Genomic DNA, 57671 nt, shown 5'->3' with positions numbered 1-57671 from the left:
AGCTTCGGCATACAAAATTCCAAACCATGCTGATGGCTATTCCTTTTGTAGCGCTTGGGTTGGCCAACTATTTAACATGAAGCTGTAAATTTTCAGATAGTTGCTCAAATATAAAAATCGAGACTACTGTTTATACTAAACATACCTACCAAACTTGATATAAATCTTTCTGAGGAGGGACGGACTTACTCAAACCTCACGAGAATATGGAAAAAGTGAGTTTGCTTGTGATAACCGATAAAACCTGTAGTCTGGAGTTAATAATAATGGCTAATGTGACAAATATAGCAACTAAGCTTGCTGATCTAAAGCTTTTTCAGAATGTTCTGTTGGAAACTGAGCAAAAGTTAATAGCACAGACGGACGACAATACGATTTGCGAGCGGCTCGAAGGAATGATAAAGAGCGATCGCGAAAATCTCGGCATCATCGAAGCAGCTATTTCTAGATACGGCAACGCAGCAGAACCTCGCGACATTACTCAACAACATGCCCAGAAGGTAAGCCAAATGATGAGCGGCTCTGAGCTAACTCTGTATGACAAGTACTTACAGCTTGAGTTGCTAAAGCATCAACAGACAATGACCGGGCTGGTTCTACACAAGGTTGCCCAGTCCTTGAATGATGACCTTCAAGATTTGATGGAACCGCTCAACCGAGTTAATTTTGAAAATCGCGCTCACCAAGAGATTCTTAAAGGCGTTCTTTACTTCGTCGGAACGCGAGAGATAGCTGGTAAGGAACCTGACATGGGTCTGTGGGCTAGCATTGAACAGGGAATTGCAGCCCTTAAGGGTGCTGTAAGCAGCGCGGTAAGCTAGTAGCAATGAGTGGCAGAGGGCGCGTCATTCATGGGAGCGTAATAGATTCAGATGATTTATGCTACATTGAAGCATACTTTTTAAGAGTGAATCATCTCTAACTCAGTGGTGTATTTGGTTGTTGGTCAGTGGAGAGTACCTTGGAGTTTTCATGTATGGAGAGGAAAAGGTACTTCTTCTTTTGCACAGTTGTGATTAAAGTTGGGTCTTTTGTTTACCTAAAAAATTAACCAAGCACTTCCAAGTGATCATCCTCGTAGATACAGCCAAAGGCAAATGTAGAATTTCTACACGGTGTCTGAAAGCTGAAGTACCACGTCATTGCGGGTATCGCTTGTACTCATAAATTAACTTCGGGGTATTGCGTTTCTCAACTACATAAGCGAGGACAATAACTGCACCTTCGAGGTTTAAAGTTTCCTGTTTATGTATCTTGGTACTATTTTAAACGTGATGATGGTAAGTATGAAAGGCTAATAAATGTGCAGGATATTTCAAGCGAAAACTCCCTAAAGCGAGGTGCTTTTAAGCAGAGGTTTGAAATAGGAGACTCTGTAATGTTTATCTTTTGCTTCATTACCTAATACTTGTGCTGGCACTTCACCTTGTTTTACTTCCGGGGCATCAATTCCATAAAGCTCAATATCGCTCTTTTAGCACTGATCTGGATTACGAAATAATGTAATTTTTATAGTAAGAGTTTCGCGTTTTCAAGCGTGACATTCGGATCTGAATACTGTTGCCCTTACCTGCATGAATACTCAAACACGTTCCAATTTTCCAGATATTTACTCTATTTTGAGTCAAACTCAACGCTTGCGAGTTAGTGATGGAGAGATTAAACCCGTTTTAGATGGTTGCTCGAATAGTTCAAAGTTGCTCGTACTTATTTGGTCACAGTTAGGAGATTTTGATAATTTAGAATACGCCTGGTGGCTGCAAAGAGAAAAAGAACAAATCGAAGCAAGAGGAATCACAATTCGCGCTATCGCAATTGGAAACCGCAATTCTGGTATCAAGTTTTGTGAATATACAGGATTTCCTCAAGAATGTTTGTTTATGGATACAATAGCTGAAATACACGCTTTTTTAGGGCTTTATCGCGGTTTATCTCTACAATTTCCTATACTATCAACGTCACAAAAAGCTTGGCTGAACTTAATGCTAATGTGTGCTGGGATTGGTAGTCCGGGAACTCTAAAGGAAGTTTTTCGAGGTTATAAAGGTGATAAAAAAGCTCCTCAGTTAATTGCTGATGAGGAAGTTGTGAAGGGTACACCTTTACCACCAATGAAAGGTTCATTTTTCAAAGCTGCTGGAGGAAAAGGCTTTCAACGTCCTTTTGAACTAGCAACTCTGCGTCTGAGAAATATGACCGAAGTTTTGAGCAACTGGAATACTTATGTACCAGATTCATCTTATTTAACACAACGGGGAGGAACCTTTCTATTTGATTCAGAAGGTAAATTAATTTATGAACATTGTGATCGCAGTATTCTTGGTTTTGCAGAAAATATGAGCAATCCTTTATCTTTTTTGTATAAATAATTCATTGTTATAGAAAAACAAGTACGGACTGCAACGAACTCAATATAAAGGGTAATGCTGATGAGGGTTATCCTATCTATACTCTTCCATTTCTCTTGCCAAGGACACCCCTCACTCATGGGCAAGGGTGAGTATTGGGATCGCGATCGCATTACACATTTAAACATAGAAATTCCTCTAACTGAAATTATATCGTCGAATTAATTTTTGACAGCGTAAATGTGAGCAATAGTAACGTCTTTAGCTTTTGCCTCCTTCTAGTATTGCTATTATCTCTCTATCGACCAATACCCTCATTCTTCAATCAAAGCTACACTACCTTTGAAAATTGCCAATATTCTGGAGTAGCAGCACATGATTGATCTGTACACCTTCACCACGCCCAATGGACGCAAAGCTTCCGTCATGTTGGAAGAAGTCAAATTGCCCTACAATGTGCACAAAATTGACATTACTACTCAACAGCAATTTACACCTGAATATGTCGCCATCAATCCCAATAGTAAAATTCCTGCCATTGTTGACCAAGAGACTAAGATTAAAGTTTTTGAATCCGGCGCAATTCTGATTTACTTAGCCGAAAAAACAGGCAAACTCTTACCAATTGACCAAAAAAGCCGTTTTCAAGTCCTAGAGTGGCTGATGTTCCAAATGGGAGGAGTCGGGCCAATGTTTGGACAACTTAACCACTTTAAACGCTTTGCATCCGAAAAAATTCCCTACGCCATCGAACGTTACGAAAAGGAAACTTTACGTATTTATGGTGTCCTAAATAAACAACTACAAGACAATGAATTTATCTGTAGTGACTATTCTATTGCTGATATTGCTACTTATCCGTGGATAGCGATTTATGAATTTCAGGGTTTAACACTCGACAACTACCCAAATCTCAAACGCTGGGTGGACATGATGCAGCAACGTCCGGCTGTGCAACACGGAATGCAAGTCCCTTAAATATAGGAGGAGGGATGAGTCAACAATGGGGATGATCAATTATTAAATGAGCCAACCCATTCTCATTACTGAGAGGAGCAATGCGATGCTGTGATCTATTATGGGTAAGCTTAAGAGGCTCTTAAGGCAGGGGGGAATGGTACGCTTGATAAGCACAAATTCTTGATATTATTGGTTTTGGGGTTGCAGGTATTGGGGTGTGAGGCATGAAGAAGAGCATTGCTCAGCGCATTACTCTTATCAAGCGTTTGAAGCTGTTCGAGAGTGAGGTGAATCTCTAGCGAGGATAGATTACCGTGCAGTTTACTCAACCTTGCTCGCGCAGGCTGCGATCGCAGACGTAACCGCCAATTAGTTCTTCGCTGCAACCCTTTGCATACACATCGGTGGTGTCGAGAAAGTTGCCGCCAGCCTCGACGTAAGCGTGGAAGATGGACTCAGACTCCTCGTCGAGCGAACCCCATTGCGAGTTTCCGAAGGTCATCGTTCCGAGGGCGATCGGGCTAACAATCAAGCCAGAACGACCGAGGGTACGGAAAGTAGTGAGGTTCATGCAGTTTCTCTTCTAACTGGAATAACGGTGCGTGAATTTTTCAACTGCTGAACTCTGGCTTGGCTCCAAAAGTCTAGCATCCAACCAGGGTACTCCGCAGGAATTTGGCTGACTTGATCTAGCGATCGCAGTTCCTCCTCGGAGAGAAGAATGTTGATCGCGCCCAAATTGTCCGTTAGCTGCTCAATCCGTTTGGTTCCGAGGATGACACTCGTGACGCGGGGCTGATGCAATAGCCAGGCAATGGCGAGTTGTGCCACAGAAACCTGTTTGTGTTGAGCCATCTGTTTCAAGACATCAATGATGTTGTAGGCGCGATCCATCTCCACAGGCGGAAACTTAAATGTAGTGCGGCGGCTTCCTTCATGCTCCTGCTGCTCTCGATTATATTTACCGCTCAACAGTCCTCCAGCTAGAGGACTCCAGACCAGCAGACCGAGGTCTTCGCTACTCAGCATTGGCACGATCTCACGTTCCAAGTCCCGACCTGCGATCGAGTAATAAGCCTGAAGCGAAGCAAACTTTGCCAGGTTGTGCAGGTTGGAGATGCCGAATGCCTTTGCAATCTGCCAAGCCGCCCAGTTTGAAACCCCGATGTAGCGAACCAGTCCCTGTCTGACCAGATCGTTCAAGGCTCCGAGGGTTTCCTCAATCGGAGTGGCAGGATCAAACCCGTGGAGCTGATACAGATCGATGTAATCTAATTGCAGCCGTTCAAGGCTTGCCTTTGCGCCATCGAGAATATGACTGCGTGAAGATCCTTGCTGATTCGGCTTTGAACCCATGTTGCCAAATACTTTGGTCGCTACGATCACCTCATCACGCTTTGTCCCCAAATTCTTCAAAGCCTGCCCGGTGATCCGCTCGGAATCACCCTCTGAGTAAATATCGGCGGTGTCGATCAGGTTGATGCCCGCCTCAAATGCCCACGCAAGCAAGGTATCTGCTTCTGTCTGCTGCACCTTGCCGATAACACTTGTGGGTCCTCTGCCTCCGAAGGTCATGGTACCGAAGCATAGTTCCGATACGAAAAGTCCTGTAGATCCCAGTTTGTTGTAGCGCATTATATAGTTCCGAATAAGTGCGTATTGCGATTTTTAACACTGACTGAACTTCAACAATAGATCGAATACGATTTCTTGACTAGATGGCATAATCAGAATGAACTAATGAAAAATATGCAGTAATGAAGCGTGATCAACTGAACGACTTAGCCGCATTCGTCGTAGTTGCCGACGAGATGAGCTTTACGCGCGCCGCCGCGAAGCTGGGCATGTCTGCCTCTGCCTTGAGCCATGCGATGCGATCGCTTGAAGACCGTCTGGAATTACGATTGCTAGCGCGAACGACTCGGAAAGTCTCAACGACCGAGGCAGGTGAGCGACTCTTAAGAACGTTGCGGCCTGCCTTTGAGGATATCAGCGCCGAACTGACTGCGTTGAGTGAACTGCGAGACAAACCTGCTGGGACAGTACGGATTACTACGTTTAAACACGCTGCGACTTCGATCCTGTGTCCCATGCTGCCTGGTTTTCTCAAAACCTACCCCGATGTCCGCGTTGAGATCGCGATCAATGAAGGATTGGCTGACATTGTTTCGAGCCGCTACGATGCGGGCATCCGATTCGGCGAGAAGATTGCCAAAGATATGATTTCAGTGCGAATCAGCTCAGAGGTGCGCTGGGCAACGGTTGGGTCGCCTGCCTATTTCGCCCACCACCCGATCCCAAAGACTCCCCAAGACCTTGCCGAACATTGCTGCATCAACTATCGATACACAACTTCTGGAGGTCTTTATCTGTGGGAGTTTGAGCAAGATGGGCGATCGTTTCAGGTCAGAGTTGATGGATCGCTTATCTTTAATGACAGCGATCTGATTCTAGCAGCAGCATTGGCAGGACAAGGAATTGGGTATCTCTTTGAGGATCAGATTGTCGAGCTTGTTGCCGAGGGTCGGTTAATTCAAGTGTTGGCAGAGTGGTGCCCTCAAGCTCCGGGTTACTATCTTTACCACCCAAACCGTCGCCAGATTCCACCCGCATTAGCTGCGCTGATTGATACGCTGCGGATTAGATCAGACAACAAGCAATATTAAGGCTGGAAAACTAACTGAAGTTACCCACATAAGGATTGCCAGAATTCTGCTGTAGAATCCATTTAAGATAAGCGATCGCTTGGCGGTAGCACTTGGCTAGCTTTTCTAAAATCCGTACTTTTTAGTGTGCCAGCAGTGAAATTAGCATCAGTTAAATTAGCACTGCGAAAGCTTGTACCACTAAAAGCAGGCAAAGGCAAAATAGTAAGCTTTAGCAGGCAGCTTTTGACCATCAATATTTTGCCCTTTGAACTCAACTGCCATAGCAGGCTTGCTTAGTATCAACAGGACTGGCAAGACTAAGCCGAACATTTTCATTGGTTTGTTAACAAACGCTGTTTATCAAACTATTTCCAACTTTAAAACATAAATTTCTGTTGCGGGACAGTTTTAACACTCATTCATCGGGCAATCTGGTTCGTTATAGTTACATGCCTGAATATGGTGCTAGGGCTAAAGTTTTTGTACTATCAGAAAGGAGAACGCGATCGCAGAGGTTAAACAGTTCGATCTCAGTCTGTGTTTGTCGCATCAGCCGTAGGAAATGACCTTCAGTATCAACCAAGAGGGCAATGTAGTTGAGGAACATTTTCAGGTAGCCAACGCGCGATCGCTCTGGCATATTTGCTGCGGTTGGGGTTTGCCATAAACGATCAATATAGTTGCGTACCTCTACTGCATAAACAGGCGTGATCGTCTCGAAGCGCAAAGCCTGCCGGATTTGACTAAAAATCCAAGGATTGCCAATTGCCCAGCGTCCCACCATTACACCTGCTGCGCCCGTTTGAGAAAGCACTTTCAGAGCAGCAAAAGCAGAGTGAATATTGCCATTGGCAAGCACTGGACAATGGACTCGTCTAACTGCTTCAGTAATCAAATCATATTTCACTGAAGAGTGGTACATATCTTTCACTGTGCGACCATGTAAACTCAACAAATCAATACTGTGGCGATTGATTATATCTAGAATTTCGTAAAGAGTGTCTGTATTTTCAAAGCCTAGCCGCATCTTCACGGTCAAAGGTCGATCATTGACTGCCTGCCGTAGTTCTGCCAATATCCGATCTACTTTTTCTGGATATAGCAGCAATCCACCCCCAACATTTTTGCGATAGATTCTCGGTGCTGGACAGCCCATGTTCAAATCAACTCCAGCGATATTATAACGGCACAGATCAATTGCTGTTCTTACTAAATCGGGAATGCTTTCGCCAATCATTTGAGCAAAAACAGGGCGACCTGTGTCGTTTTCGGTAATTGCTGCTAGAATGCTACGATTGAGCCGTGAGGTATCATTGACGCGAAAATACTCCGTGAAAAAGTAGTCAGGGCTGCCGTAGTGGGCAATCACCTTCATAAACCAGAGGTTTGTCACATCCTGCATGGGTGCAAGAGCGGTGAGGGGTAGGCATGGATAGAGCGGTTGGGGGAGCGATACTTGGGACGACATGGAAATTCCTAGCGTTTGACAAAGCATCACTCTATCAAAAAATTGTTATTAATTCGTCATTCAGATGAAAGCTCATGGAGAAGCATTTCAGCCAAATCCTCGACGTTAAAGTTAGGTTTGGACAACTATAGAGGCAATGGTGAGTGCTAAATTGCAGTTTTACTCTTTTCTCTTGGTAACAGAGGGGTCGGAGGAGAAGTTAACATAGCACTTATCAAACTTACGTTAATATGATTGAACTTGCTATTACCTTTAGTTGGCAAAGAATCCAGTATGTAAAGTTTGCCAGTAGGTAGTTGTTGAAAATTGCTGTCAAAAGGAATTACTGTTTAAATGTGAGCCAAGTGTCAGAGCTAGCTTTTTTCTAGTCTGATCATTTAATCTCTACTGTATTTTGTAAAAAAGAAATTAATTGAATCTGTCGTTTGTTAGAGTTCAAGAAATTAGTAATTTTTTAATATGATCAAGTGGTGTTAGAGGCAAAAAGTTGTTGAGAACGCAAAAAGTACTTCTTGGGTTGTTAGTTGGTTGTGCGATCGCACTGGCTTATTATATGATGCCATCACTTGCGGCAAAAAGTAGTGGAAATTTACCGCAAGCAAAGACGATTGGCAATATAGAGCAAGTTGCTGCTTTTAATGGTCCAATGCTAACAGGAGTAAGCGTATCTAAAAGTGGGCGTATTTTTGTCAACTTTCCCCGGTGGGGCGATTCAGTAAACTTTACAGTTGCAGAGATCAAGAATGGTCGTGCTGTAGCCTACCCAAATGCCCAAATCAATCAAGTTAACAGCGGCGAACAGTCAAAATCATTAGTTTCTGTTCAAAGTGTTGTTGTTGATCCACAAGACCGTCTTTGGATTCTCGATACTGGAAGCATCGAATTTGCACCAACTTCCTACGGTGGTCCAAAACTCATTGGTGTTGACCTCAAGCAAAATCGGATCTTTAAAACTATCCTTTTTCCCCAAGAAGTAGCTTTACCAACCACATATTTGAATGATGTGCGCTTTGACTTGCGACGGGGTGAAGCAGGTATAGCGTTTATTACTGACTCATCTGATAAAGGTGCCAATGGTATCATTGTTGTTGATTTAGCCAGTGGTAAAAGTTGGCGACGGCTGAATGATCATCCTTCTACTAAGGCAGAGCCAAATTTTTTGCCTAGTGTTGAAGGTCAACCGTTGATGAGCCGACCACTTAACCAACCCCCCAGTTATATTAAGTTAGGTTCAGATGGCATTGCTATCAGTGCAGATGGAAAGCGTCTATTTTATTGTCCTCTAGCTAGCCGTAAACTCTACAGCGTTAGCGTTGATGCACTTTCCAATCAACAAATGAGTGATGCACAGGTTGCAGCAACAGTCGAAGATCATGGTGATAAGGGCGGGGGTTCTGATGGACTTGAATCGGATGCTCTAAACCGAGTATATCTGACGAACTATGAGCAAAACGCTATTTTTCGCCGTAACGAACGAGGGATGATTGAACCCCTAATTCATGACCCACGTGTTCTTTGGCCGGATACTCTCTCAGTTGCAAAAGATGGTTATCTTTACTTCACAGCTAATCAGCTACATCGTCAAGCCAGATATCACCAAGGAAAAGACCTACGCCAGAAACCTTACAGTCTGTTCCGTACTCGAATTGATGCCCAACCAGTTGCTTTAAGATAAACTAGCAGTGATTTCCATATTGCTCTGAGAGTGCTTTTAACTCAATACAGTTCAGTTAAGAAATTCATTAGAGTCGGGGGAGCTTTGGAAGTAATAAAGTAACCAATAATTAACTGTACGTTCGCTCATTTTCGAGATCAGGGAGGGGGTTAAGTTTTGCACTTGTGCAAAGCAAACGCATCATGTCAAAAATAGCAATATATTCTCAATTGAACTTTTTAACAATACAATGCGCCTGCATAATTTATCGCTATTACTACAAAGAAAGACTTTATCCTAAAATTATTTTATCTGCTGCCATCAGAGTTGATAAAGGAATGGCATTAAGATAAGCCCAAAGTCTTGTGTAGCCTAGTCCCCAGCCTTTAGGCTGGGAATGTATTCTGAGAGGTGCCTCTAGTCAAGAAAGAGGAGGTGGAGCCTCTAAGGATGGGTTAAGAGCCTAAAGACAACGTTTAAAAGTTGAGACAGCAGGAGCAATCGCTCGTTGTCTGGGAGGAAGTTTTTATAACCAAGCAACAGTTTTCCGAAATCGCCAGCACCCAAGTGGTAGTAATTATCAGAGTGCTGAATTAAGTAAGTCGGTGCAATAAAACCAAACGGTGTAAAGAAAAGTAAATAAGGCTTAAACTCTTTCTTCCTCTGCTCCCAGCAAGAACTGTCTTATCCCAACAATAATTATTTCCGCCGAGCTATTTATAACTAACCTTTATAAATAATGAGGGGAATATAGCTCCACAAAAGGAGAGCGATACTGTGTCTTTAGAAATTCAACCAGATCAAGACAAGGTTTGGTTTAACTTGGGCGTTGAACTTTTAAATAAAAGATGTTTCGATGAGGCTCTGGAAGCATTTGAACGAGCCAACGAACTAAAGCCTGGTAACTATGAAGTCTGGGTAAATCAGGGGTACGTGCTGTCAAATTTGGGTCGCTTTGATGAGGCTCTGGCTGCCTGCGATCAAGCACTGGTATTCCAACCCAACTTTCATGGCGCTTGGTGCAATAGAGGTATTGCTTTAAGGCTTTTAGGACGTAACTTGGAAGCACTCGAAGCGTTTGAACAAGCCTTAAAACTCATGCCTGATTTACATGAAGCTTGGGAAAACCGAGGTTTGACGTTATTAACCTTAGAACGTTTTGAAGAGGCGCTTGCTAATTTAGACAATGCTGTAAAATTAAAATCTGATGACTCTAACGCTTGGTATTTTCGCAGCGATGCTTTATTGAAATTAGAACGCTATGAAGATGCTCTTGCTAGCATCGAGCAATCCCTTAAACTGAAAGCCGACTTCAGTGCAGCATGGAACATACGGGGGTTTGCATTGGATGAATTGGGACGCTATGATCAAGCAATAGCTTCTTATGATAAAGCAATTGAATTTCAAAAAGAAAACTTTGAAGCTTGGTATAACCGAGGTTTGACGTTATTAACCTTAGAACGCTTTGAAGAGGCGATCGCCTCCAATGAACGTGCGATTGAATTTCAGGATGATTTTCCGCAAGCTTGGTGTAACCTGGGTTTTTCCTTAATGAATTTGGGGCGTTTTGAAGAGGCACTGGCTAGCTTCGACCGATCCCTTAAATTTCAAAGAGATTTACCTCAAGCCTGGTATAACCGAGCTAATACGCTGTTAAGTCTCAAACGCTTTGAAGAGGCTCTCACCAGCTATGATAAATATGACCAAGTTTGTCCAGACGACTCCGACACTTTTTATGGGAAGGCTTGCTGTTATGCTCAATTGCTTCATATAGAGCAAGCAGTCTTTAACCTGCAACAAGCGATCAATCTGAGTCCTAACCAATACCAAGATATGGCGAAAACTGACTCAGATTTTGATAATATTCGTTCAGATGAACAATTTCAGGCGTTGATTAAGTCGTTGTCAGATGCGAATTTCGGCAGATTAGGCAATACATTTGCGCTTTAAAAAATGTTCTTGTGGTAGTGATAGCGATCGCACAAGTCAAGCCATCCACTCAGTCCACTGTGGCACATCTGTCACCAGTTGAGCAAACAAGTCTTGTTCAAAATCCTCAAATTTCAGCTAGAGTTATTTTCCAATCATTCAACTTTAGGTGAGTTCTGGACGGCTTTGGCGTGAATGATAGACACGTAGGCATAGCCTGCCTTCTCTACAATATGCTACGCGACCAGTTAGTAGCAATTGCCCAAAACCACAAGTTAATCATGCCCCTGTGACAGCTAAGGAACCCCCAAAACCAATCTGACTTTTCACGGTAAGTCCTCAAACCACGAAACAGCGTGGCTTTTTCCACAGTCTAATTCTCAATAACTCTAAGTTAATGAAAATAGGTAACGTAAAAGTTAGGGTTTGAGAAACCCTCAAAATAACCTTTTCCACATCCCGTGAAAAGTCAGCAAAACCAATTACCTATACTTAGGGAATTGTAGCTGCTGTCTAGATCAAGAAACAGCCTAGCAATTAGCTGCCTGCTTTCAAAGCTATTACTTGTGGCACATTCTAATGTGGCACAACCAACTGAAATTTCACTGGAATTTTTTCAGTAGAATATGTATATATCACTACTAATTTAAAAGCCTGTTGGAGGGCTACTATGAAATACTGTCGCCCCCGACTTCAGTTTCGCGGCGGCTGGTTGTTGGCTATACTTACCGTCATCACAGCTACCCCTGTAATAGCAGAGACAGGAAATTTTGGCACTTTAAATTTATCAACAAACTTTGATCCAGCACAAGGAAGAGTGCAGGGGTTTACAGGTGGTTCTTACTCATTGTCTGCCATAAGTAACCGCGATCACGATCAAAAAGCCTGTATTGGCTTTGCCGATCCTACTCCAGATCATATTATGGTTTTGGAAAAGGACTTTTCCCAGCTGACAATACAAGTCGATAGCAACAACAACGATACCACTTTACTCATCCAAGGCCCAGATCAAACGACAATTCGTTGCGGCGATGACACTGGCAAAAGTAAAGATGCTAGCGTTAGCGATCGCAACTGGAAAAGTGGCACCTATCGGATTTGGGTGGGTACATTTAATCCTGGGGTCAAGCATGACTATACTCTGACGGTGGAGCAGCGGTAATGGGGAGTGCTAAGTTAGTATTTATACTATTCTTAATGAATATATACAGAATAAAACACTTGAAATTCCATGCCTGACAAGAGAAGCTCAACCTCTGCAACTGACGTTATTAGAAGTTAGAAGTCAAGTGATTAATAACTAATGCCCCATGCCCAATCTGACTTTTCCTGTTAAGTCGGGAACTGTTGAAATAGCAAGGGTTTCACACCCTAATTTATTATCAACAAGTTGAATTTAATCACAATTAATTATGATAAAATAAGACTTTGGGATAAGGGCATAGTAAGCCTAGGCGTAGCCCGTCGTAGACATCGCTTCACTAAAAAGATAACGGGAAAAGTAAGATGCCTAATACTTCTCTTCTTAGGCTGCGCCTTAAGCGAAGCTATGCCGCTCAGGCTAAACTCGGCACAAGTCGCTCAGTACAAGTGTCCAATGCCCAGTTTTTAGGTGTAACACCTTGAGAGGATAATATGGGAGAGTAGCTTGTTGTGCTTTCCGAGGGTGCTATCTCGTGCTATCTATACTACGTGCTGACTTTCGTATCATCTTTGAACGTGACCCAGCTGCCCGTAACTGGTTGGAAGTTTTATTTTGTTACCCTGGTTTGCAAGCCCTGCTATTCTATAGGCTGGCTCACTGGCTGTATACTGTTGGTCTTCCCTTTATTCCCCGCCTGATTTCTCACTTGGCTCGGTTTTTGACTGGAATTGAAATCCACCCTGGTGCAACAATTGGGCAAAGTGTGTTTATTGACCACGGCATGGGTGTAGTAATTGGTGAAACTGCGATCGTGGGAAATTATGCCTTAATTTATCAGGGTGTCACTCTTGGAGGTACTGGTAAAGAATGTGGCAAGCGCCATCCCACTGTTGGTGAAAATGTTGTAGTTGGAGCTGGAGCTAAGGTACTGGGCAATATCCAAATTGGCAATAATGTCCGTATTGGTGCGGGGTCTGTTGTTCTCAGGGATGTGCCTTCAGACTGTACTGTAGTGGGCGTGCCTGGACGGATTATATATCGTTCTGGAGTCCGAGTTGCACCTCTTGAACACAATAACTTACCAGATTCGGAAGCTGAAGTAATTCGTGCTTTAGTAGACCGGATTGAGGCGCTAGAAGAACAAATACAAACTCTTCAGCGCACCAACTCTTCTGGAAAAACTCTTGTGTTGGCAGGTTGTGTAGCTTCTAACCAAGCTGATTTCTCACAGGATGCTCCTGTGTGTAGCCTTAAAGATAAGGCAATACAGCAGTTTTTAGATGGTGCGGGTATTTAAAGAAAGTTAGGAGTTAAGAGTGAGGAGTGAGGAATAAAAATTATCTTTGCACCTTCCAACTCATAACTTCTGACTGGCAAAATTAAGGATTAATTTCTTCATAAAACCATTCTTGATTTTCATCGCGGCGATAAAACTTTCTATTTTGTGGTTCGCCCTGCAATTCTAAGTGGTCTACCTGCACTGGGTCGAGTAGCAGTAGGCAAAAATTAGGCAATGGTTGCATGGAGTCGGGTGCTGGTGGTGCAAAAGCTTCTGGGGTTTCAACTCTGGGTTTACCAGGATGGGGCCAAGCAAATTGTAAACGTGCAGCATCACTCAGTTCTTGCCAAATGGAAATGCGGGCTGGTTGTAAATTCTGGTGAGAATCATCATTTCCTACCAGAGTTAAACAGCCAGTGATTCGGAATTGTTCTCGTGTATTGGGGAAGTACCAGCAAACTTCTGCCCAAGGTTGTTGCTTTATCTGGTCGGCTTTAGCGCTACGGCTATCGATGATAAATTTTAGCTGGTTTGTATCTTCCAGAAAGTTGCGAAAGACTAGGGTACGATTAGCGGGGCGACCGTTCGGCTGCACCGTTGCTAGTTGCAGGTAACGGGCATAAACAAGGCTGCGGTTGCGATCGAGTGCATGAGCGATCGCGCTTCGCCAAGGAGCAAGAGTCATTGTAAAGTTTCGTACCTAAGTATTGAGTATACTACTTTATATGTTATATGTTAACAAAACACAAAATCTCTAATTATGTATAAATGGTTACAATTCCAGTAATAGATTTAACTGCCTTTACCAATGGCAACACAATAACTCGGCAAACTGTTATCAAACAAATCTATCAAGCTTGCCATGAAATTGGCTTCATGTATTTACAGAATTCAGGAATATCAAAAGACCTAATAAGGCAAGTGTTCACTCACAGCAAATCTTTCTTCAATTTACCTTTAGAAGTTAAGCAAAAGCAAGCTTGGAGTGATGAGTTTAGTAACACGGGTTATGTTGGTCTTGAGAGAGAACGTGTTGACCCCAATAAACCAGGCGACCTGAAAGAAGCGTTGAATTTAGGCAAACAAGAGGCTGTAGAGATAGATGCTTCTATTCTCACCTTTTATGAGAGTTGTACAGAACTTGCTAACACGGTACTGCAAACATTTGCTTTGGCGTTGTCATTGCCAGAAGATTTTTTTATCACAAAGCACAATCAACAACATCATACCTTGCGATCGCTGCACTATCCCCCATTGCAGACACCACCCAAACCCGGACAATTGCGTGCTGGTGAGCATTCCGATTATGGCAGTATTACCTTACTTTTCCAAGATGACGTTGGGGGCTTGGAAGTACAGACAACATCTGGAGAGTGGATTGCCGCGCCTGCAATTCCTGATACTGTAGTAGTCAATACTGGCGATTTGATGCAACGGTGGACAAATCATCTGTTTTCCTCAACCAAGCATCGGGTAATGATTCCCAGTGATAACAGGCTGAAACAGTCCCGGTATTCTATTGCTTTTTTCTGTCATCCTAATGATGATATAGAAATTGCTTGTTTGGAAAGTTGCCAGAAAGAACAATCGCCTATTTATCCCCCTATTTTTGCAGGAGAATATCTTTTACAACGTTTGCAAGCAACATATTAGATGAAAACCTACGACTGGATTGTGGTTGGTGGTGGAATTGCGGGTGCTGCCCTCGCCTACGAACTAGCTAAAACTGGCTTTTCTGTACTTTTGTTAGAGCAATACAGCACACCACAGAATGCAACTCGCTATAGTTATGGTGGGCTTGCCTATTGGTCAGGTACTACAACATTAACTCGGCAATTGTGCGAAGAAGCGATCGCACGTTACCATATCCTATCTCAAGAGTTAGACGCTGATATCCAATTTCGGGAATTAGATTTATTATTAACTATTTCAGCCGCTAGTGACCCAGAAGCAACTGCTGCATCATATAATCATTTTGCTATTCCACCTCGTTTACTGAGTGTCCAAGAAGCTTGTGAGTTGGAACCACTGCTAAATCGAGAGGCGATATCTGGTGCTTTAACTGTCAAACACGGTCATATTCACCCAGAAAAAACAGCACAAGCTTACATCCAAGCTTTTGAGCGGGCTGGGGGTGAAATACAGATTACGCAAGTATTACAAATATTGAAAGACGGTGTAAAAACAACTACTGCAACTTTCCACAGTGCTAACGTTGTCATTTGTGCCGGTGGACTCAGCCGCCAGCTTTTAAAATCTGCTGGTATTCCCATCAAGCTGTATTTTACCCACGCAGAAATAATTGAAACCTCACCCGTTGATGTGCAGTTACGCACCTTAGTTATGCTAGCTAATGTGCAACGGTTTCAACTAGAAGCTGAATCTACTCAAGTTGATGAATTGTGGAATCAACCCGGTAATGAGCCAGTACCGCCAATTTTAGATGCGGGTGCGATTCAGTTTCAAGATGGTAGCTTCCGCATCGGTCAAATTAGCCGCGTTCTCACACATCCTCATGCCAAGGTAGACTCAGAGGCGAGTGAAAAGTGGCTGCGAAAAAGTGTTGGTGAGGTTTTGCCAGTTTTAGAGAATTTACCAGGAACTTGGCATCATTGCTTGGTGGCATTTAGTAGCGATCGCTTGCCCTTGATTGGTACTATCCCAGGATTTGAGAGCGTTCATCTATTCTCTGGGTTTAGCAATCCTTTGGTGATTATACCACCTTTGGCAAAGCGCTTTGCTAATTTTGCTTCTGGCAAGAAAGATGAAATTATGATCGAACTATCTCTTCACTGCTAGCAATAATTTCATAATATTAAGCTTAACAAAAATTAATATTAAAAATTTATTTTTTTATTACAAAAACAAACATTTTGTATAAGAAGTAACTTTTTACTAGTAAAATATCGCACTATTATCACACTTTAAAGTTTGATCCTGTCAGCTTTCTATTAAGTTAGTTGATTCATCAAAAGGAAAATTCATAAAGATATGAGAAAACAATTTAACCGACGCAAGTTTTTAATCTATGGTTCTCTAACTTTTGGAAGCAGCTTTTTTCTAAAAGCTTGCGCGAATAATTCTCCAACTGCTACAGAGAGTCCAGTCGCACCTACTGCTTCCCCAGCTGCTGCTACTGCTGGGGACACCATCAAAGTAGGTATTTTGCACTCTCTAAGTGGTACGATGGCTATTAGTGAAAAAAGCGTTGTCGATGCTGAAAAATTAGCAATCAAAGAAATTAACGCTGGCGGTGGTATCTTAGGTAAACAAATTGAAGCAATTACTGAAGATGGTGCTTCTAACTGGGATACTTTTAGAGAAAAGGCAACTAAGCTAATAGATCAAGATAAAGTCGCTGTAGTTTTTGGTTGTTGGACTTCTGCTAGCCGTAAGAATGTGAAGCCAGTATTTGAGAGCAAAAACCATATGCTCTGGTATCCTGTGCAGTACGAAGGTCAAGAGTGTTCTAAAAATATTTTTTACACTGGCGCTGCGCCAAATCAACAAATCGAACCGTCTGTTGATTGGCTGTTGAAAAATAAGGGCAAAGAATTTTTTTTAGTTGGCTCTGACTACGTTTTTCCCCGGACTGCTAACACAATTATTAAAGCTCAACTCGAAGCTTTAGGTGGTAAAACAGTTGGCGAAGATTATTTACCGCTAGGTAACGCAGAAGTTACACCAATTATCACTAAAATTAAGCAAGCTTTGCCTAATGGAGGTGTAATTTACAATACTCTGAATGGTGATAGTAACGTTGCTTTTTTCAAACAATTGAAAGGTGCTGGATTGACACCAGATAGATATCCTTCTATGTCTGTCAGTATTGCTGAAGAAGAAGTTAAAGCAATTGGTGTAGAGTATCTCAAAGGTCACTACGCTGCTTGGAATTACTTCCAAACAGTAGACACACCTGCTAATAAGAAGTTTGTTGCAGCTTTTAAGAAAGAGTACGGTGAAAATCGGGTAACAAATGACCCAATGGAAGCAGCATACATCGCTGTTTATTTGTGGAAGCAAGCAGTAGAAAAAGCTGGTACTACAGACATAGCTAAAGTGAGTGCTGCGGCGTATGGTCAAACCGTAGATGCACCTGAAGGTAAAGTGACAATGGATGCTAATCATCACATATCCAAAATTGTGCGAATTGGTCAAGTAAGGCTAGATGGTTTGTTTGATATTGTCTATGCTACTCCGACAGCAGTTGAGCCAGTTCCTTGGAATCAATTTGTCAAAGAGACTAAGGGATTTGCTTGTGATTGGACTGACCCTGCTAAGGGTGGTAAATACAAGAAAGTCTAAATTTGTGAAATTCTCGTTTCCAGGTGGAACCTGGAAATGTAACTCATTGCGGTTCTGCTGCGAGTTAAGAGGCGGAGCCTCTCAGTAAGCATTCCCAGTCTGAGACTGGGAACGAGGCTAATAATGGTTAACTAGAAGCTGATATGTAGGGCAAAAAAGTGTTAGCAGGTTTTTTAGAAGCTGTATTTAATGGTATTAGTATTGGCGCGGTATTATTAATTGCTGCGTTGGGACTGGCGATTATATTTGGATTGATGGGCGTCATCAATATGGCGCATGGTGAATTGATGATGTTTGGTGCTTATACAACATTTGTTGTCCAAAATGGCTGTAAACAATTGGGCGGAATATGGTTTGAAGTTTATATATTTTTGGCTTTGATTATTGCTTTTATGTTTACGGCTGCTGTGGGATTAATCTTAGAAAGAAGCGTGATTCGTTATCTCTATGGACGCCCTCTTGAAACTTTATTAGCAACTTGGGGAGTAAGTTTAATTTTTCAGCAGTTGGTTCGCAGCGTAAATTGGGTATTGATAATTGGCATAGTTATATTTTCTCTATTGTTTTTTGGAGGTTTATGGATTTTAAATTCTCGCACGAATTTGGGAAGAGTTCGTAACTGGATTGTGGCGGTGATATTTTTACTATCGCTGGGGGTGACAATCACAACGGGCAATTTATTGAGTCAAACTTATCAGCTTGGAGTGACTCAACCTTGGTTTGGCGCTCAAAATGTAGATGTAACTGCGCCTACTTGGTTACAAGCGGGGATATCTTTGGCTGGTGTGCAATTGCCCTTTGCTAGGTTATTTATTATTGCTTTAACAATAATCTGTGTGGCGGGAATTTATTTATTTTTACAACGTTCTAGCTGGGGTTTAAGGATTCGGGCTGTGACGCAAAACCGGAGTATGAGCGCTTGTTTGGGTATCCCAACTCAAAAGGTTGACGCGATTACTTTTGCACTGGGTTCTGGTTTAGCTGGTGTGGCTGGATGTGCTATTAGTTTGCTCGGTTCTGTAGGGCCAAATACGGGACAAAACTATATTATTGATACTTTTATGGTTGTTGTTGTTGGGGGTGTGGGCAATTTAGTCGGTACGATTGTGGCTGCTTTGGCTATTGGTACGGCTAATTTTTTAATTGGTTCTGGGACTTTGGCTGTGTTGTTGACTCCTGTAAAGCCTTTGGCTGATTTGTTTACTTTTTTTGCGACGACGAGTATGGCTAAGGTGATGGTATTTGCGCTGATTATTGTGTTTTTACAGTGGAAGCCTGGGGGGATTTTTCCGCAGAAGGGACGTACTGTTGATGTTTAAACCGCAGAGGCGCGGAGGGCGCAGAGAATGAGGAAGAGGGGAGGAAGATTAATTTTAATTGAGGTGGGGGTGGTGGTGGCGATCGCACTTTTCCTCATTATCATTATGCCACTGGTGCTTACGGAGTTTCGGCTGAATTTGTTGGGGCGATTTTTGTCACTGGCGATTGTGGCTTTGGGTATTGATTTGATTTGGGGTTATACTGGTTTATTGAGTTTGGGACATGGTATTTTCTTCGGTTTGGGTGGATATGCGATCGCAATGTACCTGAAATTGCAAGTTCCCACTGGTGAGTTACCTGATTTCATGGGACTTTATGGCGTCACGGAACTTCCGGGGTTTTGGAAACCTTTTTATTCTTTTCCTTTGACAATAGCTTCTGTGGTACTAATTCCAGGGTTATTAGCGGGATTGTTAGGATATTTAGTATTTCGTAATCGCCTCAAGGGAGTTTATTTTTCTATCTTGACTCAAGCCGGAACTATTGTATTTTTCAACTTCTTTAACGGCCAACAACAACTTTTCAACGGTACGAACGGACTGATAGATTTTACAACTTTATTTGGGGCAACAGTTAGTGATGCGAAAACGCAATTTGTTTTCTACACGCTAACGGTAGTGTTTCTCGCAATTACCTACGGCATTTGTCGCTGGTTGACAACTGGGCGCTTTGGGAGGTTGTTGATAGCGATTCGTGATGATGAAAGTCGGGTACGATTTTCTGGCTACAACCCTACAGATTATAAGGTGTTGGTGTTTGCAGTTTCAGGTGCGATCGCAGGTATAGCAGGAGCATTTTACACCCTTCAGAGTGGTTCTGTATCACCCAGAGCAATGGATATTGCCTTTTCGATTGAAATGGTAATTTGGGTGGCTGTAGGGGGACGCAGTACTTTAATTGGGGCGATTGTTGGAACTTTGTTAGTCAATTATGCCCGCACTTTTTTAAGTGAACAATTTGCAGAAATCTGGCTATTTTTCCAAGGCGCACTATTTTTAATAGTCGTCACAGTGTTACCTGACGGCATAGTTGGATGGTTGCGTAGTCAGAATATTTCTCTTTTCAACCGTCGTCAACAAATTGCTACATATCCCACCTTGGAAGAAGACGCACAAGTGCAACATGAACGCGAAAATATTGGAAACTGAAAACGTAACTGTTAGTTTTGACGGTTTTAAGGCGCTAAACCAGCTAAACTTTAGTATGGATGTGGGTGAATTGCGGGTAGTAATTGGCCCCAACGGTGCGGGAAAGACAACGTTTCTTGATGTCATTACTGGGAAAGTGCAACCAACCGTAGGGCGAGTTATCTTCAAAGGAAGAAACCTACGTTCTTTACCTGAACATCAAATTGCGCGGTTGGGAATTGGGCGGAAGTTTCAAACACCCCGAATTTACCTAAATTTAACGCCCCGTGAAAATCTAGAAATTACTAGCAACCGTAATAAAAATGTATTTTCTACTTTGTTTGGGCGTTCTAATACTGCTGAAAATAATAGGATTAAAGGATTATTGGAAACTATCGGGTTAACTCCTAAAGCAGATATCAGAGCAGGTTTACTTTCCCACGGAGAAAAGCAACGTTTAGAAATTGGCATGTTAGTAGCACAGTCACCAGACTTATTACTTGTTGATGAACCAGTTGCTGGTTTAACAGATGAAGAAACCTACAACATCGGTGAACTGCTTTTAGCACTAGCTCAGAGTCATTCAATTTTAGTAATTGAACACGATATGGAATTTGTGCGTCAAATTGCCCAAAAAGTAACAGTGTTACATGAAGGTTCGGTGCTGTGCGAAGGTAATTTTGAGGAAGTGCAAAATGACTCTCGTGTGATTGAAGTATATTTGGGACAACAGCAAGAATAAAAAACTCGATAGTACTTTCTATTCGCCTGGTAATTCTGGTCGCTTTGCGCTGTTAAACACCTGCTCTACTGTTAGCGCCCAATCAGCAATTACCACTGATTCCATGCAAGTCGCACCTGTAAATACCTTATCTTCATACTGTCCCTCCACCCACTGGCAAATCGTAATTTGTTGTATCTGTGCGTCAACAATCCAATACTCCAATATTTCCCTAGCAGCATACTCTGTCCGCTTGTAGCGATAATCACGGACACGGTTTGCTGTTCCTGGAGAAACAATTTCAATCACTAGCGCAGGTGGCGGCATATCACGGGTGAGGGTGGCACGAGGCGCATCAATAAGGGCGGCATAAGATTCTTCTGTGTAAACCATTAAGTCAGGTAAACGACATCTCGCCCGTCGCCCCGCTACCTCAATTTCTGTATCCTTGTGAGCAACTAAATAAAAGGGAAAATGTTTTAGTAGTTCAATGAATAGAAATCTTGCCAGATTGCTATTTTCCTGACTTTCTGGTGGCATCTCGACTAGTTCTCCATCCACCAACTCATAGCGCGTGTCTGTACCATCGTCATAGGTAAGATACTCCTCAAAGGTCAGCAGTTTTTGGGTTTTCGTCCTTTGGGTCATTTGCTCTGCCTAGCATCTGTATATTATGAAGTATGAGCTATATATTCCAGTTAGCCAAACAGTCAACAATTACATATGCAGAAATCTTTAGTATAATAACATTCAATAAAATTGAAGTATTTCATATAACTATGCAATATGTTCTATTCGATACATGTATTTACTTAAATTTAGCTCCAAAACCAGAATCACGTCCTCTGTTGAAGAGTATTCTATCTGGTCTTAACCAAAATAAATTAAAAATACTGCTTTCTAGTGTGACTGTTGAAGAGTACATTCGTCAGAAAGATACTAACGTTAGTAAACACATACAATCATTAACAACTCACCTCAAGAATGCCAAAAAGATTCAAGATTATCTTGATGATTCGCAGCGTTCAACTTTTCTGCTTCTTCTAGATAAAGCTAATGAAAATATCAAGTTGGATGGCAAAGAAGGTGTAAATGCGCTAGGCATAGAAGTTCAGCCAGAAGAAGCACATCAACGGTTACTTAGTTATGCAGGTGTAATTAGCTTGGGTTATTCCACAGGTATAGATAACGAAAGCATTGATGCTGACTTGGCAAAAGCTTACGCCAATGACTTTTAAGCATTGGAATATAAATTATGCTGCTTGATACGTCAGGATTGCTCTGCTTTCTTCATAAAGATGAGCCACAACATGAAAAGGCAGTTGAACTGATTGCTACTACAACCAGAACTCGGCCTACGCACAACTATGTTCTAGCAGAATTAGTGGCTTTAGCATTGGTTCGAGGGTTTTCCCGTTCAACTGTACTGTCATACAGCCTTGAACTAATCAACAATTCAGGCGTTCAAATTGTATGGGTTGATGAGCTGCTACATTGAGAAGCAATAGATTTATTGTTAGCAAGACAGGATAAAACCTATTCGTTATGTGATGCTGTAAGTTTTGTGTTGATGCGTAGGCAAGGAATTATGGAGGCATTAACAACTGATAAACACTTTGAGCAAGAAGGTTTTACTCGTTTGTTGCGGTCAGTAGGCTAACATTGCTCTGCTGCTCTTACCTGTGAGCCTATTACGCATCCCAAACTTGAGGTAATTGACCTAGCAAACTTTGGTTTTAAACTTGTAAATTGGTTTTTGAAGTCAAAAATCTAATTTCTGACTTGAAAACTTAGTTTTGAACTTGAAAACTTAGTTTTGAACTTGAAAACTTAGTTTTGAACTCGGAAATTAGCTTCAAAACTCCTAGACCTGTTTTTTTGAACAAATTTCAGCAAATATACCCACATTCCTCTTGTTTGCTCATACAAATGCCATATTTTGATATGATTTGTCACGAAAAACACGATCAAAGCGTCTACCCCAACGGCAGTTAAAATCTAAGGAAGCGTAAGTTCATCCTGTCTTTTCTCCCCTTCCCTATGCTAAAAATTTCTAACCTTAACGTTTATTACGGTGAAAGCCATATTCTTCGCAATGTAGATTTGAGCGTACCATCTGGGCAAATGATCTGCCTAATTGGACGCAATGGCGTAGGTAAATCTACATTACTCAAAACAATTATGGGTTTACTCAAACCCCGCAGCGGTACAATTAACTTAGCTGGAGAATTAATCAACTCTAAATCTCCCGACCAAAGGGCAAAGTTAGGAATTGGTTATGTCCCCCAAGGACGAGAGATTATCCCCCGGTTGACAGTTAAAGAAAATCTGCTGCTGGGGTTGGAAGCAAGAAAGAAGCAGGCAAAAAAAGCAGAAATTCCAGAGGAAGTTTTTAGCTTATTCCCGGTGTTAAAAACCATGCTTTCGCGGATGGGTGGTGATTTGAGTGGTGGACAACAGCAACAATTAGCGATCGCCCGTGCTTTAATGGGAGAACCTCAATTACTCGTCTTAGATGAACCCACGGAAGGTATTCAACCATCCATCATCCTGGAAATTGAAGCCGCAGTCCGCCGCATTATCGAAACTACAGGCATTTCAGTTTTATTGGTAGAGCAACATTTACATTTCGTCCGTCAGGCTGATTACTATTACGCCATGCAAAAAGGTGGTATTGTCGCCTCCGGTTCCACATCTGAACTCAGCCAAGATGTGATTCAACGCTTTTTAGCTGTTTAATTTTTGATACTTCTATATCAATTGTATTGTCAGCAATCAAGTCTGCTGCTTCTTGTAAAAGCTTATTTTGTTCCTTTTGAATTGCTTCTAAACGATTAGAAATTTCTGCTAATCGTTGTTGTTTATTTGGTTGAAAATTCTCAGGTAGTAAAGCTGGCAGGTTATCAGTTGTTTTAGCACCTGTGATTCGTTGAATAGCAAAACCGCCAACTTTTACTAAGGATAAAAAGCTAACTTTAAGAAAAGCCTGAATTAATTTTATCGGTACTTGGAGTATTGACCAACTAGCTGTTTCAATCAAGCGGACAATTGCTTTGATGATGCTCCAAAGTAAAGCGATCGCAAACAGCAAAATCACTATACTAATAATTGGGTGATTAGTCGCCCAACCTAGTATTTGAACTAACTTAAAAAATATCGGGTGTTGTGTCAGCCAATCACTTGCAGAAGATGCGATCGCATCTTTAACTGCTCCCGATGTTGTACTCTTAAATTTATCAGCAGTTTGCCAACTTTGTTCTAAGCTTGTCGTAACTGTATCAATTGCTCTATCAGTAATTGTAGTTGCTGTTGCCTTTAAAGATTTTCCAATTTGCTCTGCTGAGTTACTTAAAGAGTTAACATTTTCACTTACAAAATCTTTCACATTTTGCAAGCGTTGTAAAACTCCATTAGGTAAATGTATGTCTATTTGAGATGCCATATAACATTTCACCGAGGTTGAAATCGAACCCATAACCCATCTTTAGGGCGATTGCTGGGAAAGAACACTGTTTCTAAACTTTGATTGGGTAATATCTCCCAATGATAATTGCGTAGAAGGTGGGCAGCAATGATCTTCATTTCCATTTTGGCAAAGGCGATACCAATACAGATGCGTGGCCCACCACCGAAACCAACTAAACTAAAAGGATACTTTTTGTGTTCTTGGCGCTGGGGACTGAAACGATCTGGATCAAAACGCTCTGGTTCAAGGTATATTTCCTTTAGGCTATGAGTTATCACAATTGAATAAAGCAACTGCCAACCAGCAGGAATGTGATAACCTTTAAACTCAAAGTCTTTAATCACACCACGAAACCCACCTCCAGCAGGTTGATGCAATCTTTCAACTTCCCATAGAACCTGCTCTAAATAGGGCATTTTCCCTAATTGTTCTAAATTCAAATCACCTTTACTTGCAAATTGTAATTGTTCAACTCTTGCTCTTTCGAGTACTTCTGGATGACGGGCTAACTCTACACACAACCAAGTCAGCATCGAAGTAGTCGTTTCATGTCCAGCGAAGAGTAACAGCACCGCTTGGGCAATGATTTCTTTTTCACTTAAGCTATTACCATCTTCATCTTTAGCTTGTATTAACAAGCTGATGGTATCTTTAGTTGGGTTTTGCTGACGTTCTCTGACAACTTGAGTTAGATGCTCTAAAATCTGATTACGAGCAGCTATAGCTTTACCAAATGTAGTAAATGGTAAAGACAACGGGTTAATAGCAAACAGCCCATTAGCCAAGGTTATAAACAACTTGCTAAGGCGCACACATTCAGGGCCAGGACGCGTACCCAACAACAATTGGCTAGCAATATCAAATGTCAGCTCTTTAAATTCTTGCAACCAAGTAAACTCCTGTTTTTTCTCCCACTTTTGGAGATAGCCGCGCGTAATATCTTCCATTGTGGAGACATAATTCGCCAATGCTGGGCCATGCAACGCTGGCATCATCAAGCGGCGGTTTCTGCGGTGTTCCTCTCCATCTTGGAGAAAAAGTGATTCACTAAGTAAAATCTTGAAATTATTAGGCCATCCCTCGCGCCAAGAAAAATTTTCTGTATGGCTTGACAAAACAAACTCTAATGCCTCCGGCCCTATCATCACTACAGTTGGTCTGCCAAAAAGATGAGTTTTGAAGATGGGCCCATACTGGCGATAGCACTTTTTGCCAAAATCGCGGTCAAAAATAAAGGAGAGTGTTTCACCTAATATAGGTATACCAAAGCTTCCAGGAGGAATTTGATTACTTTTCATATGTTAACTTTATCTTGCTCCAACAACTCTGGGCAAGGCGCTGCCTTGTCTTTGCTTCTCTCTCTCTAACTCGAAGCACTAGTATAAAACCGCAACGCAAACCGCCAAAACCAAGTGGAAACCAAAAACAACGCTACTGCTAATATTGCCGCACCTATCAACCAGCTAATTTCACTCCGACCCAACAGCGCTTGGGCTGGTACACTAGTTAAAAAAGCTACTGGCATCACAAAGGTGAAGAAAAAGCGGTAAGCAGTGGGATAGGCGGCGATGGGATATCGTCCAGCTTCCAACAAACCACTCAGCACTTCGGTAGCGTTGTGTATTTTGACAAACCAGATACTGGTCGATCCCAGCATAAACCACAGGCTGTACAGAATCACCAAGCTAAAGAATAACGGCATTACACCAAGTAGATAGTTGTCTATCCCTACACCAAGGCGTTTACCTGCATAGCCAATAATAATACTACCAAAAACTAGATCCGGAAGTCCCCAAGGTGAAAGGGTATGGGTGGAAAGCCAAAACTGACTGCGGATAGGTTTTAATAATATGAAGTCCAAAGTGCCTGACTGTACATGCTGGATAATGCGATTCAAGTTTGACGCCAGAAAAGTAGCAGAAAATCCTTGTAGTAAGGTAAAAATTCCTAGAACTACTAAAGCTGCTTCCCATGACCAGCCACTAAAAGTGTAGCCAGTCCGGTAAAACAAGAATAGGCCAAACAGGCTGCCAACAAGATTTCCCAAGCTGCTGAGGGTAGCTATGAAAAAGTTAATCCGATATTCCAACTCGGCTGCGATCGCAGCACCCCAAAATAATCTTAGTACTTTCAAATATCTTTGCATCTTGCACCTCTAACTCAAAACCTGCCATCTGTCATTAAATTTCTCAAGATTACACAATAACTTTACAGAAATTTAATATTACTTTTTATTCAGGAAAATTGCTAAACGTTAAGATGTTGTGGATCTATTGTTGAAAGGTAAGAAATTCTATGCATCTAGATTTACCACAACTGATTAAATCACTCGGCTACTTTGGGGTATGGGCGATTGTTTTTGCTGAATCTGGCTTGTTAATTGGTTTTTTTCTGCCTGGAGATAGTTTATTGTTCACTGCTGGATTTGTCGCATCTCAGAATTTACTGAACATTTGGGTTCTGATTTTTGGTGCTTTTATTTGTGCAGTCTTAGGTGACAATGTTGGCTATTTTACTGGGCATAAATTTGGCAGAAGACTATTTTCAAAGGAAGATTCATGGTTGTTTCATAAAAAACATCTTGTTAAAACCCAAAACTTTTATGAACAGCACGGTAAAAAAACGATTGTTTTAGCACGTTTTTTACCGATTGTACGGACTTTCGCGCCGATTGTGGCTGGGATTGGTGCGATGCATTATCGCACATTTATGTCTTACAACTTAATCGGTGGCTTTCTTTGGACATTCGGCATTACCATGTTAGGGTTTTTCTTAGGGAAATCTCTGCCACCTGAACAGGTAGATAAGTATTTGTTACCGATTATTGGATTAATTATAGTTATTTCTTTAGTGCCATCAATTATTCATGTAATACAAGAAAATAGAGTAAACAAAAGTTGAAATATTTTTTGTAGCTTTTTAGTAGATGTTTTATTGTAGAAACTAAGTATTTCGATGATCTCCATTTCGTGACGAGGCGCAGTGCAATCATTACTGCAAGTTGCCTCAACATCTACTATTAAGAAGTAATTAAAAGTTATTCTCACCTCTTCAATCAGGTCTTTTTTTAATAAATTTTATTTTTCCATTAGCTTGAACTTCTGCTGGTATCCAACTAAGATGCAGATAGAATTTATAAGCTCTCAACTTAGGTTCATTACTAGTTAACAACCAAATTTCTTCAATTTCCTGAGAATATAACCATTCTTCAGCTTGCTGCATTAATGCGCTTCCTACACCCCGACTTTCAAAAGCTGGCAGAACAAATATCCCATATATATTTTTTTGTACTGCATTTGCCATTGAAAAACCAATGGGTTGTCCATCGATTTCGGCAATCCAAGCACGGAAGTCACTCTGCAACATAGTAGTGATCGCTTTTGGAGTAATTCCCAGAGTAGCCAACTCTTCACGAGATTGATAGTTTTCAATAACGCTAGTTCTGATATAGAAAAGTGTTTCAACATCTTCAAGTTGTGCTTCACGAATATTCATCAAAATATTTGCTTTCTCCTGTGAATAACTATTTTACCAGTGCGATCGCCAAATATATAACGCGATGTGCAACTTAATATTCCGTAAGCTAAAATACATCTAATTTGCATATTAAAACTTTTCAATATCTTGTGGGGTGGGCAACATGAGCGCCCTGATTATGCAATTTGAATGCCGATTAGCTTATCTCGGTAATCATTAAAACATTACGCCAACCGGAATCTGATTTTTCGCTTCCGGTCTAGTTCCGCAATTAAATTTAATCCTGTATCTGATGTTACTGTTCCACCCTTGAAATTAACTACGACTGGGCGTGACTTTTCTCTTTCAAACTTGAATTGTTCTAGGTTACAATCTGTCTTGCTAGGGGTCATGTTTTGAAACTGCGTTGACTGATTCCCATGCCCATGAAAGTGCTGCTATGGTTTGGGGCGAATTGATTGACTTGAAAGGCTAGTTAAATTTTAGAAAATTGTTTAACCTAGTAATATACCACAAAACTTTTTTGCAAGAGGTCTAATGAATCATTCTTACAAGAAAAACGTTGTCATTATGGGAGGAGGCCCGGCGGGATTAGGCACAGCTTTAATGTTAGCGAAAAGAGGTTGGAAAGATATTACAGTTATTGAAAAAAGACCATCAGCAGATTATTACGAACCAGATAAATCCTTTAGTTATCAAATTGATGGTCGAGGGCAAAAATTAACTAATTTATTAGAAATAACTGCCAAACTAGCTGATTTGAGTGTCGCTAATACTGAATTTTATTTGACTGTCATTCAAAAAGACGGCACACGCAAAACAACGAAACTACCCATTGCTGATTCTAAACGCAAGACTGCCTATTGGCTGCCAAGAGCATCTTTTGTGGAGTTACTTTACCAAGAAATTCATCAACATTGGCAAGATTCGATTCAAGTCTTATTTAATACTGAAGGTGTAGAAATTAAACAACATGTAGAGTATTTAGAAATTATTACCCAATCTCAATATCAGGAAAAATTGAGCTTTATTCCTAATCTGATAGTAGGTTGTGATGGCTTGAGTTCTATTGTGCGTGAAACTCTTCATCAAATGGAAGGTCAATCACATTCCTTTGAAATGCAAAAATTTCCTTCTCCTAGTTCCGGTTTAAAATACAAAATTCTCACTTTACCTGCTCAATTTCCCTTATCAGAGTCAGAAGGAGATTTAGCACAAACTACAATGGCTTATGCCATTAGGTCTACTTTTAAAGGGCGTAAAAAAGCAATTTCACTGGGGTTATTACCCTTTAAAAATCCTCATCAACCAAGAACCGCAAATATTATTACCTACCCAGATCATCAAATCTGGCAATTAAAAACCAAAGAAGAAGTTAAACAATTCCTGAAACAAGCATTTCCGCAGCTTCCTCTAGAAAAGATTATTTCTCCTGAAGAAATAGCCAGATTTACATCTAGTGATGGGGGTAAATTTCCTATTCCTCAATATTGTTCAGGCTTGTATAAAATTTGGGGAAAACCTGAAGATAACCAAGGAACAGCGGTAATTTTATTGGGAGATGCAGCTCATTGTTTTCCTCCCGACATTGGACAAGGCGTTAATTCTGCCTTAGAAGATGTCTATCAAATTCATGAAATTTTGGCAGCAACTCAAGATAATCTTTCTCAAGCACTTCCTCGCTATGAAAGCTTACGTCAACCAGATATTAAAGCCTTAATCCGCTTAGTACAAATTAGTTATCCTTGGCAATATAATCAAGACCCTCTACAGAAACGATTATGGAGTCTTAACTTCTTTCTGCGCTTAGTTTTGAATCGTTTATTCCCTTTTTTATTTAATCCTCATTCCATATTAATGATTCAGAATCATCAACTATCTTACTCAGAAATTCTCGCTAAAAGTAATAGAACTACTCAATTTTTAGCTATTTTAGGAGGATTGGCAATATTGACTTTAATCGTAAGTTTTATGACTTAGAAATAAAAACCTTTTGGGTTCTAAAAGCGAATTGCAGTGGGTACGATATTTATTGGTTTTTGAATTAGTGCTGTGGATTGTTAACTACGCCATAAATGTTTATCAATCACCACAGCTGTTTCGCTCTTAAGTAAAATCAAACTCTGACGTTAGCTAGGGATTAATCGCAGAATTAGCCATTTTTACCAAAGAAGTGCGATCGCCTGCTTTTATTCCAACAATATATTGCCCACCTTGTTGTCTCCAAGTCAAGGTAGCATCTGAACAACCAGCACCACAAGTAAAATCTACAAAATAGCCAGTGATGCCCTTAGCTAAAGATACACGTTTCCCAGTCAGGCTAGGTGTTTTATGGGTTACAGCTTCAGCAGAAACAACGCCCAAACGACAGGCAGATGCACCATTACAATCGGGAGTGAAAGCCAGTAAAATCTCGTACTTTTTTTGCGTAGCAGCTTCTATAATTGCATAAATTGGATTTTCCCCATCTGACTCAGGAATAAACTTCGGCAATAAAATCTTAATTTGAGTCTTTTGCTTTAATTTGGGCAGAATAGATTTAAAAACTGGGTGTGGCCGGGTTTTACTCTGCTGCGCTATCAGTTGGGACTGGTTATTTATAGTGGCGATCGCTGACTTGTGAAAGCTGCTAACGCTGACTAATAAAAATACGGCACACACAGCACTGGTATTTCTGAAGTTTAAAATCATCTTTTAAAACCTATTTCATCTAAAGTACTTATTTGTAATACCCATTTTGAGTATCAAAATACGTATTAAAGAGCGGTTGGAGTCAGCTAAACTGAAGAAGAAATAGCTTTATAAGTTTTAATAATTCTGTTATGAGTACCGATTCACCTGTTAATTCTCCTGATAAGTCTGAATCCACATTCGGGAAGCGTTTGAGAAACTTTTTAATTGTAATGGTAGCGATCTCTCTTAGTGTTGCCCTCTTCTTGGGATTGCGAACTGAAACAACCTCGGCAACCCTAGCCAAGTTAAGTGATACCTCCACACCGTTAGAAGTAGCCGTCAGCAACGGCAAACCATCTTTAGTAGAATTTTATGCTGATTGGTGTACTGTCTGCCAGAAAATGGCACCAGATATCACCCAACTGGAAACAGAGTATGCTGACAAGATGAATTTTGTCATGCTGAATGTGGATAATACTAAGTGGCTGCCAGAAATGCTGAAATATCGTGTGGATGGGATTCCCCATTTTGTATTTTTGAGCCAGCAAGGGGAAACCATCGCCCAAGCGATCGGCGATCAACCCCGTACGATTATGGCTAGCAACTTAGAAGCTTTGGTTACTGGTTCCTCTCTCCCCTATGCTCAAGCTAGCGGGAAAGTTTCCAAATTTTCAGCCCCAGTAGCACCAACGGCTAGTCAAGATGACCCCCGCACTCATGGAAGCCAAGTGGTAAATTAGCGTTTGCAGCAAAGTTGGGTGTCACATATCCGACGATTAATCGGTGGGAAAACGGACGTGCTACGCCTTCACCTTTGGCTATTTACCATGTTTGACTTCACTAAATCGGCTGCACAAACAGAGATTTAACATGTGCGATCGCCCATTACAACACCGTCAGCTTTTTACTGTTGAGCTATTTACCCCAATTCAAACCAATGTACCTCTTGTTGAAAATAGTTCCCATTTTCAGCCTTGCGATCGCAACTTCCTTACCCTTTTCATTGGTACAAGCACAAACCTCCAATCAAACTTGCCAAACTTTGTTGAACGGCGAGCGTACTTATAATGTCAACTGGTATCCGGTAAAGCCATTGCCCGAAACTATTGCTACAGATGCAGTGGCACGTCAACTCGATGAACTCCAAGCGATTGCAGTATCACCCAGTTCCTTAGATTTAACCATACAGAGGGAGTTAGGACAATGGTTGATCGAAAAGCCAGATCCAGGACCGCCTGATACAGGTGCTCCGGCCCGAATGGATGGATTGCTCAAAGCACTACCCAACAGTCAGAAGCCTCAACTCACTGCCATTTTCGACCAATTAGCAAATCGGATTGAAAAGTTGCCATCGTTGAATTTACGAACAGAAATGACTGGCAAACTAGCAGGCTATTACCAACAGTTACAGGGCAATGACCGCGCTGCTCTATTTCTTAATAATGCGATCGCCAAGACATTAAAGTCTACCAATGTTCAAGCCCGCGCTGTTCAATTAACCAAGCTTCTTGATGCAGTTGTGGAGCTTGGACTGTCCAAAGCTATTGCCCCCCAGTTGCCGCAAATTGAAACCGTTCTTTCCCGTAGCACCCCAAGTTTATCTTTAGCTCGCGTTTATGCGAACACCAACCAATCGCAAAAAGCACTTCTACTTGCCGACCGTCTTGCCAAAGCTACCCCCGCAGGACAAGTCGTCAATTCAGACCTGATTGCGCTGTATCTACAATTAAATCAGCGATCACGAGCCAACCTTTATTTTAAAATAATCTCTCCTGAGGATGATGCTCCCTACGGACGTTTAGCTGCTGCTTACGATCGCGCTAAACAGACCGAACAGGCTGATAAAGTCTTTAAGGATGGATTTAGTGGACTGCACAGGGGGCTGGCAATCAATCACTTTTTGTCCGCCTACTTAAAAGCTGGGGGCAATCCCGACCGCCTTTTCACGGGGCTGCCGACACTTGAAGGAGTGGGAATCATCGATTTGCGTAGGGATTATTTGTTGCCAGCCGCAGGCGAATATCACCGCCGCAACCAACCTGAAAAAGCCTCCAAAGCGATCGCCCAATTCGTGAAACTTGCGGCATCTAGTAATTTGCGTCTTGACGACGTTCTAATGACAGCGATTAGGGATGGCAATCTCCTAGAAGCCAAAACAGCTTTTGAGCAAGTAATTGCTCAAAACGCATTTGCAAAAGTTGAACCACCTATTAGCTTTGCGACTGAAATTAATGCCCTAGATGCGATCGCACCTTTTGTTCAACGCTTGTCAAAAAACCCTGAGCGCCGCATTGAGTTACTCCAATCTCTGGCGATCGCTTACGCTAAACAGAACCAACCTGACAAAGCCATCTCTATTGCAGAGCGAGTTTGGCGTCAAAGCCCAGGGTATTCTTCTGCAATTGATACATTAGCACAGGTTGCCACAGTATTTGCAAAAAGTGGGCAAAAAACTCAAGCTCAGATGATATTAGCGAAAGCTTTAAGCTTGTCATCAAACATCAAAGAAATTGACACTCGTGCCCAAGCATATGCAGCAATTGCTCGCGCTTATACTAATGCTGGAGAAACAGCCGCTGCGGAAACGACTCGTCAAACTGCTGTCAAATGGGCTTTATCGTTACCTAACGATCCCAATGTGGTCTCTATGCCGTCCTTAATCTCGCAACAGTTTTTGCAGGCCAACCAAGTCGAAGCAGCCTGGCAAACGCTCCAGGAGATTTCTCAGGATGCTTACAAAGACACAAACATTGACTATCTGGTATCTACAGCATTAGCACTGGGTAATTTATCCATTGCCCAGCAAGCGGTTGATTTAGAGTATAGCTACGCAGCGCCAGAATTATTTTCAGATCAAGCATCTAAACTTGCTAAAGCTTACCTCGGCCGCGATCGCCCTGAAGAAGCAATAAAAATCCTTGAACGGGCTGCAAATATTCTCAATAACCAAAAAGAACCTAACAGCAGGCTTCTCATACCAATTGTGCAACTTTATGCAAAAGCTGGACGCATTGATGTTGCCCGTGAGCTGATGAAAAAGTTTCCGAATCCTATTCCATCTAATGATGTTCTTTGGCGGAAAGAACTTCAGCAATATGTGGATTGCTACCAGAAAGCTTTTTTATAAAAATAAGTCGCTTAAATCCAGCAATGCCACGCATCTTCGAGATTTCTTTATTATTTAATTTCAACTCTCGTCTCATCCGATTGGAGTTTTTAAAGCGAGTTTCCCCGCCCCCTTCATGCAATAGATTGCCGCTTGAGACGATTATGAGAGGACATTAATTCGTCACTCATATATCAAGCTCGAATTAGTCTTTATAGGACTCCAAAATCCCACTGCGAATCATTAGTTGTGGCCAAAACAACACAAAAAATCCCATCCATGTCACTACGGGGATAGAGACGAGAACTGTTAGCCAGATAGTTTTAAATAGCAACCAGCTACCACCAATCAATGTTAAACCTGTGAGAACTATAGACCAGGGTTGACACCACCACGGTTTGTAATTCCAGGGACTTACGGGCTTTTGTTCAGACATAGATTTTATTTAGTAAAACTACAAATTTTCCTTTAACAATTTTTAGGGTAAATACAGCATAATTCAGAAGTCAGGAGTAAAACAGGCTTTATATCTGAATTTGATAATTTTTTTTCATCTTTTTTTTCTGCGAGATACCCCACCCGGACTCGAAGCAGGGTGGGGAGGGATAGCGCATTTAATGCATCAATCTTCAACCATCTCCAACAATTGCGCCTCACTTAACTGCGTAATTCCCAAGGAGAGGGCTTTTTCTAATTTAGAACCGGCATCTTCTCCTATCACTAAATAATCTGTTTTTTTACTCACCGAATCAGTCACTTTTCCACCAGCTTGTTGAATCAAAGCCTTCGCCTCATCTCGCTTTAAAGTTGGTAATGTTCCCGTAATTACAAAGGTTTTATCTGCGAATTTTTGATTACCATCACCAACTGTTTTTGTTGACTCTGTGGCAGTTAATTGCAATTCTTCTGCTTGCAAGCGTTCTATCAACCTTTGGTTGGCATCAATCCGAAACCACTGATACACAGATTGGGCAATTTCAGCACCGATACCGTAAATTCCTTCAATATCTGATTGCTTTGCTATCGCTAACTGGTCTACAGTGAAATACTTCTGAGTCAACAATTGGGCATTTACACTGCCAACGTGACGGATGCCTAAACCATACAATACCCTTGACCAAGGTTGATTTTTTGATTGAGCGATCGCATCTATTAATTTCTCTGCCGACTTTTTCCCCATTCTTTCTAATCCAGATAATTTCTCTTGTGTCAAGTCGTATAAATCGGCAACGGAATGCACCAAACCTTTATCAACCAGTTGATATACCAACTTTTCCCCTAAACCTTTAATATCCAAGGCATCACGACTTACCCAATGTTCAATGGAACCTTTAAGAATCGCCGCACAGGAAGCATTGACACACCGAGTCACCGCCTCACCTGATTCTCGCACCACCGATTGACCGCAGACTGGGCAATGGGTAGGCATAATGAAGGGTTCGGTGTCAGCGGGACGGAGTTCTTTGATTACCCTCAGCACTTCTGGGATAATTTCCCCAGCTTTGCGGACAATGACAGTATCGCCAATGCGGATGTCTAATTGGGCAATGCGATCGCTATTATGTAAAGTCGCGCGGGAAACTGTTGTTCCCGCCAGTTGCACAGGGCGCATCTCTGCTAACGGGGTTAATGCCCCCGTTCGTCCGACATTTACAGCAATATTTTCTACACGGGTTGGTGCTTCTTCAGCTGGGTACTTTAAGGCGATCGCCCACCTGGGGAATTTCTGCGTAAACCCTAGCTGTTCCTGAAGTTTAAAAGAATTCAGCTTCACTACTACCCCATCAGTCATGTAGGGTAAATTCAGCCGTTCCGTATCCCAGTATTCATAATATTTTGCCACTTCTGCGATCGAGGCACACAGTTTGTGGTTGGGGTTAACTCGAAAACCCATCTTTTCTAACAACTCCAACGCTTCCCATTGGGTATTGGCAATACTGGTGTCATCTCTACCAGGAATGTGCAAGGTATAGCCAAAGAAATCTAACCGCCGTTTAGCGACAATGCGGGAGTCTAGTTGCCTGAGTGTACCAGCTGCGGCATTGCGGGGATTAGCAAATAATTGCTCACCTGCTTTTTGCCTTTCCTCGTTAATTTGTTTAAACACTTCCAACGGCAAAAACGCCTCGCCTCTCACTTCCACCCTTTCCAGAATTTCTAACCCTTCAAAATTCAAACGCAAGGGAATTGAGCGAATTGTCCGCACATTTTGGGTGATATCTTCACCCGTTACCCCATCCCCCCTAGTTGTCCCCCTAACTAGAATGCCATCTTGGTAGGTAAGAGCCAAAGCAGAACCATCAATTTTAAGTTCAGTGACATATTCCACTGAATCTATTTTCGGTACTTGTCGCCGCCAGCGCTGATCCCATGCTTGCAACTCATCAATATTGAATGCATTTTCCAGACTGTACAAGGGGATATTATGCCGCACCGAGGTAAACTGCGTTGCTGGCCTCTCACCTACGCGCTGAGTCGGACTATCGGGTGCCGTCAATTCGGGATATTGAATTTCCAGTTGTTGTAATTCTCGATATAGCTGGTCATAGACTGTATCCTCCATGATTGGAGTATCTAGGACGTAATAAGCATAGCTGGCTTGTTGCAATAACTGGCGCAATTCTTCTGTGCGCTTTACTTCAGGCTTAATCTGTGTCATTAGACTTATTATAAAATATCTAGCGAATACAATTTAAAGATCATCAAACCTGCCTATGCAGGCTTTGTTTGGATAGCCGCGACTGACCAGAAAGAAAAAGGTACAAGCCCCTAAATTTATGGGGTTCTTACTTTTGACCTTTTGACTTTTGACTTTTGACTTCCCCAAAGGGGCTGACTGTCGTCGAGTCAAGGTACTTCACATAAAAATCGGGTTTGGCTAATCAGTTTGCCATTAACAGAGGTACTTTGGGCAAACACTACAACCTTTCTAGGTTAATTAATTTAATACCAATCGTCGCATCCATCGCTAGACCTAACATTTTACGTACAGAGCTTGCTGACAATAAATCATTCCCTGTTCAACTCCTAAAAATAAATTTTTCTTATATAGTTAATTTTTATTAACTAAGTATTTTAATCATTTATTTATACAAAGTATAAATATAAAATATAAGTACTGTGAATTCTTGAATTGTCTGTAGATCAAGAGTATCCACAATTGTCAGCACTGCTAACTGGTATTGCATAAAAAAAGAAATGCAAACCTATTAGTCAGTGCAGTCCAAATTTACAGATTTATTTTACTAATATGTTCATCCGTTGTTTAACATTTACTGCCTCTAGCGCAGTGTTACTTTCAACTTTAGTCAGTTCCGCTTTTGCCGCTCCCAGCACCTTTGCTAGTAGTGTCAACAATACCGAGACAAACACAAAGGTAATTGCTCAAAATGTCATCCAGTTACAGAGAATTCCTCATGGCACAATACAAGCAATAGCTAACGGACAAGATCGATACGCTGCTATTTGGGTGAAGTCTGGCGCTGGAGCTTGGCAAGCGCGACATGGATTGACCTCAGCCCAGTATCAAGCGACTTTTGACAAACTAGTTAGTGAAGGATATCGGTTGGTTGATGTCAGTGGTTATGGTGTGAACGGACAAGACCGATACGCCGCTATTTGGGTGAAGTCTGGTGGCGCAGCTTGGCAAGCACGACATGGATTGACCTCAGCCCAGTATCAAGCAACTTTTGACAAACTAGTTGGTGAAGGATATCGATTAGTTCACGTTAGTGGTTATGGTGTAAATGGACAAGACCGATATGCCGCTATTTGGGAGAAGTCTGGTGGCGCAGCTTGGCAAGCACGACATGGATTGACCTCAGCCCAGTATAAAGCGACTTTTGACAAACTGGTCGGTGAAGGATATCGGTTGGTTGATGTCAGTGGTTATGGTGTGAACGGACAAGACCGATACGCCGCTATTTGGGTAAAGTCTGGTGGTCCAGCTTGGCAAGCACGACATGGATTGACCTCAGCCCAGTATCAAGCGACTTTTGACAAACTAGTTGGTGAAGGATATCGATTAGTTCATGTTAATGGTTATAATGTCAACGGACAAAATCGATACGCCGCTATTTGGGAGAAGTCTGAGAGTCCCGCTTGGCAGGCGCGACATGGATTGACTTCAGATGAGTATCAAGCGACTTTTGACAAACTGGTTGGTGAAGGATATCGATTAGTTGACGTAAGTGGCTACAGCGTCAAACCCTAGTAACAGACTGCAACTCTTGGAGATGCTACGAGTAGCTTGCTTTTCTTGTAGGTAGCTAAAGTAATAACTACAACTTTGCAACGTGCATCTCCAATTATCATTGCACACCGAGGTGCTAGCGGCTATCGTTCAGAACACTTAATAATAGTGGTAAACCTAATGATTTTGTAGTGAGTGGCAATCAGCGCACCTATGCAGATTTAGCAACTGCGTCAGGTTTAAAGGAGATTGCTAAATATATACAGGCGGTTGGCGTTCATAAAAATTTATTGGTTCTTAGAGACAGCAATGGTAAATTGCGTAGACGCAAAGCGGCTTGTCGCCAGATATCGCCCACATCTTTAGTTACAGATGCTCATGTAGCTGGTTTGCTTCATGCCTGGACTTTCTGCAATGAAGACTGCTTTTTACCACTGGACTTTCAAGGAAATCCTCAAGGGGAATATGAACTATTTTTCAGCTTAGGTGTCGATGGCGTATTTAGCGACTACCCAGATACGGCAGGTTACTACTCTACTATTCAGTGGTAATTTGGTAGGGTAATAGAAAATCACGAGAAAGTAACATGGTTTTACTTAAGTGGAAATCTTGTATAACAGCAATAACCTTAACTGCAATCAGTCTTACTGCATCCAAGTCGGCATTGGCGGCATCTCTATACTCAGTTACTGACTTAGGCAGTCTTACAGGAGAAGCCTACAGTTTTGCTACAGACATCAATAACTCAGGTGAGGTAGCGATTAATTCTTTGAATGGTTCTTTCTTTTACAGCAATGGTTCGCTCAAAAAAATTAGTCCGTTGCCTGGTGATAATGTACTTGCAGTGAGTGCTATCAATAACTTGGGGCAAGTAATTGGTAATTCGATTGGTAATAACTTTACTGGAAATAACCCTTTCCTGTACAGCAATGGCATCACCCAACCTCTGCCGATCCAAAACGCTATTCCTTATGCCATTAACGATCGCACCCAAGTAGTAGGGGGAGCAAGCAAACTTGGGCCTTTCTTGTACAGCGATGGTATAGCAACCAGCATCGGAACTCCTGGCAATGTTGCCTACGGTTTAAATAACTTGGGACAAGTAGTGGGCATTCTCAATTCAAACACAGCTTTTCTGTACAAAAACGGCCAAACTACTAACTTGGGAACTTTGCCAGGTGACAATTACAGCGTAGCAAATGATATTAATGACTCAGGACAGGTAGTTGGTAGTTCGGGACTCACTGGAGTAGATGATGGTCGTGCTTTTTTGTACAGTTCCAGCACGGGACTGCAAAATCTCGGTAAATTACGTCCTACAGATTTGTTCAGTTTTGCTGGGGGGATCAATAATTTGGGTCAAGTAGTTGGGTTTTCTGGCACTAACAATAACTTTTTTGCACCAGATGGCAATGGTTTGCGGGCTTTTCTTTATAGTGATAACACTCTGTACGACTTAAATGACCTGATTGCTCCTGGTTTAGACGCTGGCTTTACCTTGACAGCAGCATCTGCGATTAATATTAATGGACAAATTGTCGGTCGTGGTGCAGTTAATGGTGAATTACACGCCTTCCTCTTGACGCCAATCTCATCTGTCTCTGTAGCTGAACCAACTTCTGGCTTTCCTATTTTGTCGTTCGGTGCTGTTGTAATTTTATTTGCAGCACTCAAACGCAAACCTCACTCTAGTAATGCAGCTATACAACAAAGAAGTTTATCCAATAACTTCAGGTAAACAAAGTGATTACTTAAGAATAGGGTTTTATTTAATCTGTTTTAGGGTATATTAGTACGCTATCACTAACGTACCCTACAAGATTAAAGTTCTGTTCCTTAGCTTTTTTTGAACGCTTGCTGATTCAGATTCCAAAATCAAATATGAAAAGCAATGTTTAAGACGGGCTATTCGGCACCACACTATGCAAATTTAGTAACTGCATCATATTCAGGGATATTGTCTACATAGGCGGTTGGCATTCATAAAAATTTGCTGGTTCCTAGAGACAGCACTGGTAAGTTATATCTCAATTTTCACAAACTAGTCATGAGCTGAGCTAATTGATTAGATAAATCAATTACAGACTCCTGGCATTTTTTAAATAAAACACCAGCCAAAAAATAATAATCGCCAGAATAAAATGCCATCTTATTTTTTCGGAGTTTTTCTATGTGTTCCTTTACCTTGGGATCAGAGCTATAATAGCCGAACGGCAAAGGTAACACCATGAAATTTTGAACACAATATCCATTTTCTTTTGCTAGGTTCAGCGTACTTATTGGATTAGAAAAACTAGATATTAAAACCAACACATTTTCATAACCTAGCGACAAAAGTTTGTTGGTAACTGTGGCTCCATCTACACCCCCAAATAAGAGTGGCATATAAATATCATTATCTGGAGCGGGGAGATACGGTGGATTGGCTACAAGATACTCTGCATCAGGTTGAGAAGAATTAAACAAAGATGAATTATGGATTATATATTTATTAGCGAGATTATATTCATCGATAGTTGAATTTGCAACTTTCCATGCAGAAGTATTTAATTCAAATCCTTGGATTACCCCATCAAACTTGTTTTTCAATAAAGAATTAATTACAGGGCTACCATCTCCTGAGCCAAACTCAACAATAGATTCGTAGTTTTTGCAATTTCTAATCACAAAATTGTCTAAGCAGCTTGAGTAGAAATTAGATTCTTCAGGACAGAAAAAGATATCTTTCATTTTATTGCACTTCAATATGTAAGGTATAATCAATCTAATGGGAGGTTATTTACTACCTTAATCTCAAGGCAATAGATAACCGTTCCTTTAGTAAAGAAGCCCTTACTAAAGAAATTGGGTTGTAGGTGGATTAGCAATAGAATGATTTAGAAATGTGAAATTAGAAACGCCAGAAAGAATCTGCCATTTTGAATTTCTAATTTTTTAGATTTCTTAGATGAGTTAGGCGGCTTGTTCTGCTTCACGTATTGATCGCATAACAGCACCGGCGGCGCGATCGCCCATTAGTTTATCCTGGTCATACCCAAGCAGCAGTTCCCAGGCATCATTGGGATACCTTTCTGCCAAAGACAAAGCTACATCATCTAACATCCAACGACCGTGACGTTCATCTTCCCTGATGTGTAGTTCCCAATAACCCATCGCCGCCTCTGACAGTCCCAGTCGTTGCGCTGCCGCCAGATAGTTTTTGTAAGCCGCAGGACCAGCCACCTCAAAATATGTCAAGGCGCCACTGTAACGTAAAAAATAGCGTTTGCGATCGCTGGTCAAAAAGTTATGATTATCGCAAGCTAAGACTTCCCAAGGTACTAAATCGAAGTATGCTTCTGGTTGAGTATTCATCCCAAACTCAGCCAGCATTTGAGCAAAAAATGTCGAGTGCTTGCGAGATAAACGACCGTTGCCGTATTCTTCTAGTAGTACTCGCACTAGCGTACATTGCACTTCATTAGCAGCACCACCCAATACGTAGCAAAGACGACTACCTTCAACCAAACCATCAAAGGAGCCGATCGCTAGTAAGTGACGATAGCCAGCTTCAGTCATTTTCTCACGAATGTAGCGACTACTCTGTGACAAAGGTGGATTTAAATCGGCAGATGTGCGCTCAATTAAAGCGTGTTTTACATCCAATTGTTGCAGCGCTGGCACATCGATTTGTGCAAGTTCCCAGTTTTGCCAAGCAGCTTCAATTTGGTCACGACATGAATACAAGTAAAGTGATCGCTCATTGCTATAGTGCCGCAAATCGTCGTACCAAAAAAGTTTTAGCCGATTAATTCGATAAAGTATCCGCTGGAGAAAACGGTGAGCCTGTTGATCAGAGCGATCATTTCCATAAGCAGCGCCAATTGCTATTGAGAGCGTCTGTTCAAACTCACTGGCTCTTGCAGGTTTTACATGCAGTTCATTGTCCAAATCCTCCATTGCTAGCAGTTGTATAAATTGCTCCTCAGCACGGTCATACTTGCTAATTGTTCTTTCTTCTGTTTGTGTGCTATTTTTTGCAGCCCCAGCGTTAGGAAATATAACTAAATTGCTTTGCATGGAATCTTTGGTAGCTTTGGAAAAGTGAGGAATTAATTTCACCTCTAATACTTAGGTTTCCACATAAGTAGTTTTCTGCACCTCTTTCGCTGGTTATAAAGAAAGATTAAGTCTAGAAGAGGAACACAAGAAAAGGGGCAAAGGGGGATGCTTTCAAGGGCAGGTTTTTAGAAATGGGTGAATGATAGGATAAAACATCGTGACACAAAGTGGGTGATGAATGAGTATTCAGGTTTGAACAGTTGGATAGCGATCGTTAGCCAAAAGCTACCACATCTGAGTCAGCCACAGGGCAAAGTATTGGCAATGTGGAGTTTTGGAATGGGAGTGATGCAATCAACCGGACTACAACAGTAGCAGCATTTTTAGTGGAACTACTGGCAGAGAAAGAAAATACAGTAGTTATGATGATTTACCCGCAAATCATCTGGCACATAAGTTACCACCTGCTTTCCAACCCAGACGCACTCTCAGTTGTTTTCGTCGTGGTTTCATCAAGCTGATCGTTGCCTTGTTATTGGATCAGCCTCTTCCTTTTGGTCACTTTTCCCCTGAACCTTGGACTACTCATCTCAACTTCTCTTCCGCCTATAAAAACCTGCCCTTGAAAGGGGGCTAGGGGTGGGGTTCTTTTTTTATGGGTAATTTAGCAGACATGATGTAACACCCAAAACAGTAAATATACGATTAAATCAAGTTGCAATCAGTGCTTGAAATAGATATTTTGTGTGTAGACACATTAAATTTATTTTGTACAGCGTATAATTCCTGAGAGTAATATACTTTCCAAAAAATAAATTGGGTATTGTTACTGAAAACTACTCCGTATTTTCACTGGATTATTTTCAATAAATAACCTGATTGCCATGTTATTAAGAAAATATAAAGGTATGGATTAATACGTATAATTTAGACTAAAACATCCATTAACTCAAAATTTAAGAGATACAGAGATATGTTAAATAAAGTTGCTAAAGAGTTGGCAGATTTTCTGCTACAAATAGAACAGTGATCGCAGTTTCATGCAGGCTATCCAGATAATTTAAGTTGTGATTACAGTGCGATCGCCAAATTTTTCAATTTTCTGTTAAATAATGCTGGAAATCCATATGTTGAGCCAGATTTTGGTCTCCATTCTTGTAAATTTGAGCAAGAAGTATTATCATTTTTTGCTCACCTTTATAGATTATCAAGTGAAATTAATCATCCAATTTTACGAGGTGTTTCTCTAAACAGAATTTGATCCCAAGACTTTATCTATTTAAAAAGTTTTTGCCGCACACGTTGGCAGCAAGTAGTATTTCTACTTCTGCACTTCCCATAGGTGGTAAGAAAAAATACCCTTGCCCATGATCACATTGTAAAGCCTTTAACTCTGTTAATTGCTCTACAGTTTCTATCCCTTCTGCTGTTACAAACATATTTAAATTATGAGCTAATGTCACGATCGCTCGAATAATTTCTAAATTTTCTCCTCGACTACCTATACTGTTAATGAAAGAGCGGTCAATCTTAAGGATTTTGATTGGTAGGCGGTGCAGATAACTCAAAGATGAATACCCAGTACCAAAATCATCCATGTGGAACTCGATATTCAGCGCTGTTAACTGAGAAAGCACGGTGGTAGCTAATTCAAAATTATCCATCAACAAGGTTTCAGTAATTTCCAATTTCAAACTGGATGGCTTCAGTCCAGTTGACTGCAAAATATGTTTAACCTGTTTAAACACATCAGGTTGCGTTATCTGTTTACCAGAAAAATTCACACTAATTGTCAGGGGTAGTGAAGTGGGAAATTGTTTATGCCATATGTGCATTTGCTGACACGCTTCATAAAGCACCCATTGCCCAATAGTAACAATCATTCCAGTTTCCTCCGCTAAGGGAATAAAATCTTGAGGGGAAATAAGTCCTCGTTTTGGATGATCCCAACGGATGAGTGCCTCAAATCCAATAATTTTGCCAGTTGTCAGTGAAATAATTGGCTGGTAATCAAGGCGAAATTCTTCTTGCTTGAGCAGCGCATTTCGCAAAGCAGTTTCTAACTCCAAGAGCGAAGATGCACCCTCATGCATCTTTTGGTCAAATACCTCATAGCGTGCCTTACCAAGTAATTTGGCACAGTACATTGCCAAATCAGCATCGCGTAGAATCTGCACTGCTTGCTGATAATCTGCTTTACTTAAGGCAATGCCAATACTGGCATTAGTAAACACCCTATGCTCATTTAATTGAAATGGCAAAGCTAGCATCTTTTTAATTCGCTCCGCTATCTGTATGGCGGTGCTGATATCCTCAATTTCCTCAACTAAGATTGTGAACTCGTCTCCGCCAAAACGGGCAACTATGTCTCCGACTCGCACAACTGACTTTAGCCGACGAGAAATTGCAATCAAAAGTTGATTTCCCATTAGATGTCCAAGGCTGTCATTAACAACTTTAAAGCGGTCTAGGTCTAAGAAGAGTACGGCAAATAAATAATTATTTTGCTGTTTAGTACGTTCTATTGCTAGCTGCACCTGCTCCATAAATAATCGTTGGTTAGGTAATCCAGTTAGTCCGTCATGAAGACTATTGTGCAGTAATTGCTCTTGTGCTTGTTCACGCTTGATAATGTCTTTTCCAAGTTGTTGATTCACTCTAATAAGTTCAATACTCTGTTGTATAACCAGTTGCTCAAGCTGATAACAGTACTGGACTAATTTTCCCTCTACTAACTTACGCTTAGTGATATCACGGACAATAACAACATACTCTCGTAACTGGGAATTAAATGGCTGTGAAATAGTCGATTCAACAATCCGTAGACCTTGGTTTATTTTTAAGGTTTGCTCACTTCTAATAGACCATTGCTCCGGTTTGCCGCGATAGCATATTAAGAGCTGATTCAAGTTTTGCCCAAGCAATTGCTGAACAGTTATTTTAAATAATTCTTCAGCAGCAGCATTTGTCTGACAAATTATACCGTTTTCATCTAAGATTAAAACAGGATCTGGAATGGTATCAAGAGTAGTGATAAATAGGTTTTTTGCTTGTTTGTGTGCCTCATCAATAGCAGCAAGTTTTGGTAGAGTTGTCCAGCAAGCGATCGCTACCCCTGAAAAAGAAAGAGTCACTAACAGAATAGCTAGTAAAGAGTTTTGAGGCTTATTAGAAACTTTATCTAATAAATCGCGGAGAACCCAACTGCTTATGGCAGTAATACAAATTAATAATACTAAGACAATCACTTGTAGTACTACAAAGTCTGGGTTGTTTTTACTAAACTTAGTGTCGTAACGCTGTGTCCACCATTCCGGGTGTAATGGCGCAAATCTTAAGCGACGTAGCGCTACATCTCCGATGATCAGAACAATGGGTAATAATAATCCCACTGAGAAATCTCTCCAATTCCAAGCTAAACCTCCCACTATTAGAACTACCGCTTCTACAAAGAAAAAACCAAGTGACCACCAAGGCCATAACACCTGTGGTTTGTTCCGAAAGAGCCATAATCCCAGATGTAATCCCATAATGGACATGAGATAACAGGTGCCTGCTACTGTGACAAGTTGAAGTACATTTCCCAAATTTAGACAAAGCAAACTGATTAGAAAGGTAACTAAGATAGCAGGGCCAAGGACACCTTGACGGGAAACTAATGCAAATATGGGAGAAAGCTGTTTGTCTAAGGCAAGTTGGTATAATATCCGAGGAGAGTTGGAAACTGCCGTAGCAGAACTTAGAAGGCAAGATACACTAATCAAAAGTGTTACTAGAAAGGGGGCATATTCACCCCAGAAAGGTCTAGAAGCCGCTACCAGACTGAAGAATACATCATCTATTTTTGGATTTTGAGGCGAATACATTAATACCCAAGAACCACCTAAAAACACCGGAGGAATTAGCCAAGCAGCTACGCTTAAGAACTTTAAAGTTTTATATGGATGGCGGCTATCAGCAACAAAAGAAGAAGTGGTTTCACAAGCAAAAATTGAATAGCTAGCCAGAAAAAAGTACTTTGCCCATTCTTCAAAACTTAGCCTATCTGTGCTTGTTGGGATAAATTTAAAATTATCAGTTGAGGAGGCTAATGATACTATGCCTTGAGTACAAAACAAAAGCAGTAATAAAATCGCTGGGAATACAAAAAATAAATGCAGGAGTGCTAAAGCACGGCTGCCACTAAACACCACAATAAAAGGAATCGCTGTAAATACAACTTTTAATAAAGTTTCTGGACAAGAAATACCTAATTGATCAAAATTGACTTTAATTAGGTTTGTGAGAATAATTGCATACAGTGCTGGTACTGCTGCCCGGCTAAAAAAGTATCCTAAGGCTACGTAACGACCTAAGCCAGGAAAGTTCTTCAATAACCTTGTGGTATAGTTTGGTGTTCCTCCAGCGACATCTAACCAATATCTACCTAGACTTTGTACTTGTAAGTTAAGCAAAAAGGAAATGATCGTGCCAAAAAACCAAACTAAGAGCGCTTTCGGCCCTAACGCTGCATGAATAATCGGGGCAGTACCAATCCATCCCACATGACCTGTTAAGCCAAAGCCCCAGGTTTCGAGATAACTCAAAGTCCGTGGTAGGCGTATTACCAAGTGCTGATTTTTCTCTGCTTGTACAAAATTGTTAGTAAGCATTGTTTCTTAGTGAAATTTACTGCCCTTTTCACTCAATAGCTGAATCTCACTGCACATAGCTTGCGTGTAAATACTGAATTTAAAAAAAAAGATAACTTAACTTGTGACAAACTCTGATTTCTTCACACAATTAAATATAGCAGTCCTAAATCATTCGTGAATAACAAGATCCCCAACAACTTTACGAAGTCGGGGATCTGAGCCTCTCGATTTTCACAAATCAAATAGGATTGCTATAGCAGTTCTAACTAATTGATTTGGGAAAATCGAAAGTTTGAGATTTCCGACTTATTTAATAAGTCGGAAATCGTCTTATTTACGAATTATTTAGCCTTGCTATAGCTTTTGCAACAACTCCTGAGCTAACTGAAAAAAAGCTTTTGAACCAGCTGATTGGGGAGCAATTAAAACAGCTGGCATAAAACTATCAACAGCTTTAGCAACATTAACATCAACTGGTATTTGTACCTTACAAATTTTTTCTACACCGAAATCTTCAACAACGCGGTGCATCACTTGTTTATAGTATCTGCCAGTGAGAAGGTTAGCGCTGGACATGCTAAATACAATTCCCAGCATTTTTATATCTATTTTGGTTTCATGTCCGTGACTGTCTTTTAATTGGGCAATCCGTCTTTCCAGTAGTTGAATACCCACTACAGATAAGGGTTCTGGTTTAGCAGGAAGTATGTAGAAGTCGCTGGCGGCTAAAGCGCTACGAGTCAATAAATTATAGCCAGGTGCACAATCGAGAAGGATAAAATCATATTCTTGACGGACTGGTTTTAAGATGTTATTAATCAGCACTCTTTCAAAGCGATTCCAAATCATTTCAAAGTCCTGTTCACCCAAAGCAGTTGCTTGTTGATGCAGCATTTCTGACACAACAAATTCATCATATAAGTCGATATCTCCTGGTAATAAATCCAGTCCAGGAAGATTACAAACCTGGGATTGAATAATATCCTGAATTGTCAGTTTTGCTTGTGGGTCTGGATTGATAATTTCGTCTATCAGATATCTAAATGTCTTACTTTGTTTACGGCGCTTGGCAAAATCTAAAGGCGACATCAAACTGAGTGTGGCACTAATTTGGCTGTCTAAATCAAGGACAAGCACCCGCTTGCCATGATTTTTAGCTAAACAGGTAGCTAAGTTGACAGTGAGGGTGGTTTTACCAACGCCACCTTTCATATTTGCAGTAGCAATTACATATCCCATTGGTTGAGTCCTCTGTTGACGCATTCCCATCTAGGTAGCGTACACCTATCTCGATCTATTAAATCTTCCATTAAATTTAATATTTTTGGAAACTCTTTTCAGTAAGATAGCCTCAATTGTAGGCGTTGAGGTCCGTGACACGATTTAATCTCAGCCATCGTAGTGTTTTTTGATAATATGGGCTAGTTAAATTGCTGTTACTTTGCTTGAAACCTAGATAACATTAGATTCGGCGTGTTTACTGTTCGGGAGTGCCAAAATGTCTAAACAGCTGGGTCAAAAAATTGCACCGACACCTATATCAAATGATATCAATGTGGTGGATTTGATTGATCAATACTTCACCGCTTACAACTCAGCCCGGTTGCGGGAAATCTGCCAACTACTGAGTCGTGATGTGCTAACGGAAGGTGTCACAGTAGGAGTTAGCCTTTCCGGTGCGATGACACCAGCCGGATTCGGGGTTTCAGCGCTTGCACCCTTAATTCGCAATGGCTTTATTGACTGGATGATTAGTACAGGTGCAAATCTTTACCACGATATGCACTACGGTTTAGGTTTTGATCTCTTTACTGGTAATCCGTTTTTGGATGATGTGAAACTGCGCCAGGAAGGCACTATTCGCATTTATGACATTATCTTTGGTTACGATGTACTGCTGGAAACTGATGCGTTCATCCGCAAGATTCTGCAAGGAGAAGCGTTTCAGAAGCGGATGGGAACGGCTGAGTTTCACTATTTACTGGGTAAATATGTGCGGGAAGTAGAAAAGCAACTGGGTGTGCAGCATTCCTGCTTGCTTGCTACAGCTTATGAATATGGCGTGCCTATATATACGTCTTCTCCAGGAGATAGCTCAATTGGCATGAACGTGGCGGCTTTAGCTTTGGAAGGTTCGCAGTTGGTGTTAGATCCATCAATTGACGTAAATGAGACGGCTGCGATCGCATATAATGCCCGTGAATCAGGAGGTAAAAGTGCAGCTGTAATTCTCGGTGGCGGTAGTCCGAAAAACTTTTTGTTACAAACTCAACCACAACTTCACGAAGTATTAGGACTAGAAGAACGAGGACACGATTACTTTGTGCAGTTTACCGATGCGCGTCCAGATACAGGCGGTTTGTCTGGAGCAACCCCATCGGAAGCCGTCAGCTGGGGTAAGATTGACCCGGAAGAGTTACCTAACGCAATTGTTTGTTATACCGATAGCACGATCGCTCTACCACTGGTAACAGCATACGTCTTAAACAAGTGCCAGCCTCGTTCCCTGAAGCGTCTGTACGACAGGCGAGAAGCCATTTTGGATAAACTGCAAAAAGACTATCTAGCAGCCAAAACTCAACCATCAGATCAGGTTCCAGCAGCAGTGGCTGAAAATGCTTCACAGCAAACAGCGACTTATCCCTGTGGTCGGCTAATTCCGAATACTCATTAGGGAGTAGAGAATTTTAATATAGCGCTTCTGTGTTGAGTCCAATAGAGACCTAACCCCCAACCCCTTACGCCAGGTGCTTCAAGTCGGGAAACCCGCCCAACGCACTGGCTTCCCTATAAGGGAAGGGGAGTAAGATTCAAAGCCTCTCTCCTAAAAGGCTACGGTGTACACATAAGTCTGAAAATAGCTGAATAAGACAGGTTTTACCCCACCCTAACCCTCCCCTTGTGAAGGGGAGGGAACCGGAAATCTCATTTCCCCCTAATATATCGAGGGGATTAAGGGGGGTGATACGACTTGTGTGTACACCGTAGCTCCTAAAAGGAGAGAAGAATGGAAGTGAGGTCAGATCGCTTCCCCTTTTCTCACTTTTGCCCAATCAACAAATAAGTTGTCATTTCCCCTTTACCTTGAACTTCAATTTCACCCCGCTTTTCAAATAAAAATTCATCACACAAATACTTATAAGTATCTTCTGTAACCTGGATTTTACCTACAAGACCTTGGGATTCCATGCAGCTAGCGATATTTAGCGTGTCTCCCCAAAGATCATAAGTAAAGTTGTTGAGGTCAATTACTCCCGCCACTACGGAACCGCTATGGATGCCGATACGGATATTGAAGTTTTGGTTATTCTCAGTATTAAATAGAGCGATCGCAGTTTGCATGTGCAGTGCCATTTGGGCGATCGCTTGAGCATGATCCAGGCGGCGTGTGGGTAAGCCACCAACTACCATATAAGCATCCTTAATGGTCTTGATTCTCTCTAAACCATATTGCTCGGTGAGGCGATCGAAAGCTGAGAAAATTTGGTTAAGTAAGTTTACCACTTGAACTGCACTTATAGAAGCAGCAATTTCGGTAAAGCCGACAATATCTGCAAATAAAACTGTAACATCAGCAAAGTCTTCAGCAATCTTAGCTGGTTCTTCTTTCAAGGGTTTGGAGATTGTGGCTGGCAAAATATTCAGCAATAAACGTTCGGTTTCTTCCTGCTGATGGCGCAGCGCTTCTTCTACTGCTAGTCGCTGGGTGACATTGCGAAAAATACCGCGAACCGCAACTGGATGACCTTCGACAAATTTACAGTTAATATTACCTTCTAGAAAGATTGTTTGACCGTCTTTAGTAACGAATGTGGATTTTACTTGATCGAACTTTTCTCCTGACAGCACGCTATAAAACCTTTGCAAACACTGTTGTTTACACTCTGGATGTATGATATCGAAAATAGTCATATTCCCAATTTCAGCTTCGCTATATCCCAAAGTTTCTCGCCATGCACGATTCACATATAAAAAATGACCAGAGGTATTGACGGATTGAATCAGGTCATTAGCATTTTCAAATAAATCTCGATATCGTTCTTCACTTTCTACAAGTGCATTTTCTGCTTGTTTGCGTTTGATAAACTGGGCGATTTGACTACCAATCGAACCCGCCAATTGCAATAGGTCTTTATCTTTTGGTTGTACGTCCCGACTAAAGAAAACCATCACTCCTAAGATTTCACTATCGTCTAAGATGGGGAAGCCAAAAGCTGCGTGTAATCCAGCCTCAGCAGCAGGTTGCGATCGCCGAGTGTCTCCATCTTCTGTGATATCTTGAATCCACAAGGGCAAACGTCTGATCCAAATTCGACCAGGTAAGCCAACACCAGGTGTATAGGTAGTTTGCCAGGTGATTGCTTTAAACTCTCGCACAGAAATTACTCGACTTGACCAAATTTCCACACACCTTAATACTGCATTAATACTGTCTCCCTGTACCGATGTGCCAATATATTGACTTGCTGTCCAAAGTTCTCCTAAATCCCATCCCAAATTTTGACAAATCGACTGCAAAATTTGCGGAATTCCCTGCTTCACACTCTGGGATTCTGATAATATCCGAGTGATAGCATACTGGGTACTTATACGCTGTTCCCGGTGCTGCCGAGCAGTAATATCCCGACCAATGTAGACAATATCTTCTAATCCTTTTATTTTTTTCGGAATTACTGAACAAGAAAAAGCAATCAACCGTTTTTCTCTAGTTTTAGTTCGACAAACTACCTCGAAATTCTGGGAATTTTGCTTAAAATAAGAATGTCTATAAATGGCTTGTGTTAATACTTGATTATCATCAATTATCAGTGACATTGGTTGATTAATTAATTCTTCTTCACTAAAACCAAATAATTTTTGAGCAGCACGATTTACTTTTTTTATTTCTCCTAAATTACTGGTTATAAATAAAGCATCTGCAATTGCAGTAATTACTTGTTCCATGTAATTTTTGTATGATATTAAAGTACTTGATAGCAGATTTTTTTAATTGGCTTGCTGTGCTAAGTTTTTTTTTTAAACTAGCACATCCCCAATTACAACAATTAATTTTTTATTATACTGTTCGCTGATGATCTAGATAGATATCTATATATAAATGTACTTTATGCTCTATATATCGTCCAATTGTTTGTAATTAAAATAGTTCATACTCCCCTTACAGAATAGCTTTGAAGATATTTTTAAGCCCTATAAACTCAATAAAACTTAGCCTGACATCTTTTTTACGTATCACCTCCTTACAAAGTTCTGCAAACCGTTATACTTGCTCAGATATATTTATGATGCAGAAATTATCATCCAGTTTTAAATGTTAAAATTTATGTGGAGAAGAAGGCTTGTTTAAAATAAATCAGTGTAGTTAAGCGAAAACGACAATGAGCAACCTTTTAATTTGGTTGAGTAGAATTAAATATGCGTAAATAATATGTATTCTCTCTTTTGGAAGATTGACAATTGAATATAATTCTGAATGTTGTCAGCAGCTTATATTCAATAACGCAGTTCATAAATGATCGCCATTTTAACAAAACCGCTCCCAATACAGTTTGGTTAACGTTTTAATATTTTTAACATCCTCCCAACCCCCCTTAAAAACTTGTGATTACCAAGATTAAAATAAATCTTGGGTTTGCTTGCCATCCCGCCTGGGAATGAATTCTGAGGCTAATATTGCATTCCTCTTAAGAGGACTCAATACAAGTTTTTAAGCCACGTAGATACCTATTTTCTCTAAAAAGAAAAATTTTAGTCCACTTGAGTGGACTTTAGCTATCAGCCCAGAACTTAAGTTCTGGGCGGGATATCGGTTAGTACGACACTTTGACTGTTACAAAAATTTGGATAACAGCAAGCCTTTTTTAAGGGATGTTATTGCTTACTGTATAAAATAAGACAAAACTGCTAAATTCAAAAAGTAAATTTTTATCAGATGTAATGTTGCACAGCGATCGCCTAAAATTTAAGATTGAGAAAGTCATATTTATAAAGTTAGTCAAAACCTAATGAATCATCAGCGTGCTAATACTCTCAAAGCTGCATTTCAAGTTTGTAATGTTGAACCGCTAGAGGGTGCAGACATGGAGCGTTACTATGTTGATTTATCAGCAGTCCGCAAAACTTCAGCAGTTGACAGCGTTAGTACGATTTTAGACTTTCAAGAAGCCGCAGATTTCAGCACAATTTTGTTTACCGGACATCGTGGCTGTGGCAAAAGTACAGAGTTAAAACGTATTCAGAACCAATGGGAAAAACAATACCACGTAATTTATTTAGAAGTTAACGAAGAAACAGATATTAATGATGCTAATTATACAGATTTATATTTAATTGTCATTAAACAAGTAGAATTTGAGTTACGTAAATTAGGTTTAAATTTTGATTCTAAACTTTTGCAAAACTTTGAATCTTGGTTTAAGGATATTACTAAAGAAACAGAAGAAACTGTAGAAAAGTCTGTGAGTATTCAGGGAGAAGCGACTCTGAAACCAGAAGCTCCATTTATCGCTAAATTGATGGTCAAATTACTGGCAGAAATTAAAGGTTCTGATAAGCAAAAAACTACTATTCGCCAAATTTTAGAAAAAGACCTATCACGGCTGAAAGCAGATATTAACCTTTTATTAGGAGATGCCTACGTTAAACTCCGAAAAAAATTCCCTGAATATAAAGGTTTATTGATTATTTTTGACAACATGGATCGTGTACCACCGATGGTTGCAGAACATTTATTTTTTGACTATGCGGCTCAGTTACAAGAATTAGACTGCACAATAATTTATACAGTTCCAATTTCTGTGCTTTGTTCGCCTAAAAACCCACTCAATCAGTTTGATGGTAATCCTCATATTGTACCAATGGTGAATATTTATGAATTTGAACGCGATCGCTGCCATTTAAACTACAATCAAACGGGACTAGAAGCAGTTGCCAGTGTGATTGAAAAGCGGGTAGATATTGATGCTGTATTTGCATCTCGTCAGGAATTACTAGATTTAGCAAAAGCCAGTGGAGGACATGTCCGTCAATTAATGCAGATGATGCGGACTGCTTGCCAAACTGCTAGTACTCGTAAACATCCTAAAATTATTGCCGAAGATATTATCTATGCTGTGAAACGACAGCAATTTAGTTTTGAAAGGTTTATTCCTGAAGAACATTATGCGTTTTTAGCCCAAGTGTGCATCACCAAGAATGTCAGCAAAGATGATATAGGTCAGTTAATGCTGTTTAACACTTCAGTTTTGGAATACAACGGCGATAAACGGTGGAATTACCCCAATCCAGTGGTGAAGCAAAATGAATTCTTCCAGAAAGCCCTCGAATCCGCACTTACAGCGCAACCTTAGTTCAGAAATTGGGCTGTTTATCGCGCTTAATCAAGAGATATTTGCTCAATTACTCACATTTGTAGACTTTGCAGAAAAGTTTACCATTGGTTTTGTGGAAATTAATTTTCCCCCAGATGCAGAAATATTAGTTGAGGCGCTAAAGACAAATCCTGAGTGTAGGGATATTCAGTTTGTGAATATGAATTTTTCTGATGCCAATTTGCGATTTCTCCGTGATGAAATTGTCAATATATTACCAAGCATTCAGATAGAACTTAACAAAAAATTAGTCTTGATTGTACAAGGCTTAGAAAAGTCTATTGGCGTTTATGGAGACTATCCGCCAGTTTTACAAGACCTCAACTTTGTCCGAGATGCTTATAAAAGAACTGTTCCTTATCCCATTCTGTTTATTCTGCCGGATTATGCCCTGACTCGGTTAGCCAAATTTGCTCCTGATTTTTGGGCTTGGCAATCGGGGATGTTTCGGTTTCAAACACCTCAAGTTACCAAAGATTATGCGATTAATGAGACTCAAAATACTGAGAGAATCATAGACAGATTAGAACCTCCAGAAAAGCAAGAGCGGATCGATTTATTACACCGCCTGCTAATGGAATATAAACCTACTGGACATCATCCAACAGGAGAAAACCTCCGCAACTGTAGTAATATTTTGCATCAGCTAGGAGTCGCGTATATAAGTAAGATAGAACCTATCAAAGCTAGAGAATATTTAGAAGAAGCCGAAAAAATAGCTAATGAGTTTCCAGATTCCACCTTCTATACTGAAGTCCTCAACACATTAGGAGATTCTTATTCTCAGCAAAGGCAATTTGATACAGCGATCGCTTATTATCAAAAATCTTTAAATATTTCACAGCAACTTCAGAATCCTCGCGGCGAAATTGCTGCTTTGTTTAACCTGGGGAATGCTTATCTAGACTTGAGACAATTTACACAGGCGACAACTTTCTATCAACAGTGTCTAGAAATTGAACAACAAATAGATGATCGCTATTCTCAAGCTGGCATATACCACAATTTGGGAATGGTTGCCCAAGATTTGCGTGAATTTGAGGAGGCGCGGCGCAATTACCAACAAGCTTTGGCTATCAAAATTGAATTTGGCGATCGCTATTCTTCTGCGAGCACTTACCACAACTTGGGAATAGTTGCCCAAGATTTGCGTGAATTTGAGGAGGCGCGGCGCAATTACCAACAAGCTTTGGCAATCTTCATCGAATTTGGTGATCGCTATTCCCAAGCACGCACCTACCACGAGTTGGGAAGAGTTGCCCAAAATTTGCGTGAATTTGAGGAGGCGCGGCGCAATTACCAACAAGCTTTGGCAATCTTGCTTGAATTTGGTGATAGCTATTCCCAAGCTAGCACCCACCACCAGTTGGGAAGAGTTGCCCAAGATTTGCGTGAATTTGAGGAGGCGCGGCGCAATTACCAACAAGCTTTGGCAATCTTCATCGAATTTGGTGATCGTTATTCCCAAGCACACACCTACCACGGGTTGGGAAGAGTTGCCCAAAATTTGCGTGAATTTGAGGAGGCGCGGCGCAATTACCAACAAGCTTTGGCAATCTTTATCGAATATGGTGATCGCCATTCCCAAGCCAGCACCTACGGCCAATTAGGAATGCTTGCAGAAGCAGAAGAAAACTACGCAGAGGCGAAGGTTCATTTGCAGACAGCGTTGGAAATATATGTTGAGTATAAGGATGAATATTGGGGGGCGATCGCACGGGAGGCGTTAGAGAGATTACCAGTAGACTTCGACGGAAATAAGCCACCCATTTGAAATGTATAAAACCCTTGCGAAAACGTAATTACGAATTACGAATTACGAGCCGCATCCTTTTTCAAAGCAAGAGAGATTCCGTCTAATTAAGGTAAATTATGCCCTAACTCTAGTCCTAAAACAATCCACTCTTCTAAAGATTGTTTTAACTCTTCTCTGCAAGCTTCCAGTGTAGATGCATTCGCATATAACCCTTGCAATTCAGGTACTTCTGCATAAAAAGTACCATCTTCTAAAATTTCATAGTTTGCTCTGTGCAAAGCTGCTTGAATATACTCTGTCAGCATTTAGAGATTTTGTACAGAACTGGCTATATTACTAAATTGTAAGCTAAAAATCAAAGTTTAGATTTGCGATCGCACAAGTCTGAATAGCTTGTGAACCTGGATTTTACCCCACCCTAACCCTCCCCTTGTAAAGGCTATTCATTACCCGGATCTTTCTTAACATGGCTGAAAAGCAGACAAGATAAAGGTTATAGAAAATGATATTATTGTGTGGCTTGACAAAATAAAATAATTATGTAATGGGTGACAATGACATCAATCATCTAGAACTAGATGCAGTTCTGGCAAATATTCACTTTTAGGATTATTGGCAAGTTCCGCTAAAGCATTTTCAAAAGCAGCAATTTCGTCATCTGAACGCATTAATCTATTAGCCTGCAAGATGGAAATTAATGTGTTTTCGCTGATCATTGGGATTAATCTTGCTCCCACTCTTGCTCGATTCTCTCTAAATCCTTCGCTGCACCCAATTGCTGAAATATTTGATGTGCTGTGTTGTAATGCTGTTGGGCAAATTCTGTATTACTGCGCTTACGCTCTAGCCGTGCTAAATCGTAGTTAACCTCTGCTACTAAGTGAGTCATCCCCAACTCTTCTGCTATTAACAAAGCTTGTTTAGAAAACTGTTCTGCTGCTTCGAGATTACCGCGATCGCATTCATTTTCTCCTAAGCAACTATAAGAATAAGCCATTCCAGAGCGATCGCCTAATTCTGTTCTCACTGTTAAAGATTGCTGATACAGGGTTTCGGCTGCATCCCAGTTGCCGCGAAGGCGCTCAATATATCCCAACGATAGCCAATTAGAAGCTATACCAGAGCGATTGCCTAATTCTGTCTCAACTTCTAAACATTGCCGATACAGGGTTTCGGCTGCATCCCAGTCGCCGCGATTGCGTTCTATATCTCCCAACACTTGCCAACAAGAAGCTATACCAGAGCGATCGCCTAATTCTGTTCTCACTGTCAAAGATTGCCGATACAGGGTTTCGGCTGCATCCCAGTTGCCGCGAAGGCGCTCAATATATCCCGACTGTTCCCAACAAGAAGCCATTCCAGAGCGATCGCCTAATTCTATCTCAACTTTTAAACATTGCCCATACAGGGTTTCGGCAGCATCCCAGTTGCCACGAAGGCGCTCTATATTTCCCAACACTCCCCAACTAGAAGCCATTCCAGAGCGATCGCCTAATTCTGTCATCACTTCTAAAGATTGCTGATACAGGGTTTCGGCTGCATCCCAGTTGCCACGAAGGCGCTCTATATCTCCCCACTGTCCCCAAATAGAAGCCATACCAGAGCGATCGCCTAATTCTGTTCTTACTGTCAAAGATTGCTGATACAGTGTTTCGGCTGCATCCCAGTTGCCACGATTGCGCTCTATATCTCCCAACACTCCCCAACTAGAAGCCATACCAGAGCGATCGCCTAATTCTGTTCTTACTGTCAAAGATTGCTGATACAGGGTTTCGGCTGCATCCCAGTTGCCGCGATTGCGCTCAATATATCCCAACACTCCCCAACTAGAAGCCATACCAGAGCGATCGCCTAATTCTGTTCTCACTGTCAAAGATTGCCGATACAGGGTTTCGGCTGCATCCCAGTTGCCGCGATTGCGCTCTATATTTCCCAACGATGCCCAACAAGAAGCCATTCCAGAGCGATCGCCTAATTCTGTTCTCACTGTCAAAGATTGCCGATACAGGGTTTCGGCTGCATCCCAGTTGCCGCGATTGCGCTCTATATTTCC

At 41.1% G+C, this 57671-nt stretch carries 47 protein-coding genes and 4 pseudogenes; 29 read left to right on the top strand and 22 right to left on the bottom strand.

What is annotated here, in order from left to right; all coding sequences use genetic code 11:
* Positions 1–266 precede the first annotated feature (266 nt).
* The 3 genes from V7K48_RS20530 to V7K48_RS20520 all read left to right on the top strand — a co-directional run bounded on the left by V7K48_RS20530 (position 267) and on the right by V7K48_RS20520 (position 3326).
* Positions 267–821, top strand: coding sequence for a hemerythrin HHE cation-binding protein (locus tag V7K48_RS20530; protein WP_335075058.1), 555 nt, complete (start codon positions 267–269; stop codon positions 819–821).
* A gap of 753 nt (positions 822–1574) precedes the next feature.
* The gene (locus V7K48_RS20525; protein ID WP_335075057.1) at positions 1575–2369 is read left to right on the top strand and encodes a peroxiredoxin-like family protein; all 795 of its coding nucleotides are present in this window, start codon (positions 1575–1577) and stop codon (positions 2367–2369) included.
* 354 nt (positions 2370–2723) lie between these two features.
* Positions 2724–3326 carry a glutathione S-transferase family protein gene (locus V7K48_RS20520; protein WP_335075056.1) on the top strand — a complete coding sequence of 201 codons (603 nt, stop codon included), beginning with the start codon at positions 2724–2726 and terminating at the stop codon, positions 3324–3326.
* Positions 3327–3633: 307 nt separating this feature from the next.
* On the opposite strand, the gene V7K48_RS20515 is transcribed toward V7K48_RS20520, so the two are convergent.
* Entirely contained in the window at positions 3634–3879 is a 246-nt protein-coding gene (locus V7K48_RS20515) for an aldo/keto reductase (RefSeq protein ID WP_335075055.1), read from the bottom strand.
* Positions 3876–4943 (bottom strand): aldo/keto reductase, encoded by a 1068-nt coding sequence (locus V7K48_RS20510; RefSeq protein ID WP_335075054.1) that lies wholly within the window; start codon positions 4941–4943, stop codon positions 3876–3878. Before V7K48_RS20510 ends, V7K48_RS20515 begins: the two co-directional genes overlap by 4 nt.
* A gap of 122 nt (positions 4944–5065) precedes the next feature.
* Here V7K48_RS20510 and V7K48_RS20505 point away from each other — a divergent pair, with 122 nt between their 5' ends.
* Entirely contained in the window at positions 5066–5974 is a 909-nt protein-coding gene (locus V7K48_RS20505) for a LysR family transcriptional regulator (protein ID WP_335075053.1), read from the top strand.
* Positions 5975–6069: 95 nt separating this feature from the next.
* Here the strand turns inward: V7K48_RS20505 and V7K48_RS35095 are convergent.
* Positions 6070–6162 (bottom strand): annotated as a pseudogene (locus V7K48_RS35095) (pentapeptide repeat-containing protein); the annotation flags it as partial.
* 239 nt (positions 6163–6401) lie between these two features.
* A complete protein-coding gene (locus tag V7K48_RS20495) occupies positions 6402–7424 on the bottom strand; it encodes a tRNA-dihydrouridine synthase family protein (protein WP_335075051.1) in 1023 nt (340 codons plus the stop codon).
* Between the two features lie 487 nt (positions 7425–7911).
* Between V7K48_RS20495 and V7K48_RS20490 the strand changes: the two genes are divergently transcribed.
* From V7K48_RS20490 to cysE, 4 genes are all read left to right on the top strand, one after another.
* Entirely contained in the window at positions 7912–9099 is a 1188-nt protein-coding gene (locus V7K48_RS20490; RefSeq protein ID WP_335075050.1) for an L-dopachrome tautomerase-related protein, read from the top strand.
* A 756-nt stretch (positions 9100–9855) separates the two neighbouring features.
* Positions 9856–11028, top strand: coding sequence for a tetratricopeptide repeat protein (locus V7K48_RS20485; RefSeq protein ID WP_335075049.1), 1173 nt, complete (start codon positions 9856–9858; stop codon positions 11026–11028).
* Between the two features lie 649 nt (positions 11029–11677).
* Positions 11678–12169 (top strand): hypothetical protein, encoded by a 492-nt coding sequence (locus V7K48_RS20480; RefSeq protein ID WP_335075048.1) that lies wholly within the window; start codon positions 11678–11680, stop codon positions 12167–12169.
* 514 nt (positions 12170–12683) lie between these two features.
* Entirely contained in the window at positions 12684–13448 is a 765-nt protein-coding gene (gene cysE / locus V7K48_RS20475) for a serine O-acetyltransferase (RefSeq protein ID WP_335075047.1), read from the top strand.
* Positions 13449–13530: 82 nt separating this feature from the next.
* Here cysE and V7K48_RS20470 read toward each other — a convergent pair whose 3' ends face one another.
* Positions 13531–14115 (bottom strand): Npun_F5749 family FMN-dependent PPOX-type flavoprotein, encoded by a 585-nt coding sequence (locus V7K48_RS20470; protein WP_335075046.1) that lies wholly within the window; start codon positions 14113–14115, stop codon positions 13531–13533.
* Between the two features lie 83 nt (positions 14116–14198).
* Between V7K48_RS20470 and V7K48_RS20465 the strand changes: the two genes are divergently transcribed.
* The 6 genes from V7K48_RS20465 (at position 14199) to urtD (ending at position 20924) form a co-directional block, all read left to right on the top strand.
* Positions 14199–15083 carry an isopenicillin N synthase family dioxygenase gene (locus V7K48_RS20465; protein ID WP_335075045.1) on the top strand — a complete coding sequence of 295 codons (885 nt, stop codon included), beginning with the start codon at positions 14199–14201 and terminating at the stop codon, positions 15081–15083.
* Positions 15084–16229 carry an NAD(P)/FAD-dependent oxidoreductase gene (locus V7K48_RS20460; RefSeq protein ID WP_335075044.1) on the top strand — a complete coding sequence of 382 codons (1146 nt, stop codon included), beginning with the start codon at positions 15084–15086 and terminating at the stop codon, positions 16227–16229. It begins immediately after the preceding gene.
* Between the two features lie 192 nt (positions 16230–16421).
* Entirely contained in the window at positions 16422–17735 is a 1314-nt protein-coding gene (gene urtA / locus V7K48_RS20455) for an urea ABC transporter substrate-binding protein (protein WP_335075043.1), read from the top strand.
* 158 nt (positions 17736–17893) lie between these two features.
* Entirely contained in the window at positions 17894–19054 is a 1161-nt protein-coding gene (locus V7K48_RS20450; protein WP_335075042.1) for an ABC transporter permease subunit, read from the top strand.
* Positions 19055–19081: 27 nt separating this feature from the next.
* A complete protein-coding gene (gene urtC, locus V7K48_RS20445) occupies positions 19082–20203 on the top strand; it encodes an urea ABC transporter permease subunit UrtC (RefSeq protein WP_335075041.1) in 1122 nt (373 codons plus the stop codon).
* A complete protein-coding gene (gene urtD, locus V7K48_RS20440; RefSeq protein ID WP_335075040.1) occupies positions 20178–20924 on the top strand; it encodes an urea ABC transporter ATP-binding protein UrtD in 747 nt (248 codons plus the stop codon). Before urtC ends, urtD begins: the two co-directional genes overlap by 26 nt.
* 18 nt (positions 20925–20942) lie before the next feature.
* On the opposite strand, the gene V7K48_RS20435 is transcribed toward urtD, so the two are convergent.
* Entirely contained in the window at positions 20943–21551 is a 609-nt protein-coding gene (locus tag V7K48_RS20435; protein WP_335075039.1) for a Uma2 family endonuclease, read from the bottom strand.
* Positions 21552–21682: 131 nt separating this feature from the next.
* On the opposite strand from V7K48_RS20435, the gene V7K48_RS20430 reads away from it, so the two are divergent.
* The 3 genes from V7K48_RS20430 (at position 21683) to urtE (ending at position 23642) form a co-directional block, all read left to right on the top strand.
* Positions 21683–22141, top strand: coding sequence for a PIN domain-containing protein (locus V7K48_RS20430; RefSeq protein WP_335075038.1), 459 nt, complete (start codon positions 21683–21685; stop codon positions 22139–22141).
* A 17-nt stretch (positions 22142–22158) separates the two neighbouring features.
* Positions 22159–22401 (top strand): hypothetical protein, encoded by a 243-nt coding sequence (locus V7K48_RS20425; protein WP_335075037.1) that lies wholly within the window; start codon positions 22159–22161, stop codon positions 22399–22401.
* A 542-nt stretch (positions 22402–22943) separates the two neighbouring features.
* Positions 22944–23642 carry an urea ABC transporter ATP-binding subunit UrtE gene (gene urtE / locus V7K48_RS20420; protein ID WP_335075036.1) on the top strand — a complete coding sequence of 233 codons (699 nt, stop codon included), beginning with the start codon at positions 22944–22946 and terminating at the stop codon, positions 23640–23642.
* Here urtE and V7K48_RS20415 read toward each other — a convergent pair.
* The 3 genes from V7K48_RS20415 to V7K48_RS20405 all read right to left on the bottom strand — a co-directional run bounded on the left by V7K48_RS20415 (position 23605) and on the right by V7K48_RS20405 (position 26515).
* Entirely contained in the window at positions 23605–24345 is a 741-nt protein-coding gene (locus V7K48_RS20415) for a hypothetical protein (RefSeq protein WP_335075035.1), read from the bottom strand. The two genes, urtE and V7K48_RS20415, sit on opposite strands and share 38 nt — an antisense overlap.
* 8 nt (positions 24346–24353) lie before the next feature.
* Positions 24354–25667 carry a cytochrome P450 gene (locus tag V7K48_RS20410; RefSeq protein WP_335075034.1) on the bottom strand — a complete coding sequence of 438 codons (1314 nt, stop codon included), beginning with the start codon at positions 25665–25667 and terminating at the stop codon, positions 24354–24356.
* A gap of 65 nt (positions 25668–25732) precedes the next feature.
* A complete protein-coding gene (locus V7K48_RS20405; RefSeq protein ID WP_335075033.1) occupies positions 25733–26515 on the bottom strand; it encodes an ABC transporter permease in 783 nt (260 codons plus the stop codon).
* A gap of 149 nt (positions 26516–26664) precedes the next feature.
* Between V7K48_RS20405 and V7K48_RS20400 the strand changes: the two genes are divergently transcribed.
* Positions 26665–27270: a DedA family protein gene (locus V7K48_RS20400; protein ID WP_335075032.1), complete on the top strand. Its 606-nt coding sequence runs from the start codon at positions 26665–26667 to the stop codon at positions 27268–27270.
* 150 nt (positions 27271–27420) lie between these two features.
* Here V7K48_RS20400 and V7K48_RS20395 read toward each other — a convergent pair whose 3' ends face one another.
* Together V7K48_RS20395 and V7K48_RS35090 are read right to left on the bottom strand one after the other, a co-directional pair.
* Complete coding sequence (locus V7K48_RS20395; protein WP_335075031.1) at positions 27421–27864, bottom strand: GNAT family N-acetyltransferase; 444 nt, start codon at positions 27862–27864, stop codon at positions 27421–27423.
* 209 nt (positions 27865–28073) lie between these two features.
* Positions 28074–28238 (bottom strand): annotated as a pseudogene (locus V7K48_RS35090) (IS1380 family transposase); the annotation flags it as partial.
* Positions 28239–28383: 145 nt separating this feature from the next.
* Between V7K48_RS35090 and V7K48_RS20390 the strand changes: the two are divergent.
* Positions 28384–29826, top strand: coding sequence for an FAD-dependent oxidoreductase (locus V7K48_RS20390; RefSeq protein WP_335075030.1), 1443 nt, complete (start codon positions 28384–28386; stop codon positions 29824–29826).
* Between the two features lie 153 nt (positions 29827–29979).
* On the opposite strand, the gene V7K48_RS20385 is transcribed toward V7K48_RS20390, so the two are convergent.
* Complete coding sequence (locus tag V7K48_RS20385; RefSeq protein ID WP_335075029.1) at positions 29980–30537, bottom strand: hypothetical protein; 558 nt, start codon at positions 30535–30537, stop codon at positions 29980–29982.
* Positions 30538–30668: 131 nt separating this feature from the next.
* Between V7K48_RS20385 and V7K48_RS20380 the strand changes: the two genes are divergently transcribed.
* From V7K48_RS20380 to V7K48_RS20375, 3 genes and pseudogenes are all read left to right on the top strand, one after another.
* The gene (locus tag V7K48_RS20380) at positions 30669–31259 is read left to right on the top strand and encodes a thioredoxin family protein (protein WP_335075028.1); all 591 of its coding nucleotides are present in this window, start codon (positions 30669–30671) and stop codon (positions 31257–31259) included.
* Between the two features lie 8 nt (positions 31260–31267).
* Positions 31268–31354 (top strand): annotated as a pseudogene (locus tag V7K48_RS35085) (helix-turn-helix domain-containing protein); the annotation flags it as partial.
* A 102-nt stretch (positions 31355–31456) separates the two neighbouring features.
* Positions 31457–33646, top strand: coding sequence for a hypothetical protein (locus V7K48_RS20375; protein ID WP_335075027.1), 2190 nt, complete (start codon positions 31457–31459; stop codon positions 33644–33646).
* Between the two features lie 184 nt (positions 33647–33830).
* Here the strand turns inward: V7K48_RS20375 and V7K48_RS20370 are convergent, their stop codons facing one another.
* Positions 33831–34061 (bottom strand): DUF6737 family protein, encoded by a 231-nt coding sequence (locus tag V7K48_RS20370; protein ID WP_334975627.1) that lies wholly within the window; start codon positions 34059–34061, stop codon positions 33831–33833.
* Between the two features lie 186 nt (positions 34062–34247).
* Positions 34248–36284 carry an NAD-dependent DNA ligase LigA gene (gene ligA / locus V7K48_RS20365; protein ID WP_335075026.1) on the bottom strand — a complete coding sequence of 679 codons (2037 nt, stop codon included), beginning with the start codon at positions 36282–36284 and terminating at the stop codon, positions 34248–34250.
* 630 nt (positions 36285–36914) lie between these two features.
* Here ligA and V7K48_RS20360 point away from each other — a divergent pair.
* From V7K48_RS20360 to V7K48_RS20350, 3 genes and pseudogenes are all read left to right on the top strand, one after another.
* Positions 36915–37838 carry a hypothetical protein gene (locus V7K48_RS20360; RefSeq protein ID WP_335075024.1) on the top strand — a complete coding sequence of 308 codons (924 nt, stop codon included), beginning with the start codon at positions 36915–36917 and terminating at the stop codon, positions 37836–37838.
* Between the two features lie 137 nt (positions 37839–37975).
* Positions 37976–38368, top strand: a pseudogene (locus V7K48_RS20355) (glycerophosphodiester phosphodiesterase family protein); the annotation flags it as partial.
* A 35-nt stretch (positions 38369–38403) separates the two neighbouring features.
* Positions 38404–39555, top strand: a complete 1152-nt coding sequence (locus V7K48_RS20350; protein WP_335075023.1) for a hypothetical protein — start codon at positions 38404–38406, stop codon at positions 39553–39555.
* Positions 39556–39851: 296 nt separating this feature from the next.
* On the opposite strand, the gene V7K48_RS20345 is transcribed toward V7K48_RS20350, so the two are convergent.
* Complete coding sequence (locus tag V7K48_RS20345; RefSeq protein ID WP_335075022.1) at positions 39852–40547, bottom strand: SAM-dependent methyltransferase; 696 nt, start codon at positions 40545–40547, stop codon at positions 39852–39854.
* Between the two features lie 222 nt (positions 40548–40769).
* Positions 40770–41876 carry an iron-containing redox enzyme family protein gene (locus V7K48_RS20340; protein ID WP_335075021.1) on the bottom strand — a complete coding sequence of 369 codons (1107 nt, stop codon included), beginning with the start codon at positions 41874–41876 and terminating at the stop codon, positions 40770–40772.
* A gap of 216 nt (positions 41877–42092) precedes the next feature.
* Between V7K48_RS20340 and V7K48_RS20335 the strand changes: the two genes are divergently transcribed.
* A complete protein-coding gene (locus V7K48_RS20335) occupies positions 42093–42233 on the top strand; it encodes a hypothetical protein (protein ID WP_335075020.1) in 141 nt (46 codons plus the stop codon).
* An 896-nt stretch (positions 42234–43129) separates the two neighbouring features.
* Here V7K48_RS20335 and V7K48_RS20330 read toward each other — a convergent pair.
* A complete protein-coding gene (locus tag V7K48_RS20330; RefSeq protein WP_335075019.1) occupies positions 43130–46510 on the bottom strand; it encodes an EAL domain-containing protein in 3381 nt (1126 codons plus the stop codon).
* A 336-nt stretch (positions 46511–46846) separates the two neighbouring features.
* A complete protein-coding gene (locus tag V7K48_RS20325; RefSeq protein WP_334970112.1) occupies positions 46847–47731 on the bottom strand; it encodes a ParA family protein in 885 nt (294 codons plus the stop codon).
* Positions 47732–47990: 259 nt separating this feature from the next.
* On the opposite strand from V7K48_RS20325, the gene V7K48_RS20320 reads away from it, so the two are divergent.
* Positions 47991–49166, top strand: a complete 1176-nt coding sequence (locus V7K48_RS20320; protein ID WP_335075018.1) for a homospermidine biosynthesis protein — start codon at positions 47991–47993, stop codon at positions 49164–49166.
* Positions 49167–49531: 365 nt separating this feature from the next.
* Here the strand turns inward: V7K48_RS20320 and V7K48_RS20315 are convergent, their stop codons facing one another.
* A complete protein-coding gene (locus V7K48_RS20315; RefSeq protein ID WP_335075017.1) occupies positions 49532–51436 on the bottom strand; it encodes an adenylate/guanylate cyclase domain-containing protein in 1905 nt (634 codons plus the stop codon).
* Between the two features lie 1061 nt (positions 51437–52497).
* On the opposite strand from V7K48_RS20315, the gene V7K48_RS20310 reads away from it, so the two are divergent.
* Together V7K48_RS20310 and V7K48_RS20305 are read left to right on the top strand one after the other, a co-directional pair.
* Positions 52498–53841, top strand: coding sequence for a P-loop NTPase fold protein (locus V7K48_RS20310; protein ID WP_335075016.1), 1344 nt, complete (start codon positions 52498–52500; stop codon positions 53839–53841).
* The gene (locus V7K48_RS20305) at positions 53792–55636 is read left to right on the top strand and encodes a tetratricopeptide repeat protein (protein WP_335075015.1); all 1845 of its coding nucleotides are present in this window, start codon (positions 53792–53794) and stop codon (positions 55634–55636) included. The genes V7K48_RS20310 and V7K48_RS20305 overlap by 50 nt, the downstream gene beginning before the upstream one ends.
* Positions 55637–55722: 86 nt before the next feature.
* On the opposite strand, the gene V7K48_RS20300 is transcribed toward V7K48_RS20305, so the two are convergent.
* From V7K48_RS20300 to V7K48_RS20290, 3 genes are all read right to left on the bottom strand, one after another.
* The gene (locus tag V7K48_RS20300) at positions 55723–55923 is read right to left on the bottom strand and encodes a type II toxin-antitoxin system HicB family antitoxin (protein WP_335075014.1); all 201 of its coding nucleotides are present in this window, start codon (positions 55921–55923) and stop codon (positions 55723–55725) included.
* A 255-nt stretch (positions 55924–56178) separates the two neighbouring features.
* Positions 56179–56334, bottom strand: a complete 156-nt coding sequence (locus V7K48_RS20295; protein WP_335075013.1) for an Imm30 family immunity protein — start codon at positions 56332–56334, stop codon at positions 56179–56181.
* Positions 56335–56339: 5 nt separating this feature from the next.
* A partial coding sequence (locus V7K48_RS20290; RefSeq protein ID WP_335075012.1) for a tetratricopeptide repeat protein occupies positions 56340–57671 on the bottom strand: 1332 nt, incomplete at its 5' end.

This window comes from Nostoc sp. (assembly GCF_036919615.1).
Taxonomy (GTDB): domain Bacteria; phylum Cyanobacteriota; class Cyanobacteriia; order Cyanobacteriales; family Nostocaceae; genus Nostoc.
Note: the sequence above shows the minus strand (reverse complement) of the source record. Positions and strands in the feature narration are given on the sequence as shown.

Bases quoted from the DNA above. Each gene is read 5' to 3' on its own strand.
- V7K48_RS20530 (WP_335075058.1), top strand. From the start codon at position 267: ATGGCTAATGTGACAAATATAGCAACTAAGCTTGCTGATCTAAAGCTT.
- V7K48_RS20525 (WP_335075057.1), top strand. From the start codon at position 1,575: ATGAATACTCAAACACGTTCCAATTTTCCAGATATTTACTCTATTTTG.
- V7K48_RS20520 (WP_335075056.1), top strand. From the start codon at position 2,724: ATGATTGATCTGTACACCTTCACCACGCCCAATGGACGCAAAGCTTCC.
- V7K48_RS20515 (WP_335075055.1), bottom strand. From the start codon at position 3,879: ATGAACCTCACTACTTTCCGTACCCTCGGTCGTTCTGGCTTGATTGTT.
- V7K48_RS20510 (WP_335075054.1), bottom strand. From the start codon at position 4,943: ATGCGCTACAACAAACTGGGATCTACAGGACTTTTCGTATCGGAACTA.
- V7K48_RS20505 (WP_335075053.1), top strand. From the start codon at position 5,066: ATGAAGCGTGATCAACTGAACGACTTAGCCGCATTCGTCGTAGTTGCC.
- V7K48_RS20495 (WP_335075051.1), bottom strand. From the start codon at position 7,424: ATGTCGTCCCAAGTATCGCTCCCCCAACCGCTCTATCCATGCCTACCC.
- V7K48_RS20480 (WP_335075048.1), top strand. From the start codon at position 11,678: ATGAAATACTGTCGCCCCCGACTTCAGTTTCGCGGCGGCTGGTTGTTG.
- V7K48_RS20470 (WP_335075046.1), bottom strand. From the start codon at position 14,115: ATGACTCTTGCTCCTTGGCGAAGCGCGATCGCTCATGCACTCGATCGC.
- V7K48_RS20465 (WP_335075045.1), top strand. From the start codon at position 14,199: ATGGTTACAATTCCAGTAATAGATTTAACTGCCTTTACCAATGGCAAC.
- V7K48_RS20460 (WP_335075044.1), top strand. From the start codon at position 15,084: ATGAAAACCTACGACTGGATTGTGGTTGGTGGTGGAATTGCGGGTGCT.
- urtA (WP_335075043.1), top strand. From the start codon at position 16,422: ATGAGAAAACAATTTAACCGACGCAAGTTTTTAATCTATGGTTCTCTA.
- urtC (WP_335075041.1), top strand. From the start codon at position 19,082: ATGAGGAAGAGGGGAGGAAGATTAATTTTAATTGAGGTGGGGGTGGTG.
- urtD (WP_335075040.1), top strand. From the start codon at position 20,178: ATGAACGCGAAAATATTGGAAACTGAAAACGTAACTGTTAGTTTTGAC.
- V7K48_RS20435 (WP_335075039.1), bottom strand. From the start codon at position 21,551: ATGACCCAAAGGACGAAAACCCAAAAACTGCTGACCTTTGAGGAGTAT.
- V7K48_RS20430 (WP_335075038.1), top strand. From the start codon at position 21,683: ATGCAATATGTTCTATTCGATACATGTATTTACTTAAATTTAGCTCCA.
- V7K48_RS20425 (WP_335075037.1), top strand. From the start codon at position 22,159: ATGCTGCTTGATACGTCAGGATTGCTCTGCTTTCTTCATAAAGATGAG.
- urtE (WP_335075036.1), top strand. From the start codon at position 22,944: ATGCTAAAAATTTCTAACCTTAACGTTTATTACGGTGAAAGCCATATT.
- V7K48_RS20415 (WP_335075035.1), bottom strand. From the start codon at position 24,345: ATGGCATCTCAAATAGACATACATTTACCTAATGGAGTTTTACAACGC.
- V7K48_RS20410 (WP_335075034.1), bottom strand. From the start codon at position 25,667: ATGAAAAGTAATCAAATTCCTCCTGGAAGCTTTGGTATACCTATATTA.
- V7K48_RS20405 (WP_335075033.1), bottom strand. From the start codon at position 26,515: ATGCAAAGATATTTGAAAGTACTAAGATTATTTTGGGGTGCTGCGATC.
- V7K48_RS20400 (WP_335075032.1), top strand. From the start codon at position 26,665: ATGCATCTAGATTTACCACAACTGATTAAATCACTCGGCTACTTTGGG.
- V7K48_RS20395 (WP_335075031.1), bottom strand. From the start codon at position 27,864: ATGAATATTCGTGAAGCACAACTTGAAGATGTTGAAACACTTTTCTAT.
- V7K48_RS20390 (WP_335075030.1), top strand. From the start codon at position 28,384: ATGAATCATTCTTACAAGAAAAACGTTGTCATTATGGGAGGAGGCCCG.
- V7K48_RS20385 (WP_335075029.1), bottom strand. From the start codon at position 30,537: ATGATTTTAAACTTCAGAAATACCAGTGCTGTGTGTGCCGTATTTTTA.
- V7K48_RS20380 (WP_335075028.1), top strand. From the start codon at position 30,669: ATGAGTACCGATTCACCTGTTAATTCTCCTGATAAGTCTGAATCCACA.
- V7K48_RS20375 (WP_335075027.1), top strand. From the start codon at position 31,457: ATGTACCTCTTGTTGAAAATAGTTCCCATTTTCAGCCTTGCGATCGCA.
- V7K48_RS20370 (WP_334975627.1), bottom strand. From the start codon at position 34,061: ATGTCTGAACAAAAGCCCGTAAGTCCCTGGAATTACAAACCGTGGTGG.
- ligA (WP_335075026.1), bottom strand. From the start codon at position 36,284: ATGACACAGATTAAGCCTGAAGTAAAGCGCACAGAAGAATTGCGCCAG.
- V7K48_RS20350 (WP_335075023.1), top strand. From the start codon at position 38,404: ATGGTTTTACTTAAGTGGAAATCTTGTATAACAGCAATAACCTTAACT.
- V7K48_RS20345 (WP_335075022.1), bottom strand. From the start codon at position 40,547: ATGAAAGATATCTTTTTCTGTCCTGAAGAATCTAATTTCTACTCAAGC.
- V7K48_RS20340 (WP_335075021.1), bottom strand. From the start codon at position 41,876: ATGCAAAGCAATTTAGTTATATTTCCTAACGCTGGGGCTGCAAAAAAT.
- V7K48_RS20335 (WP_335075020.1), top strand. From the start codon at position 42,093: ATGAATGAGTATTCAGGTTTGAACAGTTGGATAGCGATCGTTAGCCAA.
- V7K48_RS20330 (WP_335075019.1), bottom strand. From the start codon at position 46,510: ATGCTTACTAACAATTTTGTACAAGCAGAGAAAAATCAGCACTTGGTA.
- V7K48_RS20325 (WP_334970112.1), bottom strand. From the start codon at position 47,731: ATGGGATATGTAATTGCTACTGCAAATATGAAAGGTGGCGTTGGTAAA.
- V7K48_RS20320 (WP_335075018.1), top strand. From the start codon at position 47,991: ATGTCTAAACAGCTGGGTCAAAAAATTGCACCGACACCTATATCAAAT.
- V7K48_RS20315 (WP_335075017.1), bottom strand. From the start codon at position 51,436: ATGGAACAAGTAATTACTGCAATTGCAGATGCTTTATTTATAACCAGT.
- V7K48_RS20310 (WP_335075016.1), top strand. From the start codon at position 52,498: ATGAATCATCAGCGTGCTAATACTCTCAAAGCTGCATTTCAAGTTTGT.
- V7K48_RS20305 (WP_335075015.1), top strand. From the start codon at position 53,792: ATGAATTCTTCCAGAAAGCCCTCGAATCCGCACTTACAGCGCAACCTT.
- V7K48_RS20300 (WP_335075014.1), bottom strand. From the start codon at position 55,923: ATGCTGACAGAGTATATTCAAGCAGCTTTGCACAGAGCAAACTATGAA.
- V7K48_RS20295 (WP_335075013.1), bottom strand. From the start codon at position 56,334: ATGATCAGCGAAAACACATTAATTTCCATCTTGCAGGCTAATAGATTA.